Source organism: Streptomyces sp. NBC_00569 (genome assembly GCF_036345255.1).
Taxonomy (GTDB): domain Bacteria; phylum Actinomycetota; class Actinomycetes; order Streptomycetales; family Streptomycetaceae; genus Streptomyces.
This window is the reverse complement of the sequence record NZ_CP107783.1, coordinates 10,229,484-10,287,154: the sequence shown is the minus strand read 5'-3', so window position 1 is coordinate 10,287,154 and position 57,671 is coordinate 10,229,484. Positions and strand designations below refer to the sequence as shown.

Genomic DNA, 57,671 nt, shown 5'->3' with positions numbered 1-57,671 from the left:
CCGAGACTCGACGGGGCGGCACCGACGTCACCAAGCTCGAACCGTCCGTCGTTGAGGTTGCGCTGCCCCTCTGTCACGATCTTGTTCTCCCGCAGATACGCCTGCATCGCCTGCGAGGTGCTGCGGAACGCCACGGCCAGCCGAACACCTCCGGCCGCCGCCGTAGAGTGCGTGACGTAGTGGACATTTTCGGCACCAGCGGGCAGAGCAAGGCGTACGACATCAAGCTCCTGCTGCAGCGGAACATCGCTCCCTTGGCAGGCCCGCGCGTCACCGAACGGATGCCCCTCGTCCATGAATCCCAGCCAAAGGCCCACGCCCAACGCCGCCAGGACGCACCCGCTCCCGGCCGCCCACCACAGCCCACGCATAGGCTCCTCCTTTTTATATTCCGGGCCGCCGTTCACCGCACCGAAGCGGTTCTCCCACCAGCCCGCGGAAGATCGCGCATGCCGATCTCAGCTGACGTTCACCCGACCGTGGCCGCTCACTCAAACCGATGCTCAACACGATCTATGGGGCAACGCGTTCGGAGACCACACCAGAGAATCTGACTCAGGTAACTAGCGGGTCAGCATCTCGAAGCCGACATCGTCGCAGTACTGCACGACGCGCCCCTCCGCCTCGGAGTCACGGTTGTTCATCGCTGCCACCGTCGCCTCCGCTAAGGTGCGGCCTCCGTCAACGGGCTCATCCCGGAGCGGTCGCATCGCGAGGAAGGCGTCCTGAGCGACCGCCCCGACCTCGTCGTACCCGGACGGCTCCGGAGTGTCCGTGCCCGCCGCGTTCCGCGCCTCCTGCCACGCCCCCAGCTGCGTGCAGTAGTTCTCCCGCTGCGTGGTCAGCCGTTCCTCGTCCCTGCCCTCGGACGAGGAACACCCCGCCACCACCGCCACCAGGGCGAGGACCGGGACTACCGCCTTAAGCACACGCACCACATTGCCCCCTGCTGAAACTGCGTCCGCTCGCCCCTGCCACCTGCAACTCCCGCAGCAGAATACCCGCGTCGGATATCTTGGCCGCCGCAGCGGTCGCTGACTGAGCGGCGCAGCGCCCGTACGAAACGCGATGGCAGGCCGTCCTCTACCATGTCGTCGCCCGCGCACAGATGAGATGTAGCCGCCCATGCCCCAGCGCTGTCAAAACTCGGTTCTGGCACAGATCTTGGGGAGTCGTCGCGGAGGGTGACGGTGTCGTTCGATTGAGGGCGCGGGTCCGGGGCCCGTCAGCGTTCTTGCATTCTGGTCCACCACCAGCCGAACACCGCCAACTCAATATTGTTGGGGTCGGGCAGGGTGCGGCGCTCGAATTCCTCATCGATGCGTGTGATCAGTCGGCCCAAGTCCCGTTGTGCTCCGGGAGGAAGGTGCCGCATCGCCCACTCGAGGTCATCACGGGCATCTCCCACCCCGGGCGATTCGAACTCGGAGGCGTCCAGATAGCGTCCCGGCTGGTTAAAAGCTCGCTCGAAACGCGAGAGCGCATTGGCGACCGCGTTGGGCCACATCTCCTGGTCTTCGACCCGGCGGATCGCTGTACGAGTCCGCGCGGAGACACCGCGGACTCTTAGGACCGAACACTGCCATCGTGGCCGCCACCGCTCTGCGCGGACGGCCTTGGGACGCCTACGCGGCATCGCCCTTTCGGATCAACATGAGCCCATCCTGCCACGGGTGGGCGGCTGCTCGCGCAGTGTTACTGGAGCAGGATCATCTTGCGGAGGAGTTCGAATCCGGCCCGGCCGTAGAGCTGGCGCTTGATCTTCTTGATGCGGTTAACGGCGCCCTCGATGCTGCCGGAGCTCCAGTCGAGAGTGAGCCCAGCTATCACGGCGTCAAGGTCCCGCAGAAGGTGGAGCGCGAAGCCGGTGAGACCGGGGAGCTGGCTGTCATCGACTGCGTCGATCCAGGTGGGGAGTGTGGAGCCGAGGCGGTCGGTGAGTATCTCGCCGAAGTCGCGGACGTGTCCGGCGGCTGTGTCCAGTTCAGGGCAGCGTGCAAGGACATCCTTCAGGCCGGCCCGGTCTTCCTCGCTCAGCGCAGTGGGGTGTCGGGTGAGCCAGCCGGTCAACTGACGCACCGTCGGAGTTCGGGGTGGCGTGCCGGCGGGAGTCCTGCGGAGGGTGGCGATGTGGGCGCGGACCATCTGGTAGGTGACGGGCGCGTTGTCGGCGACGAGTTCGCTGTGGAGCTGGGTGACGCTGGTGCATCCCGCGGCGAAGCGTCGCTCCAGGTAGAGCTTGTAGGGGTCCAGTCTGCGGGGGCGGGGCCGGTTTTCGCGGATGGTGTCCTGCCAGTTCGCGGCGTTCGCGTATCTGAGCACGGTGTTGAGACCCCAGCCCAGGTGCCGTGCAATCGCCCGGCGTGAGTGACCTTGAGCAAGAAGCTCGTGGACCAGGGCATGTGCTGCCTTCTTCCGCTCGGCCCGCCGTCCGACGGGCACCGAGTCGTCCTGCGGCAGACTGGAAGCCAGCCGGGTGGCCTCCGGCAGGGTGCCACTGGGCGAAGGATTGCTCAGGCAGTCGCGATGGGCGGCGACGCAGGTCTCCACGGCGCGGCCGAGGCCCTGCCATAGATGGAACCGGTCAGCGACCTGCAGAGCATCAGGGGCACCGCGGCGGGCACCCTCGGCATAGGCGCCCGCCCGGTCCCGGCAGATGATCTCCACGCCGGGGTGACGGACAAGCCACGCGGCCAGCGGTCCGGCTTCACGCGTCGGGAGCACATCGACCACGCGATGGTCTTCGACGCTGGTCAAGACCGTGGAGTACGTCTGGCCGCGACGGATCGCGAAGTCGTCCATGCCCAGCACACGCGGCGTGCTGAACGCGGGATCAGGCAATGCAATGACCCTGCGCAACAAGGTCATCCGGCCAGCTCCGAAGCCCAGCTGGGCAGCCAGCCGGGCGCCGGTCCGCGCGGCCAGCGCGAGCCCCACCCGTTCCAGGGCACGGTTGAGCCGCATGGTGAACCGTGCGTGCGGGGCGGCCAGCCGGGAGAACGGCTCGGCGAACGTCCGGCGCGGGCAGTCCGCCGACCCGCAGATGAAGCGCCGGACCGTCAGCCGGATCACGAAGCCCTGCTCAGCGAGTGGAAGGTCCCTCAGCCTGCGCTGGTATCGGTCGTGGACCCGTCCCGAGACCGGCCACAGTCCGGACACGCAGCCCCGGCCGCGCGGCCTATCGCCACCACCTCGACCGTGCCGAACGCGGCCGTAACCGCCTCGACATCCACATCATCGATCCCCTCGAACACCAGCGAGCCCCAGAACGGTGCATCGGTCTGCTTGACCAGCACCATCACCGTCCGCAACCGACCGCAGCAGCAATCGGCAGACACCTGAGGGAGCGTCAATTCCGTCCGTGGGATGACAAGGCGTACGCCGTCTCACACGAGCCCGTCTCCTCGCAATCGAACGTCGAGGTAACGCTCCGCGACGACTCCCCAAGATCTGTGCCAGAACCCGAAACTCGTGAACATCACCCGACCGTGGATCTGGGTGCCTCCCAAACCCGTGAACAACCGACAGCACTACTCGTGAATGAAGCCAGCGGAGAATGGTGGGGCATGAACGCTCGGCGCGTGAACTGGCATCGCTTCCTGAAGTCTGCCGGTGGCCAGTTCGCCGTGGTCACCCTGCTCGTCCTAGGCCGTGTATCGAAAGTGGATCTTGAGTGACGGATGGGGGACGATTCGCTGCCGGACCGTAGGGTGCGCCGTGAGGTAGACGTTCAGAGAGGAATGGCCATGGGGGACGTGCAGCTGGCGTGGCAGCGACTGGTGGACTGGCTGGAGACGAATGCACCGACGACTGCATCGTCGGTTCTCGCTCCCGCTCCGCCGGCAGCGATCACTGCGGCAGAGAAGCGCATGGGCGTCGTTTTCCCGGCCGACCTTCGGACGTGGCTCCTGGCCTCCGGGGCCGACAACGGCCCTGTTGGTGTCACGGAGGGGGTCGTGCCCGGCAACAACCGCGATTTGCTGGGACTCGCGGCCATGGAGCGGACGTACCACTTCAAGATGGAGATCGAGCGCGACGACCCGTCCCCCGATCCGGAGTTTCCCTTCTGGCATGAGCAGTGGATTCCGATCATCTCGGACGATGAAAGTTGTTACGGCAAGTTCCTGGATGCGCGTAGCGGTCAGATCGGTTCATTCGGCGATGGGGATGAGCCATCTTTCGGAGTTCACGAGTCACTGACCGCTCTGTTCAGCCAGATGGTCGCCCTCATGGCGCAGATTTCCGCGGGGGAGCAGCGCGCTGCTGGACGTGTTCAAGACGGCAGGCTCATCTGGGACTGACGATCGGCGTACGCACATAGGCCCACGGTGCCGACCGACATCTCCCACCGTGATTTGAACCTTCGCCGCACCGTTCGAGATCCATTTCCGATACACGCCCTAGCTTGATCTTTAACGTCCGTCGTCGAATGACGGGTCGAACTTGATCACTCGGTTCGGTAACTGGCGTACGCGGAAGCGGCCTTCGGCTGAACATGTGCTCCGACCAAGGAACACACACGTCCAGCACGAAGGCCGTGAGAATGAGTCTGCTGCATCACGACGCCCGGTCGGAGGCATTGGCCCAACTGTCATGCTTCCGGGGCGAGTTCTACTCCTGCCTGACCGCCCGTTCGGACGCGTTGTTCGAGCTGGCTGATGCCGTTCTGTGCGGCGACGGGCCGGTGAGGTCACTGGCCGAGCTGTCGCTGGTGGGCGAACACCGCCGCGGACATGGAGGGCTCTACGCGGCGGTGGCCCGTGGACGCATCGATGCCGGCCGACTGCGGCGGGCACTGGCCGAAGTGCCACTGCCACGGGCTGCTGACGGCCGGCTGGTCCTGGCCATCGATGTCACCTGCTGGCTGCGGCCCGACGCCCACACCTCACCCCAGCGGATCCTGTGCCACACATACGGCCGGGGCAAGGACCAGCACATCCCGGTCCCCGGCTGGCCCTACTCGATCATCTGCGCGCTCGAGCCGGGCCGCAGCTCATGGACCGCACCGCTGGACGCACTGCGTCTGACGCCCGGAGACGACACCGCCACCGTCACCGCCCGGCAACTGCGCGATCTGCTGCAACGGCTGATCGCAGCGGGACAGTGGCAGACAGGCGACCCGGACATCCTCATCGTCGCGGACGCCGGATACGACGCACCCCGCCTCGGCTTCCTCCTGGGTGACCTGCCGGTCCAGGTGCTGGCCAGGATGCGATCCGACCGCGTTCTGCGCAGGCCTGTCCCGCCCCGGCTGCCCCACACTCAGGGCCGACCGCCCCGGCACGGCGGCGAGTTCGTCTTCGGTCAGCCCGACACCTGGGGCACCCCGGACACCGAAACGATTACCGACACACGTCTCTACGGCACCACCAGGGCCCGCTCCTGGGACCGGCTGCACCCCAAGCTGACCCACCGCTCTTCCTGGGCAGCCGACGACGGCACCCTTCCCATCGTCGAAGGGACAGTGATCCGCCTTGACATCGGCCACCTGCCCAGCGGAGCAACACCGAAGCCGGTCTGGCTGTGATGGTCGGGCATCGACGCCACTGCGGCAGACGCCGACCGTCTCTGGCAGGCATACCTGCGACGCTTCGACATCGAACACACCTTCCGCCTGTTCAAACAGACCCTCGGCTGGACCTCCCCAAAGATCCGCACCCCCGAGGCAGCCGACCGATGGACCTGGCTCATCCTCGCCGCCTACACCCAACTACGCCTCGCACGACCGCTGGCGGCCGACCTGCGTCGCCCCTGGGAGAGACCAACCCCGCCGAACAGGCTCACCCCCGCCCGAGTCCGCCGCGACTTCCGGCACATCCGCCCCAAAGCCAGCTGCCCAGCCCAAGCACCGAAACCCTCCAGCCCCGGCCCCGGACGACCCCCACGCAGAAAGAACACCCGGCCCACACCCCGCCACGACGTGCACACACCCCGCAAAACGCAACCTGCGAAACAGCGAACAAAGAAGTCAACGACCCCACGACCACGCCGCACAGGTTAAAGATCAAGTTAGAGCAGGCGCCTCAAGACTCGAGAGATGTTGCTGGAACAGTGCGCCGGCACTCCGGGCAGCTATCTGTGATTTCAGGGCAGCTGAGGCTCGTGCCCCATCCGTGCCCGATAGACCGGGGACTCACGGAGAATCGCGGTCACCAGCAGTCAACGGGCATGGCGAAGGCCCCCGACCGATTTTGCTCGTCAGGGGTCCTTCAATGTGCGCGGTGGGTGTGGAGGTTGAGCCCACGGTGATTCTTACCTGCGCCTACGCCGCGAGCCTCATTACATGTTTGGCGTGTTCGGTGTGTTCGGCATGTTCGTTGTGTTGGGCACCGACTTCTGCGGCGGCAGGCTCGGGAACCGCTGATAGTCCGTGCACACCTGGACATCACACGGATCCGTCCCCTTCTGCGTGTTCGGCGTGTTCGGCACCGACTTCTGCGGCGGCAGGCTCGGGAACCGCTGATAGTCCGTGCACACCTGGACATCGCACGGATCCGTCCCCTTCTGCGTGTTCGGCGTGTTCGGCACCGACTTCTGCGGCGGCAGGCTCGGGAACCGCTGATAGTCCGTGCACACCTGGACATCACACGGATCCGTCCCCTTCTGCGTGTTCGGCGTGTTCGGCACCGACTTCTGCGGCGGCAGGCTCGGGAACCGCTGATAGTCCGTGCACACCTGGACATCACACGGATCCGTCCCCTTCTGCGTGTTCGGCGTGTTCGGCGTGTTGGGTGATGGCGGCGGCACCGACCTGTCCACCGCGTATACCGCCGTTGGGCCACCGCGTGCCAACGGCAGAGCCGTGGCGTTGGCCACGCCGCCTGCTCCCAAGAGCAGAGCGACGACGGCCGACACACCTACGATGCGCGGAGTGCACTTCTTAGTAGAAACCATGAGACGCCTCTCATCTACTCTCTTGCCTAAGAGCTGCCCCTGATCACCGGTGGCGCGGCGTCAGATGCGGTACATCGCGAGACTGAGGATCATTACTCATCTTGGACGTGTTTGTACGGTCGATAACGCAGCGAGGTGCCGTAGCTGTCCTCGCACGCCTGCCGGGGATTACATGAAATCCCTTAGCCAAAATTCCACAGTCGGCGGACGGCATGTTTCCTAAAAAGAATCGTCGCCCGACTGGGGCACAACAAACACGAAAGTCCAAAAAGAGTGGATCGGCGCGTTGTCCATTCCAGCGAGATCCAGCGGCTCAAGGCTCCCCATACGCCTTGCAGCTCAGAGATTTGAACGGGCTGTAGGGATCGCTCATCCGGTCTATGGCGCAGCCACTTCCCGTGGCGGGCCGTAACCCCGATAATTTCATTTTACCTTCGGGCTGGCACCTTCGCAGCGGGCGTCCTCGCTGCAATCAGGCGACTCGACGGGAGGATGGGCCCGTATCCTTGCCCCTCTGCCAGACGAGTACCAAACGGTCTGACATCACTGACATTTAGACGTCATCTCAATTGGTGACTGGCGGCATAAATAGTCGCTGGCAGGTGTGCTGTGGGGGACGGTTGAATGTCTAGGTCAGCGCCGTCCAGCTCCCCCTCGGCCTGAGCTTCCCCCGTTCCGAGGAAGGCGCCTGGGTTGTCCGCGCATACCAGCGCCAGTGAGCCGAACTTGCTCACGCAGACGACGATCCGGGTTCCGCATACGGTCGCGTCAGCCGGCACGACGAGGCGTCCGTACTCGCTGGAGTCCTGGGTGTCCTGCTCATCCGTGCAGCGAGCTCCGAAGTCGCCTTCGAGTCGGGTCAGCAGACCACCGAAGCGGGGCTGCGGTCTCGGCACGGTCGTAGTGCTGCGGCCACTCCAGCCACTCAGGATCATCAAGCTCACGCAGCAACGCCAGCAGATCCGCTTCGCTCTCGGTCATACGCTCATCATGCTGATCCAATTTGCCGCCGGGCAGCCGCTGTGGGGCGAGCCCAGGAGCGCTCCTCCTCAACCTCCCCGCCGCCCGCGTGCTCCTCCTGGACGGCGACCCCGACGCTGCCCGCGCCATCGCACTGGAAACCGCCACCAGCAGCTGGAGCGACCGCGCCGACATCCTCACCATCGGCCTCGGCACCGAACTGCCCACCCGACTCCCCCAGGGCCGCCTGCGCGCCGTACCGCACCTACGCGCCGCGCAAAGAGACCTCGGCGAACTCCTCCTGGAACACCACCAAAACCCCGCCGACGAAGACGAAACGACTCCTCTTCCGTGGCTGCTGATCTGCGCCGCCGATGCCGCCGCAGACGACGCCCAGCACCTCGCGGACGCCCTCGCCGCGGCCCGCACCCTGCCCCTCGCCTTGGTGCTCCCCGCCCGCGGCACCCGCCACGCCTTCCCCCACGCCGAACGTCTGACCGTCGGATCGGCGACACCCCAGCGCCTCGACCTGCTCGACACCGACGTCCTCGTACAGTCGATGACCGACGGCGAATACCAGGACCTCGTCGGCGTGTTGAACATTGCGGAAGAACCCGCCCGCCCCGCCGAAGGCCCCTGGCAGCAGGTCCCCGCCCCCGACCAGCCCGGCCACTCCCCCACCTCGCCCGCCTCGCCCACCGCCGTCCCGGACACACCCTTCACCGCACTGACCGCCACCACATCCCTGCGCATCATGCCGCCCCCACAACAGGCCACCGAAGACAACTTGGCCCAAGGCACCGCCACCACGCCCAGTCCGGAAGCTGTGCCCCCACTCGCCGAACAGGTGCCCGCGGAAGCCGAGGAAGGGGAAAGCGAAGCGTCAGGGGCCTTCGACCTGCACGCCCCCGACATTCAGGTCCTCGGCCCCGTCACCGTTGCGGGCATCGAGGCCTCCGGACACGGCTTCAAACTCGCCTTGCTCGCCGCGCTGCTGTACTTCAAGCCCGGCATCAGCAGCGACACCGCACGCGAGGCCATGGACCCACGCAAGCCCTGGACCAAAGCAACCCTCCAGTCCCGCATCTCCGAACTGCGCAACCGCCTGGGCACCGACTTGGACGGAAACCCCTTCCTGCCCCGGGACCGCACCGGCACCTACCGCCTCTCCCCCACAGCCCGCTGCGACTGGACGCGGTTCACCCAACTCGCCGAACGCGGACTCGCCAAGGGCCCAGAAGCCGGCGCCGGCATCGCCGACCTGGAGGCGGCACTCGACCTCGTGCGCGGCCGGCCCTTCGGCGGCGCCGACCTGGCCTGGGCCGCCGCCCGCATCCAGGAAATGCTCGTCCGCATCACCGACGTCGCCCACACACTCGCGACCTGGCACCGCACCGCACCGCGCCGCGCCCCGACCTCACAGCCGCCCGCCACGCCGTCACACGCGGACTCGACATCGACGACAGCGCCGAAATCCTCTACCAGGACTAGATGCTCATCGAGGACCAGGCAGGCAACCGCGCCGGAGTCAGCGCCGCATACGAAACCCTCCGCGGCGTCAACCAACGCCTCGACATCGGAATGGAAGGCGAGACGGAGAAAGTCTTCGACACCATCATGAGCCGGACCGCGTCCTGAGCGCGGTTGGAAGATCCACAACTTCCTGTTCGCACTCCGGTTGCGTAAGAGGCGGGGAGCACCGCGGCGAGTTCGCGGGCGCGGACCGGGCCTGAGGCCGCGCGGAACTGCGCGCCCGCGAAGTCGACCCGCCCTTCGTTGTAGATCAGCCTCCCCGTCGAGGACCGTGCCGGGGCGTAGCGAGTTCATGCCCGCCACGGCCAGATCCATCCACGCTGAGATGACCGTCCGACCGGACCGGGCCTGTAGCCGTACGGTCTCGGCGTCGCGCCACAGGATGGTTCTGTGTCCGTCGTTCTCCAGACTTTGCCGTGTCTCATGAGACATGGGCCCCTCGATACGGGCTGGGGCGCCTGTGTGTCTCGGCTTTGCTGCTCAGCAGCGGGGCGGAGACGGCCAGCCCGTTGTCGGGTCGTGGCTGGAGTAGTCGTGACGGCTGAGTCCGCGGCGGTCGGACGTCGGGAAGCAAACTCATTTCCGTGAACACAGAACACAGCGATCTGCACTTATTGTGGCTTTTGTGTGTTGACGCTCGCTGTGGTGATTCTCAGGCTGGTAGGCGGGGCTGGTGGAAGGGACTGCGGTCGTGAGTGGTGGGCAGAGTGGACTTCCCCGGTTGCTGACGGCAGCCGAGACGGCGGCGCCCGTGGATGCCGTCGACGTGATCGCGGAGGACCTGCGGCGGCGTTTCGAGGCAACGAAGGTCTCTTTCCTCATCGTGGACCTGACAGGGAAGGCGGTGGCGCGGCTGTCGACCGCCCCTGCGGAGGATGGGCGGGGGGTGGAGCGGATCCCTTTGTTCGGCAGTGTCTACGAGCAGGTGGTGCGCACTCAACGGCTTTATCAGGAGGTGACCGGTCAGGGGCAGCGGGTGATCGTGCCGGTCACTAACCGGGGGGATGCGATCGGATTGCTGGAACTGCTCCTGCCGGCCGATCCCGGCGAGGACGTCCTTGATGAGGTCGGGGAAGCCGCCCATGTCCTGGCCTACATCGTGATCGCCAACGGACGTTTCACCGACTTCTACACCTGGGGCAAACGCTCCAGACCGCCCACCCTGGCAGCGGAAATCCAGTACCAGCTGCTTCCCTCGTCTCTGTCGTGCGAGGCCGCGCAGTTCACGCTGTGCGGGAGCCTGGAGCCTTCCGAAGACCTCAGCGGCGACACCTTCGACTACACCCTGGACCGGGACGAACTGCACGTGTCGGTGACCGATCCCATGGGCCACGACCTCGATTCGGCCCTGGCTGCCACGGTCCTGGTGAGCGCCTTGCGTGGGGCCCGCCGCGCAGGAGCCGGCCTGGCCGAACAGGCCCATCGGGCCGACCGGGCACTCGTCGACCACGGCCACGGGCACGCCACCGGGCAGCTGCTGCGCATCAATCTCCGCACCGGGCGGGCCCAGCTCGTCAACGCGGGACACCCCTGGCCACTGCGCATGCGCGAGGGCGCTGTGGAGGTGATCACCTGCGAGGTGGACCATCCTTTCGGGCTGTCGGAGTTCACGACGCTGCCCTACCGTGTTCAGGACCTCGATCTGCGCCATGGTGACCGTCTGCTCATGTTCACCGACGGCATGGTCGAACGGCACGGGGAGAAGGTCGACCTGCCTGCCCTGCTGGAGCGCACCCGGGGCCTGCACCCGCGGGAGACCGCATTGATGCTGACGTCCGCAGTCCGGGACGCTGCCGGCGGGCGGCTCGAAGACGACGCCACCGTGATGTGCCTGGACTGGCACGGCCCGCAGGAGACCCAACGACACGTCAGCTCCGGCGCGGACGCCCAACAAGCCTCAGCCACCCGCACGAAGCAGCAGCCGTGACCAGAGTGCTCTCCTGGACGGTGCCGGGCTGCCGCTGAGCAGCTCTCGCGCCGCGTCCTCCTGGAAGCCTAAATTCCCGCCCTTCCCCAGCTACGGGCGGCCCCGGGACCTACCCGAATGAGACATCGCGAGGTGTCTGGAGAACCGTCGAGCTTGATCTCGTACCACCAGCCCTTGCCGCGGGGCAGCGTCGGCACGGCCTCGGCGAGGGCGACAGCGACGGGGTACTCCACAGGGCCAGCCTGCGACGGTCGAGCCAGGGGTGCGCGCTGGCCTACGCTGCGCTGCGGGTTTTGGCCCGGTGCGGGTGGCGGTAGCGGGCCACAAGCCCGGGCCACGGGAGCGCTGGGTCAGCGCTTGACGCGGTTACGGACGGCCAGGACCGCAAGGCCCAGAAGGATGGGCTCGGTCACACGGGACGCCATCTCGATGTAGGTGCCGGACGTGGTCAGGTCTTGGTCGGCGGAGCGGAACACCACCGAGTTCAGCGTGACGTTCAGGGCCTTGTCGAAACGCTCGCCGGTGAGCCTTTCCCCGGTGGGGTTCTGGGGATCTGCCTCGTCGATCTCGAAAGTGACTTTGCCGCCGCCGGCCGGGACGGTGCCGGTCGCTGCCTGCTTCGGGGTGTCCTTCGGGAGACCGAGGCCCATCAGCAGCACGATGGTGACGAGCATGGCGGCGCCGAGCCACGCCAGCGCCCGGGAAGCGCGCATGCCGTAGCCAGACAGCGCCCAGTAGGCAGTCAGAAGACCCCGCTCGCTTCGGGGTATGTCGTCGGCGTGGCGGCGCATCTCCATTTCCCCGTAATAGAAGTCGGCGGCCCCAGGCTCGTGCTTGCCATCCTCGAGCGCTTTGCGAAGCGCGCGGTACACCGGTGCCAGTTGCAACGGCCCGACGCGCCCGGCGCCGAACACGGCCACGTTCCAGCCAGGAACGGCCCCTGCTTGGCTCGCGCGCCAGTGGTGCTCTTCGGCGAGGGTGCGGCGTTGGGTGAACCGGATCGGACGCCAGCCCCGCCAATGCATTGCGGGCGGGACCGTGTCGAAGGTGCATGCGCCCTCCAGCCGAATCTGGTCCAGGTGCACGGTCCCGGTGAACAGGCATCCCGACAGATCGACGTCGGCGAGGACCAGATGGGCCGCGTCCACCCCACGCAGCGAAACTATTCGCACCGTGGCGTCGGGCGCGCCGGCAAGAGCCTGTTCTGTCACCGGCCGCCCGTCGGAGAGCACGAAGGGCGCGGCCTCCGCGGCGATCGTGAGGGGGTACTCGAAGACGGCATGGGAGAAGTCCACCGTTGTGTAGCGCAGCCGTAGTTCGGCTGTCGACATCCAACGGGTTCGCCGGCACTCCACCCGACGTGCCACGCACGGCAAGGTCATCGGACCGCCGAACACCGCACCAACCAACGACACCCTTCCGGCACACACAAACGGCCCAAGATCAACCGGACTCTTGAAGGTCGCCGCCCCGAACCAGGCGTCGCCCTCGAAGGTCGCCGACTCGAACCTGGCGCTGCCTTCGAAGGTCGCTGTCCCGAACCCGGCCCTGCCCTCGAAGGTCGCCGATCGAAACCATGCGCCGCACTCGAAGCTCGCTGACTCGAACTCAGCCCTCCGCTTGAAGCTCGCTGACTCGAACCCCGCTCTCCGCTTGAAGCTCGCCGACTCGAACCCGGCGAGGTCCTCGAAGGCCGCCGCCCCGAACCCGGCCCTGTCCTTGAAGGTTGCCGCCCCGAACCAGGCCCTGCCCTTGAAGGTCGCCGAATCGAACGCGGCTTCGCCCTCGAAGGTCGTCGACTCGAACCAGGCGTCGTCCTCGAAGGTCGCCAAATCGAACCAGGCCCTGTCCTTGAAGGTTGCCGACTCGAACCCGGCGTCGCCCTTGAAGGTCGCCGACCGGAACCCAGCGTCGCCCTCGAAGGTCGCCGACTCGAACCCAGCTTCGCCCTCGAAGGTCGCCGTCCCGAACCCGGCCGTGTCCTCGAAGGTCGCCGAATCGAACCAGGCCATGTCCTTGAACTTCGCCGACCCGAACCAGGCCATGTCCTTGAAAGTCGCCGACTCGAACGAGGCTTCGCCCTCGAAGGTCGCCGCCCCGAACCCGGCGTCGCCCTCGAAGGTTGCCGCCCCGAACCCGGCGACGCCAAGGTGAGGTTGTCCGGTGCCAGGGTCACGAAGAGCGCCGAGTAGCTCGCTGAGGAGTGGGGCAGTGAAGGACGTGCCGCGGTGATCGACATCGTCTCCGGGCTCCAGGCCGGCCAGGTAAACAGCCCGCTCGGGGTCAGCAAGGTGAGCCAGACAGGCGGTGTAGCCGAGCACGCGAATGCCGTTACAGCCCACCGGATCGTCCGGGGCAGCTCCGTGACCGCAGTGAGGCCAGGGAAGCGGCTCTGGGGATGGTGTGGTCATACAGCAAGGGACGATCAAGCACGGCCGGCAGTTGCCGTCCGCGGCGCCCTCCCCGCAACACGGAGCCCCTGGAGACGACAGGCCACCACGGCCGGCGGGGCTGAGGCCCGGCGAACGCACCCCGCTTCACGTCTGGATCCCGGATAACCTCCCCTCCCCATATCCGGGCGGCATGGGCCCTGAGGGACGGTCAGGTGGTGCTGTCCTTCGGCGGTTCGGGCTGGGTATGAAGGATGTCGCGGGCCTGCTCGGCCGCGCGCACGATGCTTTCGGAGACGAAGTCGAGGAAACGGGCGATATTCTCCAGACGGGTCGCCGCCGGAGTACCCGACCCGAGGACGCCGACACCCTGCCGTGCGATGTCGACCATGTGGGCCGTGGAGCGGGCGGACGCCATCATCGACTGGTACATGATGTCGTTGTCCACGACATATCGCTCACGGCGACGCTCATCACGCTCCCGCCGGACCATGCCCTGACTCTCCAAGAACGCGACCGCCTTCGAGACGGACGCGGGGCTGACCTGCAGACGCTGGACGAGTTCGGCCGCGGTCAGACTGCCCGTATCGGTGAGGGTCAGGCAGGACATCACCCGCGCCATCATCTTCGGCGTGCCCGACTGTATGAGAACGGTCGTGAACATCTCCTCGTACGCACGCACCGCCTCCGCATCACGCCCATGCGGCTGGGCAGGCGTGCCCCGATCACGGGGCGCCGCCGGCTGCTTGCGGCGGGCACGCTGTTCCGTGGCCCGGTGCGCGAGGTCCGCACGGTAGGCGGTCGGGCCGCCGTTGCGCATCACCTCGCGCGTGATCGTCGACGTCGGACGCTCCAGGTTTCTGGCGATCTCGGCATAGGCGAGGCCGTCGGCCAGCCCCAGGGTGATCTGCTGGCGTTCCTGTTGGGTGAGTCTGCCTCCCGGCATTGCTGTCTCCCTCTTCTTCGCAACCATGCGCCAGTTGCTGGCATACCTGTCTCGCGCCCAGTGTCCGACGTCCGCAACTGAGGTCCGCCCGGCCGACTATAGCGTTCACTCTCATTTCATTGCAACGACGGGCGGTGGGGCCTGTTGCATTAGAGCCCAGACCATTGCAATGAAATCCCTGCAACTACCTGCGTTTATAGGGTTCTTGCGCAACAAGGGTGTTGCTCGATCCTTGAATGCAACGTAGCGTTTCGCCCATCAGAAACCACGGGTTCAAGGAGCACACCATGCAGAAGTTCGACACCCCCTCCCCCATCACCGCCGTCCTGGACATCCCCGCCGCACGCATCCAGTTCATCGCCGCCGACCGCGCCGACACATGCGTCGAGATCCTGCCCGCCGACAAGTCCAAGACCCGCGACCTCAAGGCCGCCGAACAGGCCACCGTCACCTACACCGACGGCGTTCTGCGCATCGAGGCGCACGCGGCGAAGAACCGGATCCTCGGCAACTCCGGCTCCCTCGAAGTGACCGTCCAGCTGCCCGCCGGCTCCCACGTCGAGGCGAAGGCCGCCAGCGCCGAACTCCGCGGCGTCGGACGCCTCGGCGACGTCACCTTCGAAAGCGCGCAGGCCGTGGTCAAGCTCGACGAGAGTGCGAGCGCCCGCCTCACCCTCCAGGCCGGCGACGTGCTCGTCGGCCGCCTGACCGGCCCCGCACGCATCAGCACCCAAAAGGGCGCCCTGGACATCGCCGAAGCCCAGGGCGGCACCGTCGAACTGCGCACCGAGTACGGCGACATCACCATCGCCGCCGCCTCCGGCACCTCCGCCACCCTCGACGCCGGCACCGCCTACGGCCGCATCCACAACACCCTCCAGAACACCGCAGGCGCCACCGCCGACCTCAACATCCAGGCGACCACCGCCTACGGCGACATCACCGCCCGCAGCCTCTGACCACCCGCAGTCTCTGAGGAGCAGTCACCATGACCAACCTGGCCATCGCGGCGAACGGGCTGCGCAAGTCGTACGGCGACAAGACCGTCCTCGACGGCATCGACCTCGCCGTCCCTGAGGGAACGGTCTTCTCCCTGCTCGGGCCGAACGGCGCCGGCAAGACCACCGCCGTCAAGATCCTCTCCACCCTCCTCTCCCCCGACCCCGCCTCCGGCGAGATCCGCGTCGGCGGGCACGACCTCGCGACCAAGGCGCAGGCGGTACGCGGCGCGATCGGTGTCACCGGGCAGTTCTCCGCCGTCGACGGCCTGATCACCGGCGAGGAGAACATGCTCCTCATGGCCGACCTGCACCACCTGCCCAAGCGTGAGGGGCGGCGCGTCGCCGCCGAACTCCTCGAGCGGTTTGACCTCACCGACGCCGCATCGAAGCCCGCCTCCACCTACTCGGGCGGCATGAAGCGCCGCCTCGACATCGCCATGACCCTGGTCGGCAACCCCCGGATCATCTTCCTCGACGAGCCGACCACCGGCCTCGACCCCCGCGCCCGCCACAACATGTGGGGCATCATCCGCGAACTCGTCACCGACGGGGTCACCGTCTTCCTCACCACCCAGTACCTGGACGAGGCCGACGAACTCGCCGACCGTATCGCCGTCCTCAACAACGGCAAGATCGCCGCCGAAGGCAGCGCCGACGAACTCAAGCGACTCATCCCCGGCGGACACATCCGGCTCCGCTTCACCGACCCCGACGCCTACCAGTCCGCCGCCCTCTCCCTGCGTGAGGTCCAGCGGGACGACGAGGCGCTCGCGCTGCAGATTCCCAGTGACGGCAGCCAGCGCGACCTGCGCTCCATCCTCGACCGGCTGGACTCGACCGGCATCGAGGCGGACGAGCTGACCGTGCACACCCCCGACCTCGACGACGTGTTCTTCGCCCTCACCACCACCAACGTGCCGGCCCAGCCCAACCAGCCCAAGGAGGAAGCCCGATGAGCTCCCTGTCCCTCGCCGTGCGCGACTCGACCACCATGCTGCGCCGCAACCTCCTGCACGCCCGCCGCTACCCGTCGCTCACCCTCAACCTGCTGCTCACACCGATCATGCTGCTCCTGCTCTTCGTCTACATCTTCGGCGACGTCATGAGCACCGGCATCGGCGGCCACGACGCCGACCGCTCCGTCTACATCGCCTACATCGTCCCCGGCCTGCTCCTGATGACCATCGGCTCCACCACCATCGGCACCGCCGTCTCCGTCTCCAACGACATGACCGAAGGCATCATCGCCCGCTTCCGCACCATGGCCATCCACCGCGGCTCCGTCCTCATCGGACACGTCATCGGCAGCGTCCTGCAGTGCATCGCCAGCGTCATCCTCGTCGGGGCCGTCGCCGTCGCCATCGGCTTCCGCTCCACCGACGCGACCGCCCTCGAATGGCTGGCCGCGTTCGGGCTTCTCGTGCTGTTCGCGACGGCGCTCACCTGGATCGCGGTCGGTATGGGGTTGATCAGCCCGAACGCCGAGGCTGCCAGCAACAACGCCATGCCCCTGATCCTGCTGCCCCTCCTGTCCAGCGCCTTCATCCCCACCGACACCATGCCCGGCTGGTTCCAGCCCATCGCCGAATACCAGCCCTTCACCCCCGCCATCGAAACCCTCCGCGGCCTCCTCCTCGGCAGCGAGATCGGCAACAACGGCTGGCTCACCATCGCCTGGAGCCTCGGCCTCACCATCCTCGGCTACTACTGGTCCAAGGCGAAGTTCAACGACGACCCGAAGTAGCCCGGATGACCAGGCGGACCACCACGCAAAACCCGCACGCACCACCCCGTGACGGCCACACAACCCCTACCGCACCACCTCGTGGCGGCGCACCCCGACACCACGTCGGAGTACGCCGCCACACCCGTACGCGCAAGGATCAGCGGGCGAAGGGTGACTGCCTATCTGCGGGGACTGATGCTGGACGGGCGGCGAGCCGATCCAACCGATGGCAGAGCGACTGCCGGACGGCAACAAGCAGAACCTGCAGCAGGCGCCGCCCCGAACAGAACCGGTTTCTGGACGCAGCCGCGTCCACTCTGGCCATCCTCAACGAGATCCACCATGTTCCAGAGGCAGCAACGCCCTTGCCGAAGTTGCCTGACTCCTGCCTTCGTCGGTCCGGCCTTGGTCCCCACAACCCGGCTCAGACCACGGTCATAGGGGCGCCCCGAGAAGTCCGGCGGTTCTTCGCACGGTGAGGCCGGAGTCGAAGTGCACGGGTCAGAGGTAGGAAATCCCGGTCAGCACAAGCAGCACGACAGCGACTGTGCCCACGATTTTTGGCACCCAACCACTGGTTCTCTGGTGCACAACCTCTGAGTAGCCAGGGGTTTTGGCATCGTAGATCACGTCCAGTCGCTGTCCGACGCCGACCGGTGCAGACGGGAAGGGCAGGCTGTCGCAGTAGTACTGCACGCCCTCCACCTCATAGAGCAGGCGGAGCCTGACCGTCCCCTTGTCGGTGCGCTTCGATTCCACGCATTTGGCCCGGACAACCACTCCCCTGCGCCGCAGGTTCACGTCCCGCCAGATGAAGAGCAGCGCGCCCACCAGCACGGGGACCGCCGTGATCAGAACGCCGATCGCATACGAGTGCAGCCCGTCGAGCATCGTCCCCACCCCCTGAAAGCAGTCTCGGGCACAGGGGACTTTACTCGTCACAGCAATCCATCGACCGTCCTCGGCAACCTCGATGAGCGGCATCAGGAGTGGTCGGGCCTGTACCGCGATGTCTGTCTCGCTGCCACGATCCGCGCACTGGCTTGCACCGAGAAGGGCGGGGTTCCTGACCTGGTTCCTGCTGACTCCAACGACAAGCCGAGCAGGGACCCCACGGCCTCGTGTTGCAGCTCGAGACCACCGAGAGCCGGTATCGTGCCGGCATTTGAGGGTTTTGTACTGACTTTCCGAGTACGGATTGTCATTCGATGTCTTCGGTCGCGAGTGGGACTTGGTGACGCCCATATTGCTGAGCATCTGCGCGGCATTGTGGGCGATCATCGCCGATCCCCGGTCGGAGTGGATCGTCAACTGCCCCCGCCCAACGGGGTACTTGGTGATCGTGGAGGACAGGAACTGCTCGGCGAGCTCCTTATTCTCGGATGCGGAAATCATCCAGCCGACGGTGTAGCGGCTGTAGATATCAATGATCGTGTAGAGGCAGAAGTAGCTGCCCCGATACGGGCCCTTGAGCTTTGTGATGTCCCACGACCACACCCGGTTCGGCGCGGTCGCGATCAACTCAGGCTTCTTGCGGGGCGGATGGACGGCCTGGCGGCGGCGCTCGCGGACCTCGCCGTGCCGGCGCAGGACCCGATACATCGTCGCCACCGGCCCCATCAGGGCATCGCGAACGCCCGCCCCCTGAATCCCTTGCCCGCGCCGATCACCGATCCGGACCGGATCGCCTGCCTCGAGGTACGACGACGCGATCGCCTCGGCGGCATCCTCCACGAGTACGAACATGCCGCATGACCTGCCCGGACGAGGATTTCGGCAAGGGCACGGTCGGCGCTGAAGGTGCGCGCATCACCTTCTGAGCGCGGGGGCCGGCGGCATGGGTGTGGCCTTCCCGTGCCGCGCGGCGCCCTCGTGATGTCAGGCGGCGCGCTTCACGTGGCGGACCAGCCACATCAGCAGGGCGTCCAGGTCGGCGGCGGCCGAGCGGACCCGGTCGACCGCTTCGTGGGTGTGCAGCCACTCCTCGCAGCCGAGGGGACGGGCGGCGATCAGCGAACGGTGGCGCAGCAGGTTGGTACGGGAGTGGTCCGTCGGATAGCCGCGCGGGGGGCGTTTCATCACGTCCCCGGAGATGTCGTAGCCCTTCTTCCGCACGTCCTCGACAATGGCGGACAGTTCGCGTCCGCTCCCCTCGGAGGCGACGGCTTTGCGGAACATGTCCACCTGGCCGGGATCGGGGTACCACCAGGCGCCCTGGATGAGAAGGCCGTCCAGGGCGAATCGGAGACTGATCTCGATCTTGCGGCCGAGTCGGATCACCGCGCCCTGGTGCTGCCACCACCAGGAGTCGGTGCGATAGTGCCAGACGGAGAAGTCCTCATACCGGGGGTCGGTGTCCGCGATCTCGTTGAGCAGGGCGATCATCGGCTGCCGGACCAGGCGTTCGCGGTCCGCGCGGTAGCGCTCGCGGGTCGCGTGGGCGGGTTCGCCCTGGAGCTGCCACAACACGTCCATGGCCTGCTCCGGCCAGCCGGTGAACTGTCCGCGCATGCGCGGAGGATAGCTCACCCATGATCCGCGCGCGGAGAGTGAGACGGGCAGGGAGGCGGAGCCCCAGACAAAGGTAGGAGGTGCTGCGGCCCGGCTCTCGCCGGCCAGTTCGATGTGCCGTGCGCGGTGGGCGAGTTCGTCGAGAAGCGCGGAGAGTGCAGTCGGTATGAAGCGGGCGGTGAGATTGTGCAGCCGAACTTGAGATCCCACAGCACGCTTAGGCAGCGAAGCCGATGTTCATGACGTGCTCGTAGGCGCCGTAGGACGCGCAGCGCAACGATCTCCTCCTGCGGGGTGAGCTTGTCTACCCGTCATCGATCGATCTGTCCACCCGAACCCTGCCGTACCTGACCTGCCAACTCGTGATCCGACGGCGAGAGATCGGCACGCGGTGCCGGCGCCTGACGGCGGGACGACAGGCTCTCCTCGCGCTGATGAGGATCTGTGAAAATCACCGCCCCGGCTCTTCCTACCCACTTGATTGAGTAGTCAATGAAGTGGGGGGACTTGGCTGTCAATCGAGAATTCGGGCCCGCTCCTCGCCGTGAACGCCGCTTGCAGCATCGCTCCGGGATGGGCTGCGTCCATCACCTTGCAAGGCTCGCACCGGCCCAAGCGCGGGCTGCGCCGGATGAATCCGGACGAACAGCGGCCCGCTGCGGCTGGCGACCCTTTGTGTCCAGGGTTCCTGCTTTTGCCCGAGCCGCACATCCAGACGGTGTATCAAGCCGGAGCACAACGGCCCTAAGGGGTGGTTGGTGCGTTAGCGAGCCAGTCCTGGAGTTCGCGATGGCGGAACTGGTAGGCGATGCCAGCACCGCGGAGCAGACTGGCATCGGTGGCCCAACGCAGGAACCTGCCCAGACGCCAGGGCAGAGCCTGGGACCCGCGGCGGGTACACAGAAGCAAGGCGATATAACGCATGTCCCCCGCACTCCCGAACCCCACCCACACCGACCCAAGCCCCCAGAACCCGGACGCGAACCCGTTCACAAGCCAGAGCTGGATCCTGTAGCCCGTTGTGCGCCGATCCTGAGGGGTACGCAGCCACACCTCGGCAGCCCACGAAGGCTCTGGCCACGCAACGGACCATGTGAGCCCAAATATCAAAAGGGCCAGCGCGATGAACAGGCCCGTCAAGAGGGTAGGGCCGTCCGTCCACAGATACAGGGCGGTAATCCCCAGGGGCATCACCGCCAGGAGGGCGGCGTGGACGATGCGGGGACGACTGCCTGCCAAAGGCCACAGTTCGTGCAGGACCAGATCGGTGCCGGACAGGGTCCGGCCGGCCACGGTGCGGCCGGTGACGGCATTGGTGTTCAGGTAGGCGGCCAGCACTCCCAGCCAGGCCCGGACCTGGGCGGGGGTGTAGGTGCCGCCCCGCTGGGTGCGGTGCCGGGCGGTGGCGTCCCGGAGGAACAGCTCAAGCAGGTAGTCGCGGATCGCCCGGTCGGTGCCCAGTACGGGGCCGAGTAGGTCTTGGGGTGAGTGCAGGTAGGCGCCAGTGAGATCGCGCTGCTCGTGGACGGTCACGGCCACGGTCAGCCGCCACGGGGTGGACAACGCCCGCGCCAGCGGCGAGGACGGGGCCCGGCCGAGGGTTTCCAGCACGCCCTGCCACCGCGGTGTGCTCCCCACCCGCCTCTGGATGAACAGGCGCGCCTGATCGGGACTGATCTGGCTGATCTCCACGCGCACGGCGTCTTTGGCCCACACCTCCAATGCCTCCAGCGCCCGGTACTGCCCGCTGCGGCAAGTCAGCACCAAGCCTGCTTTCGCCCGGCCGCGTTGGAAGGCGTTGAGCACGTCCAACGCCTGCCGGGCCCGGGAGCCGTACCCGGGCGTGTCCCCAGCGTCCATCTCGTCCAGCCCGTCCAGCACCGGCAGGATGAGCCCTGCGTCCATCAGCGCCTCGGCGGTAGTCGGGGAGATCCGATAGCGGCTCAGATGCCGGCACACCCACGCCCGTATGACCTGCACTGCCTCGCCCGGGTCGAGGGCGGTCCCCGCACTCATGCTCGGCCCGGTGCCGGGGTGGGCGACAGGCAGCGTGTCCCAAGAGGCCAGAGGTAGCCGTACCGGGACCGGGTCCTCCGGCTTGCGCTCCTCCAGCAGGGCAAGGAGGAGTTCGAGGGCGAGCACGGTCTTGCCTGACCCTGGTGCCCCGGTGATCACCAGACGCCCTGGTCGCAGCTGCCGGTAGTAGCTCACCACCTCGCTCAATCGCCCCTCCAGGGCGGCACCTGCGGCGTCCCTGGCCGCAGCCGGGCGGAACCTGAACCGCACATCGATCGTCGTACCGTCCCCGCCAAGTAACTGTGCCCGCGCGTCGGTCTCCGCTCGCAGCACTGCTTGCGCCAATCGGCCCGCCATGGCCACCGCGTCGCTCTCCTGGTGGCGCAGTCCTTGCCAAGACAGCCATCCCGACCAGCCCGCCACCACAAGCCCGGCAAAGGCGAACGCCGCGCCGACCGGGTCGACATCACCCCGCTTAAGCCCCTGTAAACCCCACGCCGCCACTGTCGCCACTGCTACCACGCACACGAACGCCCACAACCACCCTGCCTTACGCCTGTTCATCGGGTTCCTCCGTGGATACCCCTGCCTTCAGGCAGGGGAGGAAACGGACTCCTGCGGAGCAGGGCAAGGTGTGGGCTTTCGCCCCCAGGGCGAAAGGCCGTGCTCTGGCCCGCAGGTTTGGTCTCACACATCGGTCGCACTAGTTTGTGAGCGTGGCCACGACTTGTGTGAAGCGGGCGTTCAAGTACCGCTTCTATCCGACCGATGCGCAGGCTGCCGAGCTGTCGCGCACGTTCGGATGCGTGCGCAAGGTCTACAACCTCGCGCTTGCCGCCCGCACCGAAGCGTGGGCGCGGCAGGAGCGGGTCAACTACAACGCCACCTCGGCCATGCTGACCGCATGGAAGAAGACCGGGGAACTGGCGTTCCTCAACGAGGTTTCCTCCGTACCGTTGCAGCAGTGTCTGCGGCACTTGCAGGCGGCGTTCAGTAACTTCTTCGCCAAGCGGGCTAAGTATCCGCGCTTCAAGTCGAAGAAGAAGTCGCGGAAATCTGCCGAGTACACCACCAGCGGTTTCCGGTTCCGTGCCGGGGAGCTGACTCTGGCGAAGATGGCCCGGCCGCTGGACATCGTGTGGTCGCGCCCGCTGCCCGAGGGCGCGTCCCCGTCCACGGTGACCGTGTCGCAGGACGCGGCGGGGCGCTGGTTCGTCTCCCTGCTGTGCGAGGACCCGGCCATCGAGCCACTTGCCGCTGCCGATGCGGCAGTGGGAATCGACGTCGGTCTGGATCACCTGCTGACCCTGTCCACCGGGGAGAAGATCGCCAACCCTCGGCACGAACGCAAGGACCGTGCCGCCCTCGCCCAGGCTCAGCGCCGCATGGCGAAGAAGGAGCAGGGCAGTGCGAACCGGGCCAGGGCCCGGCGCAAGGTCGCCAAGATCCACGCCCGCATCGCCGACCGTCGCCGCGACCACCTGCACCAACTGACCACTCGACTCGTTCGTGAAAACCAAACGATCGTGATCGAGGACCTGACCGTGCGCAACATGGTCAAGAACCGGAAACTGGCCCGCGCCATCTCGGATGCGGCGTGGTCGGACTTGCGGAGCATGCTGGAGTACAAGGCCGCCTGGTACGGGCGGGAAGTGATCGCGGTCGACCGCTTCTTCCCCTCGTCCAAGCTGTGCTCCCACTGCGGCAGCGTGCAGGGCACGATGCCGCTCCACGTCCGTACCTGGACGTGTGAGTGCGGAACGACCCATGACCGGGACGTGAACGCAGCACGCAACCTTCTGGCCGCCGGGCTGGCGGTGACAGTCTGTGGAGCTGGTGTAAGACCTCAACGGAGTTCTCCGGGCGGGCAGTCGGCGACGAAGCAGAAAGCCCCACGGCGCGAGCCGTAGGAATCCCCCTCCTTCAGGAGGGGGAGCATGTCAAGTACAGATCATGGCAACCGTGGCACACCTTGCACCATGAACCTGACAGGAACTGCTTGGAGTCTAGGCAGATGGGTGGGGAGAGAAAGTGAGCAGGCCTGGGGAGCCCATGAGCAGGGGGTGGGGATTTTCAACGAGCGCCATCAGCGCTGGCCCACCTGCGGTGCGGCGACACCTATACCCAGCTCGCCGCCGGGTTCGGTATCGGGATCGCGACCGTGTTCGGCTCCATCCGCGAGGCCGTCGAGGTGCTGGCCGTCATCGCCCCGTCCCTGGCCGAGGCGATGAGGACGATCCGGACCAAGGCGTTCGTCATTCTTGACGGCATCCTGCTGTCGATCGACCGCATCGCCGCCGGCACCCCGTACTACTCGGGAAACATAAACGCCACGGCATGAACGTCCAGGTCCTCACCGATCCGTTCGGCCGCCTGCTCTGGGCCTCACCGGCCCTGCCCGGCTCGACCCACGATCTGGCCGCCGCCCGACAGCACGGAATGAAGGGCTGGCGCCTACTTCGACTCCGCTGCAGCACCAACCGCATCACCGACATCGTGAAGGCTGTCCTCGTCCTCCACGACGCCTCAACATGAGGATGGAAAACGCTCAGTGTTCCGCGCGACACATGGGCCTAGTCTGACGGAAGTTGACGGAGCACGATCCAAGGAGGGGCCGTGGCGGCGCACATCGAGGGCGTGGAGCATCACAGCATCAAGGTCAAGGGCCTGACCCTGCACTACGCGGCTGCGGGCGACGAGGACGCTCCGCTGGTGGTGCTGCTGCATGGCTTCCCGGAGTGCTGGTACTCCTGGCGCCACCAGCTCACCGCGCTCGCCGCGGCCGGCTACCGCGCCGTCGCCCCGGACCAGCGCGGCTTCGCCCGCAGCGACGCGCCGGCGCTCGTCGAGGCGTACACGCTGGCGAACCTCGTCGGCGATGTCGTCTCACTGGTACGGCAGTTGGACCGCGAGCGCTTCGCCGTGGTCGGCCACGACTGGGGCGCCCCCGTCGCCTGGCTCACCGCGCAGCTGCGCCCGGACCTGGTGCGCGGCGTCGTAGGCCTGAGCGTGCCGCCGCCGGTGCCCGACCCCGGTCACACCCCGCCGCTCACCGCGCTGGCGGAGATGTTCGACGGCCGCTTCTACCAGAACTACTTCTGCCAACCGGGCGTGGCCGACGCCGAGTTCGCCGAGGCCCCGGAGAACACCTTCCGCCGCTTTCTCTACGGAGCAAGCGGCGACAACCCCCAGACCGACCCGCCCCCGCAGCCCCTCGTGCCCCTGGGCAGCACCTTCCTGGAGACCCTCGCCGAGCCGAAGGAACTGCCGGCCTGGCTGACGGAGGACGACATCGCGGTGTTCGCCGAGGAGTACCGGCGCAACGGCTTCACCGGCGGTCTGAACCTGTACCGCAACATCGACCGCAACTGGGAGCTGGGTGCGGCCTGGGACGCCCTCCCGATCCAGGTTCCCGCACTCTACGTCGTAGGCGACCGCGACCTGGTGGGCGTCTTCCCCGGCATGGACCAGCTTCTGCCCGCACTCCAGCAGCTGAACCCGACACTCCACCCCACCGTCACCCTCCCCGGCTGCGGCCACTGGACCCAACAGGAACGCCCGGCCGAAGTGAACGCGGCACTGCTCGACTTCCTGGGCGGCTTGCCCGACTGAACCCGGCCGCCCGCCGCGCGGTCAGGCTCCGGCCTCGGCCCCGCCCTTCAGGGCAGCGACGATCTCCTCGTCTTCGAGATGTCGTCGTGCTCCTCACCTGGTACACCCTGCGGGACCCGGCCTGACGCCGACCTCTTCGACAAGATCTGCCTGGATGCCCGACTGCGTTTCGAGCTGGTGACCACGGCGCGACGGTCAACGCCCTGTGGGCCTGGCTCTGCCACCGACTGCCTTGAAGGCCGAGGGCTGATGAATAGGTGGCACTTGCCGGGCGCCAGCTCGCGCCTGGGCCCAGGTGTGCGGCCTGGCGTCATTGATCGTCCATTGCTCATCCCGCAACGAACACGGCGCGCGAGAAGGTCTGGGACCTGGACGAGTGCGCCATGCGCGCCGCGATCACGGCCCGCAGGCCGCACTCGACTTCTTCGGACAGGACCCACCACCGCCTCCGCACCCGCTGGCGCCAGCCCCGCGCCGTTTCGGACACACCAGCCCGCGTTCTTCAGATTGAGGCATGTCTCACGAGGCACAAGCGCGGCCTTCGGGGATCAGTGCCTCGCAGCTCCTCCAACGTGCCCCATCGCCTCTTCAGTCGACGTGAGCAGGTCGTTCCAGGCGATCTCGAACTTGGCGACGGCCTCGTCCTCGAGCTGCTGGGTGACCTCGTCGTAGGAGATGCCGAGCGCGTCGGCGGCCTTGAGGTCGGCGCGGGCCTGCTCGTAGCCGCCCGTGATGGTGTCGCCGGTGATCTCGCCGTGGTCGGCGGTGGCCTTCAGGGTGCCCTCCGGCATCGTGTTGACCGTGCCGGGCGCGACGAGCTCGTCGACGTACGGGGTGTCCTTGTACGCGGGGTCCTTGACGCCGGTGGAGGCCCACAGCGGGCGCTGCTTGTTGGCGCCGGCGGTCTCCAGCTTCGTGGCGCGCTCGGAGGCGAAGACATGCCCATCGGTCAGACGTCCTCGACTCCCAGCATCTCTACGGCCGGCCCCGTCGTGAGCGATGCTTTCGAGTTCGTCGTCGATCGCGTCCAGCAGCACCTCAGGGGCCGGCTCAGGGACGGGGGACGGTGCGGGCAGGTACGCCATCGCTTCGGCCTTCCGCTCCCTGGGCAGCTCCACGCTCCACCACAGCGGAGGCCTTCGCTGTTCAGCAAGATCCGGGGACGTCAACAACGCTCGTGCTCAATACAGCTAGGCCATACGGGCCATCGAGTGCCGCCGTTCGATGGATACGGCGCTCGGGTCCGATGCGGCTGTCGTCCGCCTGGGACACCTTCCGTGCGGGCGTACCGGTGGATATGCCCCGGCCCGAAGAGGAACCCAGTGTCGTGCGGGTTCCGAACCGCTTGCCCGTCGTTCACCTGGGTGGTTGCAGGAAGGACCCTCGACGTGTCTGATCCCGTCGTACTCATCACGGGCGCGCTCACCGGTATCGGCCGCGCCACCGCCTTGGCTTACGCACGTCAAGGCGCGAACCTTGTGGTCTCCGGCCGCCACGAGGAGGTGGGTGAGCAGTTTGCCGGGGAGCTGGCCGGCCTCGGCGCCCCGGCGGAGTTCGTGCGTGCCGACGTCCGTTTCGACGCCGATGCGAAGGACCTCGTCGACCGTGCGGTCGCGCGGTTCGGGCGGATCGATGTCGCTGTCAACAACGCTGGCACGGAGGGAACACCCGGCCCTGTCACCGAGGTGACCGACGAGGCTTACCAGGCCACCTTCGATACCAATGTCAAGGGAACGCTGCTGTGCTTGAAGCACGAGTTCCGGGTCATGAGGGAACGGGGCGGCGGCAGCATCATCAACGTCAGCTCCACCTTGGGCATGATGGGTTACCCCGGGGTGACCTTGTACGTCGGCAGCAAGCACGCCGTCGTCGGCATCACCAAGGCGGCCGCACTCGAAGGCGCCGCCCACGGTATCCGGGTCAATGCGGTCGCGCCTGGCTACACCCGGACCGCTATGTACGAGCGGTTCACCGGCGACGACACGGCGCGTGACGCGGTCGATTCGGTGCTGCCTATGCACCGGGCAGGCACCCCGGAGGAGATCGCCGAGGCTGTCCAGTACCTGGGTTCGGACAAGGCGAGCTACGTCACCGGGCACATTCTCGTGGTCGACGGCGGCCTCATGGCGGGCGGGCCCCTGTTCCCGAGCACGTGAATCGCAGGTCGGCGCAGGCCGTGTCGGGCCTCGGCGGCGCGCTGCCCGCCCAACGGGATGTTCCGGTTCTCATCGCGACCACCCAGCGACCTTCTTGCTGCCCGCCGCGACCTCGACACCGCGTACACCGCCCTCGCGGCACTGTCCCGGACGCTGCCCTGGTCGGTGCAGCCGGACGAGAACGGCATTGCCGCGACCGGCCACGGCCCCCACGACATCGAGCGCCCGCCGACCCCGGGCTACACGGAGCAGGAGGCCGCCGAGGCGGCGCGCCTGACCGCGGACGGCGGGCGAAAACCGCCCTCGACACTCTCGTGGGCTACGCCGCAATGCGTCCCTGAGGCTCATTCAGCGGACCTCCACCCCCGCAGCAATCGTCCATGCCGGGCATACCGAAGAGGGCGCGGGCATTGCTGCCCGCGCCCGTTCTCAGCAGTCTCCTACATAGCCGACGGCGCTCAGGCGGCCATCACGCGCGTGTGCAGCTTGCTCACTGCCCGCCGCGCGGACGTGAACGCGCCGTGCTGCCACGCATCCGTGTAGCTGAGCCAGTCACCGGCGAAGTAGACGCGCCCGCCGGGCTCGTTGAGGGACTTGTAGCGCGGGTCGTCGGGGCCGCCCGGGGTGTCGTGCCAGGCGGCTTCCAGGTGCGGGGTCTGGCGCCAGTGGTGCGAGAACGACGACGCCAGCTCCGTGCGGTACTTCTCGCCATAGATCTTCACGCCCTGGGAGACCGCCCGTGCTTCGCGCGCGGCGGGGCCGAGCTTCGCGTAGGCGTCGGCGTCACCGTCGTAGTTGTAGTAGCCGATCATGACGCCGCGCTCGCCGTGGAATCCGTGCGACGGGTGCCAGATGTGGCTGAGGTCCATGTCGGTCTCGGTGATGCCGCCATAGATCCGGTGATCCAGCTCCCACCAGCGGGACTTGTACTCCAGACCGATCTTCCCCGCGGACTGCGGGGTGATGGCCTCCAATGCGCCCTGCACACCGGAGCCGAGGTTGTGCGGGATCTTGGCGAGGATGTTGGGCGGCAGCGCGCCGACGCAGAAGTCCGCCTCGACGACCTTGGTACGCCCACCCTGCCGGTAGGTGACGACGACCCCGTCACCCTTGTCCGTGATCTTGCTGACGACGGCGCCCGTCTGTACGCGGCGCTCCCCTATCGCCTTGGTCAGCGCCTTCGGTATCTGATCCATGCCGCCGACCGGCTGGAACATCAACATGGCCTGGTCGAAGCCGAATTCGAAGGAGAAGTAGCGCCCGACGCCGCTGGCGAACACCTCGGACGCGGAGGGCAGGTCACCGAGCAGCACACCCGGGGTGCCGGTGGCGGCCGGCACGGTGGTGTACCCGCGTCGCTCCCCACCTGCGTACGTCAGCTTGTCGCCCAGGTCACCGAAGTCCTTCAGGAACTCGACCAGCCGGTCCTGGTCGGCGGCGGTCAACTCCTTGTCCAGCGCCCCCTTGCCGGAGGCCTTGGCGAGCAGCTCGGACACATACCCGTACACATCGGCCTTGGCGGTGCGGTACCGCATCGGCTTCGTCATGCCGGCCGACTCGTTGAAGAGGTAGGCGTCGGCGTTCGTGTTGGTGAACACCTCGATGGGGACGCCGAGTTCACGGCAGTAATCGAGCGTCACCATCCACTGCGGAAGCCGGGCCGGGCCCGCGTTCATGTACTGGCCGTCGCTGAAGCGCGCGGTCTGCGCGTTGCCGTACAGGTCGACGGTCGAATCCCCGCCCCGCACCGTGAAGTTGCGCCCACCGGAGCGGTCTCTGGCCTCAAGGACCGTACAGTCGTAGCCCGCCTTGCCCAGCTCGTACGCGGTGGCGAGCCCGGCGATGCCACCGCCCACGATCACCACCTTCGCGGCGCCCCGCCCGCTCAGCGTGAAGTCCCCCGGCCGCGGTGCGCGGTAGGGGAGTTCGCGCTGCGCGGCCTGCGCCGTGGGGGCGAGTCCGAGGGCGCCCATGGTGGCGAACATGGCGCCCGCGCCACCGGTGAGCCCCACATTGCGAAGGAAGCCCCGCCGACTGGTCCCCGTACCTGCCGTCTGCTGCTGTGCTGCCATGTGTCCGGCTCCCCTCAGATCGTGCGCGATCTTGACTGATCCGGGGATGGTGGCAATGCCGTGTTACGGCACGGCAGCAACTGTTGTATCGGCCACGTTTCCACTCCCCCTGCCGAGTACCCGGGCCCGGTCTTCTGTGACTTCGGCGAAGGCGGGGTGCCGTTGACGAGCGTGTCACCAGCCCCAAACCGGGTTGACGAGTCAGGTGGCCGATCGGGGGCCCGCCCGTAGGCGGCCTGCCACGCGCTGGCCAGGTGATCGGCCGCAGAGCCCGCGGACGGCTCTGCCGCAGCGTCGGCGATGGACTGCCGTGCGGCATCGCGTACGGCTGATATGACCCTCTCTTCCAGCCCGTCAAAATCGTCGGCGACTCGATAGGCCGATCCACCCTGGCCCAGGAGCGTTTCAAGTTCGGCGACTTCGTACTCGTCCGTCTTACCTGTCTGGCGCCTCAAGGCCAGGAACTGGTCGATCACATCGAGCAGAGCATCGCCGACAGAGTTCACCAGGGGAGCGATGTACTTGTTGCTGACGCTGTACGAGGCCTCCGGAGTGATGCGCAGCCGCAGGCAGATGACGCGTCCGGCATCCTCGTCATAGATAAGGCGCCCCCCGAATCGAGAGCTAAGCCCGTTCAGCAGCCACGACTTCAACGCGTCGGCGAGATGCTCCGGCACACCCTCGTACGGTCCGGTGAAGTCGGGCCCGGCCGACACGGACGGAGAAGCGGGGGCGTGGTGCGATGGTCATGGTGGGACGATACCGACGCTCCTTCGCGTCTCATGCCGAATAAACGCGTCTTCATGCCGTCCTGGGTTCTCCGATAACAGTGTCAGGTGGACCAGGCCGCAGGTAGGCACAGGCCGGTTGGCAGGGCGGATCCGTTTAGCGGCACCAGACCGGATGGTGCTTCGCCGGTCGAGCGAGAGAAGTCGACCCTGCCGCCGGAGAACTCCGCGCCACGGAAGGAGACCTCACTGCTGGTGAACTCCGTGTCGAGGAAGGAGCCCGTGTCGACGGTGAACTTAGCGTCGGAGAAGGAGACCTCGCCGCCGGAGAACTTCGCCTTGGAGAAGTCGACCACTCCGCGTCGGAGAAGGAGCCCTCGCTGCTGGTGAACTTAGCGTCGAGGAAGGAGACCTCGCCGCCGGAGAACCCTGCGCCACGGAAGGAGACCTCGCCGCCGGAGAACCCTGCGCCACGGAAGGAGACCTCGCCGCCGGAGAACCCTGCGCCACGGAAGGAGACCACGCCGCCGGAGAACTCCGCTTCGGAGAAGCTCTCCCCCCGTCGAAGGTCGCAGCGGTGAAGTCGAAGTCGTGGCCGTGCCATGAGTGTGGATGGTCGAGGGGCCGACGGAGGTGGTCGCGGATGAGACGGATAACGGTGTGCCGGACCTCCCGCAGGGACAAGTAGGCGTGCCGAGCATCCGCGTCGTCCGCCGGAAGGTCGGATTCGCTGGTGTAGGGCAGGCGCAGGTAGGCGCACAGCACGTCGATGCAGGTCTGACGCAGATCGCGGGTGGGGGCGTCGTCGGCGAGGCCGGCCAGAGCATGCACACCGCCGAGCCGGACCGCTACGGAGTCGTGGCCGAGCTGGCTGACTGCCGTGGTGAAGCGTTCGGTGTGCAGGCGGGTGGCCTCACGCAGGGCGCCGTCCTCGTCGACGCGCTGGCGCCTCTCCTGCCATGCTCCCACTACGGTCACTCCGGATCATCGTTGACATCGTCAATACGGGTCTCCCAAACTTGACGCCCACAACAGTCCTTCGAGTTGGGGGTGCACCATGCGGGAGTCCGGTGCCCGGGGGCACCTGTCCGTCCGTCAGCTCGTGGACAACATCGGCCCGGCGCTGCTGCGCCTGGTCCAGGAGGGGACCGGCAGCGGCGGGCCGCTCACCGACATCGCCATCCATGCCCCGGGTGCGCCGACACAGCTCGGACCCGGGTGCGTGGTGCTGGGGGTCGGCGTGACCACGGAGGCCGAGCTGCGCGAGCTGACGGCGGCCATGCGGCAGGCCGGCGCGGAGGTGCTGGCGGTGAAGGCCCCGGTGCCGCCGTCGGCCCACGACAAGCTGGCGATCATCGAGGTCAACCGAGACGCGTCCTGGATGCACGTGGCGACGACCGTCCGTGAGCAGCTGCTCGAGTACGCGAGGACGCGCGTGCGCTCGGCCGGCAGCGGCGCAGAGCTGTTCGCCCTGGCGAACGCGGTCTACGAGAGCGTCGGCGCCCCGGTCACCATCGAGGACCGCTTCTCCGCGCTGGTCGCCTGGTCGGAGGGGCAGGACCGGACCGACTCCGAGCGGATCGAGACCATCCTGGGGCGGGCCGTGCACCAGCGGACGCTCGCCGAACAGCGCGAGCGTCAGGAGTTCGAGCGGCTCCATGCCAGCACCGAACCGGTGTACATGGAGGCGACCGGGGCGGATCAGCTGGCAAGGCTGGCGATCGCGGTCCGGGCCGGTTCGGACGTCGTCGGCTACATCTGGGCCGCCGTCACCGGGCCGCTCCACGAGGCGGCCACAGCCCGGCTGCGCGAATTCGCGCCCGTGGTCGCGCTGCAGTTGGTCGGCCTGCGCACGGAGACCAGCTACGCCCGCCGCCAGCGCGGCGAGCTGGCCGCCGCGGTACTCGGCGGGGCGGCCGACCCGGTGGAGGCGAGCCGGCTGCAGCTGGGCTCCGGCCCGGTCTGCGTCCTGGCCGCGGCCCCGCGGCTGGCCGGGAGCACGGGCTCCGACGCGCTGGACGCCGCCGGGCTGCGCCGGTTCGCGGACACGCTGGAGTACTTCCTGGCGGCCGTGCACCCCCGTTCAGCCCTGGTGGCGGGCACCGGAGCGGTGTACGTACTGGCTGCCTGGCCTCCGGAACATGCCACGGCCCTGGAGTCGGCCGTCGCCCTGGCTCGCGACTTCCTCGCGCGGACCCCACTGGCCGGTGACTATGTGGTCGCCGTCGGCGGCCCGGCTGAATCGATGGGCCGGATCGCCGACGTGCGGGCGCAGGCGGACGCCGCGCTGCGGGCGCTGCGGCACCCGGCCGTCCGCGGCCCGGCCGTGCGCACCGTGGAGGAGATGGCGCTGGCGGTGCTGCTGCTGCACCTCGCCGACGCGACCGAGGCGCTTGGCCTGCCGGACGCCGGCGGCGCGCTGCACCGGCTGCGCCAGGAAGAGGGCCAGGACGGTCCGCTGGCGGCGACCCTGGCCGCCTATCTCGCCGCCGCGGGAGCCACCGACACCGCGGCAAAAGCCCTGCACATCCACCCCAACACCATGCGCTACCGGCTGCGCCGTATCCGCGAGGTCTGCGGGCTGGACTTCGCCGATGCCGACGCCATGCTGCTCGCGCACCTCCAGCTCCGGGTGCGCGAGCTGCGGACGGGCGCTTACCGAGGCTCTGGCTGATCCCGGAACGAGCGCGTGTAGCGGCAGCCGTCCAGGTCGACCCAGAGCACCGCGCCGTCCAGGGCGGGGCCGGACGTCAGGCGCTCCGGCAGCCGGGGGTCGGCTCCGATGCGGAACGTCCCGTCGTCGAGCGGGACGAGTTCCGGTTCGTCGCGGGGCGCTTCCACGCCGGTTGCGGCGATCATGTGCAGTCGTCCTGCCCGCTGCACGATGCTGAAGCTGGGATGCCAGGGGGTGTAGCTCCGGTAGTGGCCTGCGAGTGCATGCGGGGAAGCGGTCGGCGCGCAGGGGCTGGGGCCCAGTGACTCGGGTCCGTAGAGCCAGCGTCCGTCCAGAGAGTGGTGGTAGGCGGACCATCCTGGGTGATCGCACACCAGCCGCCCGTCCCCCGCGTCGTACAGCCTGCCGGTCGCCCCGTCCGAGGTGAGCGAGAGGTGGTCGTCGCCCGTGGCCTCGACGCGGATCTGACGCGGCGTCGTTCCGTGGATTCCGACGTAGCGCTGGGCGTCGGGGATCCGCTCCGGGTCGAACAGCGCCGGGTCCGCCGGGGCTCCCTGGACGACGGCGAGCACATGGCGGGCGAAGCGGTCGATGATCTGGCACTCGCCGGGTGCGTTGGTCAGCACGGCGACACCGTGCCCGCCGTCGGTGTCGACGGCGAGGTACGAGCGGTATCCGACCATCCCGCCGGCGTGCGTCAGCCAGGTGCGGCCGTCGATCACTTCCACGTCCACGCCGAGCGCGTAGCCGGAACTGACCGCGCCGGCAGGCGCCGTGACGATCTGTCGGAAACGCTCCGGCCCGATGATCCTGGTGCCGTCCAGGGTGCCCCGGCACAGCATCATGCGGGCGAACAGGCCCAGGTCACAAGCGGTTGCCAGCACGTTCCCATCGGCCGCCGAATACTCGAAGAAGCCGGCCGGCGCGAGCGGGGCCGACGGCAGCGGCGGGCGGTCGTCGCGCAGGAACCGGTACCCGGTGGCGAGTTCGGCGATGTCCTCGTGAGTGATCCGCGCCGCCGAGTCGCGCATGCCCAGGGGCCGCAGCAGCCGTCCGGCCATGGCGTCCGCCAGCGATTGCCCCGTCACCTGCTCGACGATCAACCCCAGCAGGTTGTAGCCCTCGTTGGAGTAGTGGAACAGCTCACCTGGTTCGGCCCAGGTCCTCGCATCGCGTAGCGCGTAGCCGCGTGCGGCGGCATCGGGCAGCGCGTCGGCCCCGGCCACCAGGCCGGAGGTGTGCTGCGCGAGGTGCCTGACGGTGATCGCGCGGGAGCCGCCGTTCGGGGCGAACCAGGGCAGGTGGTCGGCGACCGCCGCGTCGAGGTCCACCTTCCCCTCGTCCGCCAGTATGCCGAGCAGGAAGGCGGTGAAGGTCTTGCTGATGGAACCGATCTCGAACCGCGTGCGACGGGAGAGCGGCGCCCCGGACTCCGCGTTCGCGAATCCTGCGGTGACGAACGCCAACTCGCCGGTCCCATCGACGACGCTGATCGCGATTCCCGGCACCGGCCACCAGGTCCGCAACTGCTGTGCAAGCCCAGAGAGCACCCGTTGCACATCCATCACACGCCCGCCTGCCGCGAACCGAATCCCGCGAACCGGTCCGGACCCAGCTCGACCTGGGAGGAGTCGATAGCCGCGTCCGGCCGGTCGCCTTTGACGAACCGTCGGCACAGCGGGTACAGCAGCACGGCCAGCAGCGCCAACGCGAGACTCGTGCCGAACGTCGCGGCCTCGTCGACCGCCGTACTCCACGCCAGGTACACGATCATCGCTGTGGGCAGCACGACGACCAGGACTGCGCCGGGCCAGCCGCCGGGGACCCGAACCGGCCGGAGCATCTGCGGATATCTCCAGCGCAGGACCAGGAAGGCCACGAATTCCAGCAGGATCGAGGCCAGGGTGAGCAGCACCGTGGCCCGCAGGATCGAGCTGAAGTCGACGGCGGCGAGCACGACGACGACGGTGGTGCTCGCCAGCAGCGCACCCACCGGCGTGTTGAACCGTCTGCTGTCCCGGGCCATCCAGCGCGGCAGGTACGCGTCCGCGGCGAGCGCCCGCGGGACCCGGGTGCTCGTCAGCAGGATCGCCATGAACAGCCCCACCAGGGAGAGCGCCGATCCCAGGGAGATCAGCACCTTCAGCCAGATTCCGCCCAGGGCGTCGCCGACCACGATGAAGTCGCCCTGGGCCCAGTCGGCGGGCGAGCCCCGGTGCAGCCCGCTGCCGATGGCGGCGATGGTGGGCAGCAGGTAGGCGGTGATGATCAGCGGAACCGAGATGACCAGGGCCCGGGTGTAGGTCCGGTGCGCGTCGGCGACCTCGCCCAGCACGGTGCTCGGGCCGTCGAAGCCGAGGTACAGCCACACGATCACGCTGAGCGCGCCGGCCACCGACGAGTGGGCGCTCTGCCCCGGCACCATGAAGGGCGAGAGCACGTTGATCCCGTTGCCGACCGCATGCCAGATGCCCAGGACCGCCAGCACCGCGAACGGTGCGAGGATCAGAAGCATCATCCCGACCGAGTACTCGCTCACCGCCTTGGAGCCGCGGTAGTTCAGGTACGCCATCGGGACGATGAGGGCGACGGTGACGATCCAGTGCAGGTCCACGACGAAACCGCCGTGGAACAGGTCCACGATCACCAGCCCCTTCCCGCGGGCGATGTCCGGGACCCAGGTGGCCAGGTAGTCGACCAGTAGGATCGGGTAGAGGGTGAGGTTCAGCACCGACCCGATCGAATTCCAGGCGCCGAACACGAATGCCGCACCTCTGCCGAGCGCGATCTTCGCCCAGTAGTAGTAGCCGCCGTTGACCGGTATCGCGGCACTCAACTCCGCTGCCACCAGCGCGTTCGGTACGCCGAAGACCACCGGCACCAGGACGATCATCAGCAGGGTCATGCCCGGACCGGCGCTGGAGAGTGAGGCTTCGAGCCCGAAGGGGCCTCCGGACACTGTGAAGAAGAAGATTCCGACCAGGGGCAGCACGCCGAGCGTGCGTCTGCCCGCCCCGGGCGCCGGCCGTGTGTTTTCCGATGGGATCAGTTCGGTCATCCTGGGCTCCACTCTCCGTTCGCGCCTGGTCGGCACAACGTACGGGGGCGTCACCGGGGCCGCCCTGTCGTGCGCATCAAAGCCGCGGCCCGTCGGTTGTCGCTGCCACCAACGCCGGGCTGACCCACCCGGAACACGACGAAGCTCCGGGCAACGAGGTCACCCGGAGCTTCTGACATGACTGAGGTTCGGGGCCGGGTCAGGCCGCGTGCAGCGGCTTGAATCTCGCCTCGGATGTCCACCGTGATATCCGAGGCGATGGCCATGACGGCAACTGACGCTCGCGTTGGGCCACCGTGGTTCGGCCGACCCTGGTGGGTTCACCGACGATCTTGGGGCCAACAAGGCTTTCTTTGTGACACCTATCGTGCTTTGGCTCACCCAGAACTGTGACTGAGTATTTGAGTTGGCGGCTTGAGGCGGAACTGGACGCTGTCGAAGCCCGGTACCCCGGGAGGGCCACCATCGCTGAGACGCTCGCCGACGGCGGGATCTCGTGGGCCTACCTCGGTCTGAGCGAAGAGGACGGCGTCCTCGCCGAGGAGATCCGCCGAGGGTTTGGAAAGTAGGAACCCTGCTCGACAACGGTGTGACCGCGCTTCGGCTCGCCAGGTGTCCCACGCTCGGGCGCTCAGTCCGCCGACTCGCACGCTCATCCGCCATGTGAAGTGCTCAGTCACAAGAAGGCGGTTCGGGCCCTTGCTGCTGGGAGATCTACAGGTCGAACTCGAGGTGCTCGATGTCCGTGAAGCGGACCTCTTCCAGGCTGCCGGCGCGGCGGCCGCCGTCCTGGAAGTAGACGTCCTTGAGGGCTTCGGCCGCGATCTCCTGGAGCCGGGCGTCGCTGGCGCCCTGCTCTTGGGCGTCGAAGAGGCGGGCGGCGTAGACGGGCGGCAGGGCGACGGTCAGGTGTCGGATGCGGTCCTGGTCCGTGGACCCGATCGGCGCGGTGTAGCCCATGCGGGCGCGGGTGTCGATGACGATGCCGCCGGTGGTCGCCGCCTTGGCCTTAGCCTTGGCCCGGATCTGCGGCTGCCAGCGCCTCTTCACCTCGCGCTCCAGGCGGGCGGCGAGATTGGTGCGCGGCTTCTTGGCTGTGCCCGCCACGTATCGCTCCACCTGCCGCTGGGACATGCTGAGCAGTTCGGCGACCGCCTTCGTGCCGCCCAACTGCTTGACCATGTACCGCATCTGCGGGCCCGCGGCCTTGGGCGCCGGCCGGGTGAACGCCTTCTGGACTGCCTTGTCCAGGCCGTCCCCGAACTCCTTGGCCATCGCCTGCTCTCTCCCCTACTCGCCGTTGTCGACGTCGGTGACGGTGCCGTCCTTGATGTACCGGGCCAAGTTGAGCTCCGGGGCGTGGAACCGATCGCGGACTTCCTCGCCCCACAGGACGGACTGGGTGCCCTCGTGCTTGACCAGGCCGGGGTTGATGCCGAGTTTGAAGCCGCCGGGCAGCGACTTGCCGTCCCGGTAGGGCAGGAAGTCCAGCGGCGAGGGCCCGCTGGCCGCGTAGACGACGCAGTCGGACAGGATCGCGACCGGGTACTGCCCGGTAAACGCGGCGTGCTTGATGATCTTGCGGTGGAGGTTGATCCGGGTGCGGGAGATGACCGCCGCGCGGATGTCCGGCCGCCATGTTGGGCGGGACAGGGCGCGCCATGGCTCGCCGGGCCGCCATCCCTCGCCTCTCGGGCGTTCACGCAGTTTTCCGAGGCCGCCCTTCACTGTGGCCTTGACCGCTGAGACGACGATCGCGAGCTCCGGGTCACGGTCCTTGTAGCCGTCCATCGCCGCCAGGAAGTCGGCCGGCGATAGGTCGGCGTCGACGCCGAGGTCGGCCATCGTGGCGAGGTAGGCGTCGCGCAGCCGGTTGTACCAGCCGTCCAGGTAGCGGCCGTTCTCACGGCGCACCCACGCCTCGGTCGGCTGCACCTCGTAGCCCAGCTCCTGGGCGTAGGCGACAGTCGGCGTCGCGTACCAGGCCGGGCCCTCAGGTCGTTCGCCCTGCGGAGTGAACGGGGAGGGCAGCAGGCTGCCGTCCAGCTCCACCCACTCCTTGCCGGCCTTCACCTTTGACAGGTCGACGTGGCTGAGGTCCACCAGCCAACTGCCGGGCAGTTTCGGGTCGAAGACCGGGTTCGTGACGTGCGTCGGGGCTCCCAGGCCGACGGGGAGCCCGTTGGCGCCCGCCGCGAAGGCCATGTTCACGTCGACGCCGACCAGGTGGCGCAGGGTGCACTCGGCATCGGTCATCGGCCGCGCCCAGTCGTACGCCTCCTCGAACAGCTTCTCGCCGGGGCCGCGCATGTGGAAGCGCGGCAGGTCCTTGAGCAGCGGGTGGCCATCGGGGGCCTCGCACGGTGCGCAGTCCACCGGGTCTTTGCCGAGGGAGCCGGGGTTGTACTGCGAGTGCCGCTTGCCGTCGGCGTCCGGCTCGGAGGCCCGGGTCGCCGGATGCAGCGCGGTCATCAGCTCCAGGCCGGTCACGGCGGTTGAGCCGCGCGGCGTCATCACCCGGGATGCGTACACGCCCAGGAGCCGCGCGAGCTCCGCCGGCGGAAGCTGGGCGGCATGGGCCCAGTGCCGGGTGTCGAGCGCATCCTACGACGGGATGCACAGCTGCACGCAGGCCCGCTCCGAACCCTGAGCGGGGCGGTAGATCCGCGCCCACGGCCCGAAGCCGCGCTTGGTCAACTTCCATTCTTGACGGGCCAGTTGCTTGGCGACCTTGTGCCCCTCGGGCAGGCGCCCGGCCAGGCGCTCCTCATCGGCAAGTCGGGCCGGCAGCCCGTAGCGCTCGAGCGCAGCTTCGGTGAGCACGATCAGCGGGTCGGCGTCCTTACCCGGCCCGGCGAGCTTCGGCTGACCGAGCCTCGCCTCCTTCAGCGTCCACTCGACCAAGGCCGCAAGGGACTTCGCGGGCACGTCCAGGACCAGGCCGCCGACGCAGTACGCCAGCACCTGGCCGTCCTCGACATCTACGACCGCGAGCGGACCGTTCTCGAACCGCGGATCGACGCCCGCCGGGGTGCCGGCCGCAGCGGCCTTCCTCGCGCCCGGGCGGCGCGACGGCGACGACGGCCTGGCGGTGCGCGCCGGACGCGAGGAGGCCACCGCAGCAGCAGTGACGAGAGCCGGGGCGGCCGGGGTGGTCTCGGACGCAGTCAGGGCCTCAGCCGCGGGTGCCGGGCCTGCTGGTGGCGGGGCCGGCTCGTCCACCGTGGCAACAGGGCTCTCGAGCCGTGGCGCGGGATAGCGGTGGCGAGGCCCTCGAGCAGCCTGCGGTAGGCCTGAAGGCGCTCCCCCTTCGGCTCGGCACGGCCCGCCTCCCAGGCCTGAATGCTCGGCACGCGGACCCCGAGTGCCTGGGCAACAGCAGCCTCGGTCAGCCCAGCGGCCTCGCGCAACCGAACCCGTTCGGCGGGCGCGGGCAGCACGGTGCCGTCATCGACGGCAGCAAGCAGCGAGTCGACGGCGGCGAGGAGTTCAGCGGGCTGATCCGTCATCTGTATGTCCTCTTCTCCTACCTGACACCCTGACGGATCTCTTCGAGCCGGGTCATCAGCCGCTGATAGCGCTGCGAGGCGGCCTGCGAGGAGTTCAGGCCCTGGTGCCCGGCGATCTCCCGCCATTCCATGCCCCGACGCCTGGCCTCGATGACCACCTGAGTCTCCAGCCGGTCCAGCGACAGACGCATGTCCTCGAACAGACCGAGCGCCGCAGCAATGTCCCCTGGCGCCACATCCGGTTGCTGTCCGTCGCTTTGCTGATGGTCGGCGGCAGCCGCCAGCAGCCGCCCCAGGCAGGCGGCGTCCTGCTCCAACTGGCGCGCCGGGGCCCCATGAGTGGTGGAGTCCTCCGTGAAGGCGGACAGCCGCCGACGGGCCTTGTCCTGAGCGTCACGTGCCATACGGTCACCCTACCGCAGCTATGCAACGAAACAACAGATTGTTGTTTCATTGTTGACGTGCGGCAGGGAGCCTCTCAACGACGCCCAAATCCCTCGCGTATGCCGGGGTTGAACCTCAGGCCCTCGATGTCCGCGCGCTCCTCAGCCGTAACGCCCACTCTTACTGCCCCATAGCGGCTGGGAACGGCCACTCGACCGGCCAGGGCGAGCCCCGAGGCGGCAATCACGTCTGCGATACCAAGAGCTTCCGGCACAGTCTGCGCGCATGGGCCGAGGACGCGCTCGCCGGCCTACTCGACTACACCGGCGCGGCCGCCTGGCCGGACCTCGCCGACACTCCGGATCATGCTGATCTGGCCACTGCGCAGGTGCTTCGGAGAGAGGTTTCTAGCATCGGCCCTCGTGTTCGCTGCCTGACTATTCGATGGCGACTCCGCAGGCGCGAGCGAGGCCGTCGAGGCCATCCGCCCAGCCCTGGCCCAGGGCCCGAAGTTTCCACACGGGGTTGCCGTCGACACTGTGCCGATAGAGCTCGGTGATGACCATGGCCCGGATGGAAGGGTCGGCGGGAGGCGTGAATGTCCAGGCGCTGCTGTTCACGCAGTCCAGGTCCAACCTTGCGTGAGTGAGGGAGCCGCAGGTCAGTCCGGTGTCGACATCCATGTTGATGGCGACGGCGACCCGGTGCACCCGGTCGGGCAGGGCGGAAAGGTGGACGGTGGCGCGTTCCACTGTGCGTGGTCCCTCCTGTTGTTTTCCGAGGAGGCGCGCGCCTCCGTCGGCGGCGGAGGGTTGGTTGTAGAAGACGAAGTCTTCGTCACCGCAGACACGGCCGTCGGTTCCGAGCAAGAACAGGGTGAGGTCTGCGTCTGCGCCGGCGAAGGTGAAGGAGACGCGAAGTCCCTGCCAGGCTTCCTCGGGTAGGACGATGGTCTGGCCCGGGATGAGTGCCGCAGACGTGGGCGGAGGGGCAATGGGTGCGGGGTGTGGCGGTGAGAGGGTCTGTTGCTTCCACTCGGCGAACGCTCTGATCCGGTACGGATCGCCCAGCGCGGCTCCGGGGTCGGGAGGCGGGTTGGCACCAAGGGCGATGTCCAGGTCGGCGAGGGAGGGTTCGCCGGAGGCGGAGTCGTCTTGGGCGCCGTCCAGCAGAGCTTGCAGACCGCCTACGCGGGTGGTGTCCAGCGGCTTGAGCGTGCTGGACAGATTGCCGGAGGCGGTGGTGGTGACGGAACAGGCGGTGTCCTGCCCGATGTCCAGGAACCGCAGGGCGTCCTCAGGTTCCCGCCAGGGTGTGGACTCGATCGCGCGCCGTGTCCAGCGGCCATAGGCGACGAAGCCGAGTCGCTGGGTGTCGGGAAGGCGAGTCATGACGGCCAGGTCGATGGCTTCGATGCCGGGTGCGGTTGCGAAGCCCTCCTTGAGAGTGGCGACGATGTTGGAGCCCATGGCTGTCAACCACCACAGAGTTCGGTCGCGTTTGGTGAGGTTCTTCAGGGTGGGGCGGCCGCTGGGGGTCAGGCCCGCGGTCTGGGTGGGCAGCGTGTCGAGATCCTGTTGCCGCATAACGACGGACAGGACCGAGCCGTCCACGCCGACTGCGCAGCCGGCGGCCGGGTTGTCGGAGAATGCGGTGTTCACTGCCTCGCAGACGGTGGCCTCGTCGTTGGCGAGCAGCGCGTGCCACCACTGTCCGGCCTCGGTGACCATCTGTTCACGAACGGCGTGCAGACGTGCTGTCTCTGCTGCCAGGTATGCGGGCGCGTCCTGTTGTGCGCGCTGTTTGGCGCCGGCTCGCTCGGCTCGTGCGAGTCGGCCCACTCCTTGCAGGTGAAAGCTTTGAGCTTCGGCGAGTGCCCATGGCAGGCCAAGTTGCGGAGCTGCTGGAAGTAGGGGCGGTTGCGCAGCAGTGAAGGTCTGCAGGTGGACGCTGGTCATCTGCCGCTTGAGTTCTTGCAGTTGAGCGATGGCGGCGTCGCGTTCCGCCTCCTGCTGTGCTCGTTCCGCTTGACGGCGCGCTCGCTCAAGCTGGCTGGCCGAAGGGGCGACCGACCGAGTCTGCGTGGTACGACGTGTGCTGGTACGACGGCGACTGCCGCTGAGGGAACTCGACGCGTAGAAGGGGCCGAGTCCCGTCGACACCCGCGCGCCGCCGCTGCCCACACTGAGCCGCGCCGCACGTGGACCGACGGACGTTCGCACACCGCGTGTCGAGACGCGCACACTCAGCCCAGGCACACCGACACGGAACCCGAATCCCATGGCCCACCCCTTTCCCGGAAGGACAGTGTGGCACTAGCAAAGACCTCGGGAGTGCGTGCGAGGCTCATCCGCCCCTGGAAAGTTCGTCATCCAGGTGGGGAGTAGAAACTGCAGTCATCTCAGGGGGCCTGGCTGCGGCGTTGAGTCGTCGGCCTACCCACCGACTGGGCAGCCTCATCACCTCTGATGAGGCGTATCCCATCTCCGGCGTTACTTGGCACCAGCTTGCTCCATGAAGCAGCGTCGTGGCGAACTCGACGTGCTGCACCCCCATTTCGCGCAGCTGGTGCGCAGAGCTCACCGCCGCCAAGGAGCGCGCCGCCCGCGCACTGCGCTCCGGCATCGAAACCCTGGCGGTCCAGCGGCAGACTGTCTTCGGGGCTCGCTCTGTCAGCCGGCGCTGCGTCCAGGGTGGTGGCCAGCAGACGGTCGAATCCCTGGCTGACGGGCGCGTACGCGCCGACCCGGCCACGCCGGTAGACCTCGGCGAGCAGCAGCGTTCGTTCGGTGGTCGCGGCGTCCAGGGTGGCCTGGGCCACGGCTCAGAATCCCCCGGCCGCGATGATCCGAGGGGTCAGCCGAAGTGGACCGCAACTGCTCTGCGGGCGCTGCGCGTTGGGTTCTGTCTATCCGGTTGGGTTCTGTCTATCCGGTTGGGTCCGCCGGCGCTCACTGCAGGACCTGAGCGGTGCGGGCCGATGCGAGCCAGCTGGGGAACTCTTGGAGGAGCCGGTCGTAGAGGAGATCGTCGCCTACGGTGCGCGGATCACGGCCTGCAGGGAAGTAGCCTGCGTTGTCGACGATGCGGTGTCGGGGCACGGCCAGGTCGTCGAGACGGCGAAGAAAAGTGAACTCGTTGTCGTCGGGGTCGCCGAACCCGATGAACTGCCAGAACAGCGGCAGGCGGGCCGCTTTGCACAGGTACCGTTCGGCGGCGAACTTGCTGGTGGGCCCGCCGTCGGTCTGGAAGATCACCAGGGCCGGGGCCTGACTGCCGGAAGCCAGGTAGTGGTCGATGACAGCGTCCATGGCCCAGTGGTAGTTCGTTCGGCCCATGTGACCGAGGTTCTCGTGCAGCTTGTTGATACGGCCACGATGGCCTCCGAGCGTGAGGTCGGTGGATCCGTCGACATCGGTGGAGAAGAACACCACCGGCACCGTGCCGTCGTCATCGAGGTGAGCGGACAAGGAGAGGACCTGCTCACCGAAATGCTGCATGGTGCCGTCCTTGTAATAGGGCCGCATCGACCCCGAGCGGTCCAGCACGAGATACACGGCAGCACGCACCCCCTCGAGACCGTGCGCGCGCACGCGGGACCCCGCCGCCTTGTAAAGGCTCAACAAATCCGGGGCCTGCGCCTGCATCTTGGACAGACTGATCGCCGGGACCTCGTTTTGAACCCTGTCCATGGTCCCCGCTCCTGTATCGCGTACCACTGTCATCCTCTCGGTCCAGGCGCTATCACGAGGGTGAGTTCTCCAACACTGGCCCCCGATCGGTGCGCCTCGGTGTAACGGCCCGAGGGGGCCGTCGGCGGTGGCGAACGTCCGCGTCGTCTTCCCGGTCGGTCCGGCGCCCCCGGCGGCCACTCGCAGGCGCTGCCGCTGCCGGTCCGAGCTTCTTCGCTGTCATTCGGCTGCTGCCGTCAGGTGGGCGAAAGTCGATCCGGTGCGGTCTTTGCGGACGTGGAGACGGTGGGTGATACGGCGGCGCAGTTCAGGGACGTGGCTGATGACCCCCACAGTGCGGTCGTGGGCGCGCAGGGAGTCCAAGACGTCGAGGACCTGGTGGAGAGTGTCTTCGTCCAGGGTGCCAAAGCCTTCGTCGATGAAGAGGGTGTCCAGGGCGCGGCCGCCGGATTCTGCGGTGACGATGTCGGCCAGGCCCAGGGCGAGGGCCAGGGAAGCGAAGAAGGATTCGCCGCCGGAGAGGGTGTCGGTGTCGCGTTCCTGGCCGGTCCAGGCGTCGAGGATCTTCAGGCCCAGGCCGGAGCGGGCTCCTCGGGCGGCCCTGGCGTCGGAGTGGGCGAGGGTGTAGCGGTGGTCGGACATGTGGAGCAGGCGGGTGTTGGCGGCGGCCACGACATCTTCGAGGCGGGCGGCCAGGACGTAGGCCTCCAGCTGCATGCGCAGTTGGTTGCTGGGTGAGGTGCCGTTGAGCAAGCTGTGGAGGTGGTCGACGGTGCGGTAGGCGTGCTCGAGGGGTTGTAGGCGCCGGATGTGGGTGTCGAGTTGCGTGTCCAGGTCGGCGAGGGCGCGGGTGCGGTCGGCGGCTTGTCCGGCCAGGGCTGCGGCGCGGGTGTGGCGGGAGGTGGCGGCGTCGAGTTGCGCGGAGGCTTCCTCGATGTCGGCAGGCGGCTGGGCTGCTGCTGCTTGGAGGTCGGGCTCTTCGAGGCGGACGGTCAGGACGGCGCGCTCCTGCTGCCACCGGGTGATCTCGTCCTCGAGGGCGTGGAGTTCGTCGTCGGGCAGCAGGGCTTGTGCGGCTGCGTCGAGGGAGGCGAAGCCGGCTGCGTGGGCGGCTTCGGTCGCTCGGTCGTGGGCTTGGTGGTGGTCTTTACCGGTGCGGGTGGTGGCCGTGGCGCCGGCAGCGGCGGTCTCGAGGGCGTCGGCGGCCTGGGTGAGCTGGGTGATGCGGTCGGTGAGGGTGGGGGCGTCGGCGCGGGCCGTGGCCAGCCGCTGGTCGAGGTCGTGGCGCTGGGTGTCGAGGCTGTCGTAGGCGGTGTTGGCGGCAGCCAGCCGAGTGGCGGCGTCGGTGCGGGCGCGGTCTCTTTGGGTGGACTCGCGTTCCAGGGCCTGGAGTTGTTCGTCGGCCACTCTGGTGTCGGCCGCGCGGGCGAGGGCGTCGTTGAGACGGTTCTTCAGATCCTCGTGGTCAGCTGCCAGGTCGGCCACGGGCGTGTCCCCGCCGGCCTGGCCGCGGGCGGTGGCTGCTTTTTCAGCGAGCTGGCGCAGCGTCGCCGTGATGGTCTTTTGGTGTTCCTGGGCGCGGGTGTAGTGGTCTTCGGCAGCCTGTTCGTCGGCGGCCGTGGGCTGGTCGGAGTGGGGGGCTGCGGGGGCGGGATGGGTGGGTGAGCCGCAGACCGGGCAGGGTTCGCCGTCGGTGAGCTGGCCGGCGAGTTCGGCGGCCATGCCGTCGGTGCGGCGGCGCCGGATGTCGAGGAAGGTCCGGCCGGCTTCGTCGGTGTCCGATCGTGCCTTGTCCAGGGTCGCTTCGGTACGGCGGACCTCCATCTCGCAGGAGTCACGGTGGCTGGCCGCCTGAAGTCGGGCCGTGAGCGCGTTGAGGTCGGTGGAGAGTCCGCGCGCCTCCTCCTGCGCGATGCGGGCTGTCTCCAGGCGGGTGAGGAGATCGCTGCGACGTGCGGGGGCGTCCTGCAGCCAGGCTTCGGCGTCGTTCAGGTCGTCCTGGAGTTGCCGGCGTTCTGTGTCCAGCTTCTGCAGATCGGCTACCTGCTGCTGGAAGGTGGTCTCATCGGGCAGCAGCGCGCGCAGCGCTCCGATGTCCGCGCGCAGGCGCTGCCCGGTGTCGGTGAGCTGCTGGGCGTCGAGGGCCCGGTATTCGGGGAGCAGGAGGGTGCGGGCTGCGTTCTCGTCGTCCTGGGCACGAATGTGCTGGGTTGCGGCGGTGGCTGCTGCGTGCAGCAGGGGGGCCAGCTTCTGTGCGGTCAGGGCGTGTTGGCGCCGTTGGGTCTGCTTGTTGTGCTGGTCGGCTTGTTCGTCGAGCAGGTCGAGCCCTTGGCGGGCTGTGCGCTGGGTGTCCTGGCGGTCGGCGAGTTCGCGTACGGCGCGTTCCTGGTCGCGGAAGGCGGTCAGTTCCCTGTGGGCGTTTTCGGCGGCGGCGGCTGTGGTGTGTTCGTGCTGGGCTGCCGCGGTGTGCAGGGCGGTGGCCCAGGTGCGGGCTGGTTCGGTCAGTGTGGTGGGGTTGTCGGCCTGCGGGGCGCCCTGGGCGGGGTCGAGGCTGTCGCCGGCGGCCTGCTGGATGCGTTCGGCCAGCCGTAGGACGTCGGCGCGGGCCTCGTCGCGGGTCTTGGCGACGGTCGTTTTGCGGCTGGCCAGCCACTCCTCGATGGAGGCGAAGCGGCCGGTGCCGAACAGCCTGCCGAGCAGGTCCTTGCGGTCCAAGGCGTCGGCGCGCAGGAACTTCGTGAACTCGTTCTGGGGCAGCAGGACGACCTGGCAGAACTGCTGGCGGCTCATGCCCAGCAGGAGTTCGATCTCGTCTGCGGCTTCCTGGTGGGACTTGCTGACCGGCTCCCAGCGGCCCGGCGTCCCGGTTTCCTGGGCCCATTCGCTCAGGTGTGTCTCGGCCTTCTGCAGGGTGGTGCCTTCCCCGTACTTCTTGGGCCTGTGCTGGGCGGGGACGCGGCGGATGCGCAGGCGTTTGCCGGCGAGGGTGGCCTCCAAGGTCACCTCGGTCAGCAGGTCGGCTGGGGCGTGGTCGCTGCGTAGCCGCTGGTTGCGGTCGCCGGGCGGCTTGCCGTAGAGGGCGAAGCAGATCGCGGCGAACACGGTGCTCTTCCCGGCGCCGGTGTCGCCGTGCAGGAGGAAGAGTCCGTCGACGGACAGGGAGTCGAAGTCGACGGTGTGCCGGTCGGCGAACGGGCCGAAGGCCTGCAGGTGCAGGGTGTGCAGGCGCATGTCAGACCGTTTCCTTCTCCTGGACATGGGCGCGGGCGCGCAGGTCGTCGACGGCTTCCTGCAGCAGGCCCGCTTCTTCCTCGGTGGGCTGGGTGCCGCGGACAGCGGTGACGAAGTCGTGGGTGATCTCGAGGTCGCCCCGGCCATGGAGGCGTTCACGGTAGGTGGGGGTGTCGGTGCTCTGCCCGGGGATGGCGGTGGGGATGTGCTCCAGGTGCAAGGTGTGGGGGAAGCGTTCCCGCAGGCGGGCCATGGGCTCATACGGGCGGGCCGTGTTGGTGAGGGTGACGTGCAGCCACGCCTCGGCCAGGCTGTCATGGGCGGGGTCGTCCAGCAGGTCCTCGAGGCGGCCCGTGAGCTGGGCCAGCGGCAGCCTGAGCTCCTGAGGCAGGTCGGTGCGGGTGATCGCGGGAACTGCGTGCTGGGGCAGGTCGATGAGGGTCAGGGACTTGATATGGCCGGTCTCGGAGAAGGAGTAGGCCAGCGGGGAGCCGCTGTAGTGGATGCGGCTGTTGACTTGCTGGGCGCCGTGCAGGTGCCCCAGCGCGACGTAGTCGATGCCGCCGAAGACACCGGCGCCGGCGTGGGCGACGCCGCCGACGCTGATGTCGCGTTCGCTGTCGCAGCCGGATGCGCCGGTGACGAAGGCGTGGGCGAGGACGACGGAGCGGGTGCCGGCAGGGCGGGCGGCGAGGTCGGCGCGGATGCGGTCCAGGGCGCAGGTCAGCACCGCCTGGTGGGAGGCCGTCTCGGCATCCAGCTGGTCGCGGGCCAGGGCGGGCTCGAGATAGGGCACGCCGTAGACGGCGATGGGGCCGTGAGCGTCCTCGAGTACGACAGGGACGGCAGCCTGCGCAAGGTCGGTGCGCAGGTGCACTCCGGCCTTGGACAACAGGCCGGAGCCGACGCCGAGGCGGTGCGCGGAGTCGTGATTCCCACTGATCATGATCGTGGGTATGCCGAGGTCGGCGAACTGCTCCAGTGCGTGACTGAACAGCCGCACCGCGTCCAGGCTCGGAATGGCCCGGTCGTAGACGTCGCCCGCTACCAACAGCGCATCGACGTGTTCGGATCGGGCTGTGGCGCAAATGTGGTCGATGACCTTGCGCTGAACATCGGTCAGATCTTCCCCGTGGAACCGGCGGCCCAGATGCCAGTCCGAGGTGTGCAGGAACCTCATGCGCACAGACCGTAACCCCAGGGACAACAAACACGGGCAGCTTTCCCGATAAACAGTCTTGTTTGGGGTGACATCGTGACAGGCGGGAGACAAGGCTGAGGTGAGTGACTGGCCGCCGGGCCGTGCCCTCTGCCGTGCCCGATCGAGCAGGAAGCAACTTCCCAATGCCGAAAGTCAAATGACCGCGGCGCGTTGCAGCGGCGGCTGGGAGCCCGACGTCGTTCAGGAGCACCGGCCTCTGGTGGGGCCTGCCTGCAGCCCGTGCCGAGCCCCGCCCCTCCCCCACCACCACCAGCCTATTGGCCGGCTCGGTTCGTCCGGGGCCCGAAGCCCGTCGGAGCTGCGGGCACACCGCATGAACGTTGACGGGTCGCACATGAAGGCCATGACCGCTGAGGAGCTCGCGGGCGCGGCAGGGACGACGAAGGCGCAGATCCTCGCGTACGAGAACGGGCACCGAGTGCCGGATCCGCCACGCATCAAGGCACTTGCGCGCGCCCTCCATATCCATCCGCGGCTCCTGATGAACCCCGAGAAGCGCGGCAACTGGGCGATAGCCGACGCGGCGCGGATGCGGGCTGCGCGCCGACGACGTCGTGCGCGAACTCGGCGTATCCCCGAAGGAGCGACGCTCCGCCGCGCAGCTGTCGACGCCGAGCACCTGCAAAAGCGCCTCCGGAAGGTCGGCCGGATCCTCGCAAAGGTCACCGTTGCGGCCGACGACGTCATCGACGCGGAGGTCGTAGAGGACGACGAAGCCCGTGGTTGAGCGGAAGGAGGCAAACTTGCCCCCTTCCGCTCAACCACGGGCCTCAGGAATTTTGCCCTGCGCTGACCTGCGGCTTCTCTCAGCGCAAAGGCGTCGAACGGCGTGGGGGCGGCACTTTCGGCAGCAGCTCCCACAGCGGCCGTGAGCCGGCCGCCCAGGAGGCAAGCATCGTGCGGTCGGCTAAGTGCATGCGCAGCTGCCGGGCCAGTTCAGGGCACTTCGTCGAGAAGCGTCCGTTCGTGACGACCAACACCACGTCCGCGCCATATAGCTGGCGAGCGGTCCCGTTGACCCGCTGAAGGTCTGGCGTGCCCACCGCCGAGCCCTGGGCGCCGTTCCTGCGGTGCTTGCACTGGATGACCCACTTGCGGCCCAGTGGGTCAGTGGCGAGCACATCCGCCCCGTTGTCGCCCGCGCCGCCGATCTGCTTCGCGTCCGTGCAGCCGTCCCGCCGCATCAAGTCTCGTATTGCGTACTCGAAGTCGCGGTGGTGCAGCCCGTCCAGCTGAGGCAGCCCGTAGCGCAGACCCTGCCACTGGGTGCGCGCCCACAGGGCGCGCTGCTGACGTTGGTACAGCGCACCCACACCCGCCAGTACGGCCACCACGGCGAGCAGGACGAAGACCCACCAGTGCGCCAACAACCAGTTGACCGCCGCGATGAAGATCGCCAGCCCGATGACCGCGCCCACGAGGAGAGCCACGAGCTGGTCCTGCTCGCGCTGTCGGCGCTTGCTTCGCCTACGCCTTCGCGCCGGCGGTCGCCGCGTCATCACTGACCACCCCGAGGTGAGAAGCGGATCGGGTACGTCACCGTCGGCTTCGGCAACGGCTTCTGATGCCAGCCCGGGAATCGCACCGGGTACACCGCCGTGGGGTTAGGGCGCGGCCGATGCTCCGACCCCGAGGCCTTCCCCGAGCCGTCCATGGCGTTACCCCCACCAACGACCACTACGGCCACGGTCGCGAGTATCGCCATCTCGCGTCGAGCACCGGACGCCCACCGCGAGTATCCCCGAACCGCCGTCCCGTCCTTCCGCACATACGGCCTCACCCAAGGCATGCAGCCTCCCCCTCCACCACGGCTCCCCGCCGAACTGCCCATGCTGACAGACACCACTGACAACGGGTCAGCAAACCCGCACCCACGGTGATCACGTAAGCGGAGATCAGGCCAGGTCAGTACACGCGGGGCTCCGCCCCACACCCGTGCGGCCGCCGATACAGGAACAGTTCGGGATACGGGAAAACGAGGAAGCCTCTCGGCTGTGGCCGCCTGAGCCGGCGTCGGGGAACATCAGTACAGCGGTTGGCGGTGAGATTGATCTTGGCCTGCGGAGGAAGGGGCTCGCACAGGGCCGACATCAGGGACGGTTGCCGACGTTACCCCCGGGCTTCAGTGTCAGCCGAGGTACGACGAGCCTGGACGCTGTTCACCCTGCGCCCGGTCCATCGACTCTTCCTTGCTCAGCGGCCGGTACAGGTAGGCGGCGGCGACCGCTGCCGATAGGGCGCCGATCCAGATCACGGCGGCGGGAAGGTCTTCGCGCAGAGTCCCGGAACCCTCGCTGAAGACCACGAAGAGCAGCCACACCACGATCTGCACGACGCCGAACACCGCCGCCGCGATGATGTCGCTGCGCTTCTTCGTCTTCAATGCCCGCCAGACGAACGGCAGCTCCAGGATGAACCCGGCGAGCGCGACCGGAACGATTGCCCAGACGATCTGGGCCGTACGAGAGTTCAACCCCATGAGAGACCTCCTTGACTGTGGTGAAGGGTCACCCGGCGGCGTACCCGAGTGCCTTGTGAAGGATGCAGCCAATGGCCGCTTCAGGCGTCCGCTTCTTCGGAGTTGAGGAAATCCGAGTAGATCGTTGCGTTGTTCCAGGGCTTCTCGGCGACGTCGTAGCCGTGCTGCGCGCACAGCCGGTCCCACGGGTCCAGGAACGGCGCTCTGTCGCCCTCGACCGGATCGTCCAGGCGGGCCAGGAACCTGTCCTGACGGGCGGGGACGAGCGGCAGGTGCGTCATGGCCTCGTCGATGCGGTGGGCTACAGCTGTACTTCCGCGCCGCGTTCGCGGTCCGCCGAAGGACCCGCTCCACCACTGGCACGGAGATGCGCGGATGCCTCAGATCAGCAGAAGGTCGACGTCACCTCGAGCGATCACTCGTGTCGCGCATGAGGGTTCCTTCCAGCGCAGGCACCCCCCACTCGAGCAGACCACGGAATTTGCGGACCAGAGGAAGACCACCCGCCGATTCCGGCGGGAGCCAGCCAGTGCACTCGAATGCCCGATCTAAAGTGCTGGCAGCCCGCCCGCCAATACGCCCCCGGGGACTACCAGCGGTGAAGCGCGGCACTCACGCTGGGTCCGCTGAGCCTCGGTTGTCCTCAACGTGAACGACGTGAAGTTCGGTGCCGTCTCGGTGGCGCTTGGAACGTCCGAACAGCCCGACAGTGATCTCAGACTCGTCCATAGGCTCATCAGGGCCGACATAGGTAAGGACGTCGTTGTGATACCCAGTGACGACCCACCCCTCGGTATCCTTGAGGTCGATCACCCCAAAGTCCCCTGCCGAAGATCCGGCTTGCGCCGGGCCGAACTTCTTCACGATCTCGGTGGCCTGTTCAGCCAGCTCTCCCACCGGAGCTGTCAGCACGACACAGGTGCCATGCTCGAACAGCACCCACGACTTGCGAGGGTCGGTGAGAAGCCGCTGCCAGACGTTTATCAGAATCTCGATGTTCACGGCAGTCATCATGCAGCAGAGCACCGGGGCCGGCAGCGTGCGGAGGATTGCCTGTGCGGCACCGGCCTGTCCCCCGCCGCGCGATCGTCAGAAGCTTCCGAAGAAGCGGTGCCACCAGGTAGGTCGCTGAACATGCCAAGGCAGTTGGCTCGGACCGGCGTAATCGCACTCCAGTAGCTCCTCGGGCACGATCGCGTACCCGAGGCCGGCCAAAGTCCCGCAGACTTTTTCCAGATCCGCAGCGTCCAACTCGCCCTCTGCTTGTGCCTCCCCGGTTCCGAGGAAGGCGCCAGGATTGTCGGCGCAGACCAACGCCAGGGAGCCGAACTTGCTCACGCAGACGACGATCCGGGTTCCGCACACAGTCGCGTCGGCCGGCACGACGAGGCGTCCGTACTCGCTGGAGTCCTGGGTGTCCTGCTCATCCGTGCAGCGAGCTGCGAAGTCGCCTTCGAGTCGGGCCAGCAGACCACCGAAGCGGGCTGCGGTCTCGCCAAGGTCGTAGTGCTGCGGCCACTCCAGCCACTCAGGATCATCAAGCTCACCCAGCAACGCCAGCAGATCCGCTTCGCTCTCGGTCATACGCTCATCATGCTGATCCAGCCAGAGGTGGAGTGGCTCAGGGTGCCACCACGCTCCCACCCCGACATCACCCGAGTCGGACGCGGGGACCATCCCCGCAGGCGCGGGGCAACGACTCGCATGGCGCCAACGCCCGTATGACGCAGGACCATCTCCGCGGGCGCGGGTCGACGCCATCAGCCAGCCGTAGGTGTGCAGTTCCTTCCGACCAACCCCGCTGGCGCGGGGCGACTCCTGGAGCAGATACTCGGCCGGGATCAGCAGAAAACAGCTTCGCAGGCGCGTCAACTTGGTGAGATCCATCTCCTGGCTATTGGAGGAATTTGGGAGAATCCAGCTACGCCTGCCCTGCGATCAGCGCTGTGTGAAGCTTCCCTTGCAGCACCAACTCCTTGGGCAAGGTGAGACGAAACCGTTGCTCAACGACGCTGAGGGACTTGCTGTGTGCCAGGTCCCCGTCCGTCTCGGAGAAGATGCCGGCGGCCTCGAGATCACCGCGCACCAGATCCGGGCGGGGTCCGGTAATCTCCTGCGACCAGCTCATGCACATGTCGAAGCCGCACATGTACCGCCCGTCGCGGAAATAGGCAAAGACAGGTGGGGGGAGTTTCGGGTTCTCCTTCTCCCAGTACAGCTGGAACACGTCCGCCCCATCATTGGAGAGGCCGTCGATGTATCCGGGGCCCATCCGACCAGGCCAGTTGTCACCGTGCGCCACGGCAAAGGCTAGCCCGCCAGCGTCCCCGTACCGCACCGCGATGCTGTCTCCCACGCCCCGCTCCTGGTCCCGCCGCGTCAGGTGTGTCTCCGCCGACGCAGCGGTGTGCTCCCCCAGAGAAACAGGCTCATGGCCCCTGGCGAGGCGAGCAACGAGTTGCTCCGGCGAGAGACCGCGCGCGAGGGTGACGCAGTGGCCGAGCCAGGACAGGTCAGCGCGGGTGATCCAGGCGATGCCGTCCTCGTTCATCCTCTTCCTCCAATAGATGCTGGGGGCGGCGCGTGTGGCGACGCCCCCAGGTGCTACCGGGCTGCTACCTGATGTCGCACTTCACGACAGCCGCGGAGGCGTCGCAGTTCTCAAAGCCCGGGGTGGTCACAAAGTACAGATCCTCATCCAGCAGCCGCAGTTGCTTGGCGAAGGTTGGGAAGCGGCTCATCGATGTGGAGTTCACCCAACCCGACTGACTAAGGATCCTCCGACGGAGGCGTTCGCCACCCCTGGCAGTCCCGCTATCAAGATGGCGGCGGCACCAAGAGCGATGCGGGACAGGATCCCTCTTCGTCTTGCTGATCTGGACACGTTGTTGCGGTCCTCTCCCCTGCGCTTTCCGCGCGAGGCATGGTCGGCCATTGCGAACAGCGACGCATGCATGCGTCGTCGCAGACATTCCTATGCGGTCTAGACCGCTCGGCCCACCGAACCAACCGCGCCAATCGGGCAGTCAGGTCAATCGAGACGTGTCGATTCACATGGTTTGCACAGGGTCGTAGGCAACTCTATGAAGATTTCGGATCGCCAGTATGCGCGCCTCACGAAGATCATCAAATACCGCCCATATGCACTCAGTTGGCATCTATGAGCTCTTCTCACAGCCCTTCAAATCGTGATCGGCGAAGTGACGGGAACGAACTGGGCAGCGAAAAGGGCTTCGGCTTCATCGAGCATGACGGCGGAGGCCGGCGCTCGCCGGCAACGGCAGGCACCCCCACACGCGTTGACGAATCACAAGCAGCACGAGTGCAGACACCACCCCGCGGGCGCGAGGGCGACATGATCGCCGCGATCTCCTCGATGTTGAGGAACCGACCATCCCCACAGACGCGGGGCGACCTCCGCGGCGAGGACAGGCCCTTGATAAACCCCGGACCATCCCCGCAGGCGCGGAGGCGACGTGACGGCCCACCTGATGTTCGAGGTGTTCAGGGGACCATCCCCGCGGGCGCGGGGGCCACTTCAGCGGGACCGGGCGCAGGATGCGGGCAATGAGCGGGGACCGCGGAAGCCTGGCGCCGAGACTAGGCCGGAGCGGTGCGCGAGGCGCGACAGGAGAAGCCGTTCGAGCGAGTCCTTCTGGCGCCGCCCAGCGGCATCCCGGCGGAGAAGCGCGCTCGCCTCAAGAGCGGTCAGCCGTGAGGGGCGCCGGCTCTGCGAGCACGCCACCCGCTCCTGCCCACTGATCCGACCCCTCGCCGGTTTCGAATGTCAGTCCCTGCCCCGGTCACGCTGCTTTCGCGTCCTCACCGGCCAGGAACGGATGCAGCAGCGTGAGCAGGGCGCGCGGCCGGTGCAGCGGGATGATGTGGCCGCAGTCTTCGATGACGTGTCCGGTGAGATCGTCGGTGACCGGGCGGAGTTGGCGTTCCAGCGCGGCACCGACGGGCCGGGCGCCAAGCGCCATCGTTGGTACCGTCAGGCGGGCAGTGGCTACCGCCTGCTCGATCTGTACCGCGCTCTCGGGCAGGGCCCGGTAGTACGAGAACGCGCAGCTCAATGCCTGGCGGCCGGTGTATGCGCGGATGAAGGCGTCCCGGAGGGCGGGGCGCACCCCGTCGCCGAGTGTGCCGGCGCTCAGAAACCAGTCGACGTATGCGGCCTCGTGGCCCTCCAGCACGGTCTCGGCGAGGCCGGGCGCGGCGGAATGGAAGCCGAACCACCACGGCGGCCCGTCGGCGAGGAATTCCTCGGCGCCGGGCAGCCTGCCCAGAACGGACTCCATGACGGCTAGGCGCCGGACGAGACCGGGGCGGCGCAGGGCGAGGAGGAAGGCCGGCGCGGTGCCCGCGTCGATGCCCACCACCGCGGCCGAGGACACGCCGAGCGTGGTGAGAAGCGCCGCGGCGTCCTCGGCCAGGGTGCCTGCGTCGTATCCGGAGGCGGCCCGGCTGCTCGCGCCGAACCCGCGCAGGTCAGGCGCGATGACGCGGTAGCGGCCGGACAGATCGGCCATGACGTCCGTCCACAGCTCCCAGGTGTGCGGGAAGCCGTGCAGCAGCAGGACGGCCGGGCCCGATCCGGCGAGGGCGACATTCAGTTCGACACCGTTGGCGAGGACGCGTCGCAGCTCGGGCATGGAGGGGCTCCAGGTGTGTGGTGAATGATGGTGACTAGGTCACGTTAGGGAACTACCCTGGTCTCCCCAAGACGGCACTTTCCCTTCAGGTGGTGAGCCCCGGGTGACCACATCGACTCCCGGCGAACCCAGCCGGCGGCCCGGTGAGCGCGGTGATCTGCTGGATCCGCGGTGCCCGACCCGCCAGTTGCTCGACCGTATCGGCACCAAGTGGACGTCGATGGCGGTGAAGGTGCTGGCCGAGGAGGCTCCGGGCGAGCTCCGTTTCGCGGAACTTCGGCGCCGTATCCCGGGCATCTCACAGAAGATGCTGTCCGTCACCCTGCAGAGCCTGGTCCGCGATGGCCTGGTCGCGCGCCGCGTGGAACCCACTGTGCCGCCCGCCGTCCACTATCAGCTCACCCTGCTCGGCCTGTCCCTCGAAGGACCGCTCTCCGCCCTGCGCGCCTGGGCCGAGACGCACATGCCGGAGATCGACCGCAGCAATCAGCTCGCCGACGCGCCGCCCCCCAACTAGGGCGTGGATCGAATGTGCTGGTCACAGCCACTCGTTGATGGCCGCGACGAGGACGGTCGCCTCGTAGCGGACCGCTAACTTGTCATACCGCGTAGCTACTGACCGGTGTCTTCACGGATCCCGCCCCCTGACCTAGGACGAACGCCGGCCCCGCACGCAGGACGAGTTCGACACCCGCTTCGCCATCGTCACGGACCTCATCGGCACTCCCACCGAACTGTTGAAGTGTTCTCCCTCGTGAACGAGGGAGAACACTTCAAGGGTGAGGTACGTCGTCGCTGCCGAGCAGGATGCGGGCCCGGACCCGCATCGGCTCGTCGCCGCGGCGGGAGAGCAGGACCAGTTCGTCGACCCGGGCCGTCATGGGGCCGAGGAGGGCCTTTGCCTTGCGGGCGAGGAGGTGCGGGTCCGGGGTACGGCCGAGGGACAGGTGCGGGGTGAAGCCGTGCGAGTGCGATGCGCATAGCGGGAAGCGGAGTTCCAGCGACTCCCGCAGCCGCGCCCAGGGCTCGTGGTCGGCGGCGGCCGGGTCGAGCCAGACGGTGGCATCCTCGCGGTGTTCGAACCAGTGGACGCCCGCCAGGCGGGCGGTGAACGGCGGCGTCTCGGCGAGCGCCGCGGCGACCAGTGGCAGGGCCCGGGCGAACTCGGCCTCGGGGACGAACCCGAAGAGCACGTTGACGTGCGGTGGCCAGCGGCGGATCTGCCGGTCGTGTTCGCGGCGGATGTGCTGGATCGGCGGCCACAACTGTGCCGGCGGCAGCCAGGCGACGGCGGTGCGGTTCGTCGACGGGACGGCGAGGACGTCGCCGGGGGCTGGGGCCGGCACGGGACCGACCGGCTCGACGAGGGTCTCGTCGAGCCGATCGAGGGCGCAGGCGCGGTCCCAGACGACCTGGCCGTCCTCCTCGAAGAACACCACCCGGTGCCAGGGGATCTCTCCGCCCGGCACGAAGTCGTCGAGCAGGATCCGCTTCGGCGGGGCTCCGCGCTCGGCGATCCCCATCACGAACCGCTCGGGGTCGAAGCGCGGGTCCCAGAGCACCCGGTGGTAGATCTCGTCGCTGGTGTGCACGTCAGCACCTGCCCTCGTCTATCAGGGTGACGCGCGCCCGGTCGGCCCTGCAAATCCACGCCCGGCCCGCCCACCGCTGAGCGGCCGCCGGCCGGTGTCTGTGCCGGGAGTGCAGTGGTGGTTTGCCGGTGTCGTTGGCGGCGCAGGGGCGTTGTTCCCTGGGCGCAGACAGCAGTGACCGGCCGGGGGCCTCTCGCGTGACACAAAGGCCACGGAGGCCGGCCACCGGCCGGTGTCTGTGCGCGGAACTACCGGCGGGACGAGACCGTCGGGTCGGTGTCCGGCATGCGGGTGCCGCCCGTGTGCTCGCTCTGCTCCTTGAGCCGGCGGGCCTGGTCCATCAGGCGCTGACGCTCCTGCGGGTCAGTGGCGCGTTCCGCGGCCTGTTCGAGGTCCCGGGCCCGGGCACGGTTCTGCTGGGCACGACCGGACTCACCTGCAGCGCTCATGATCACTCCTTGGGTGATGGGGAAGAGCGGGCCATTTCAGAGAAACAGGCCCCGCCACTCCCTGCACATCGATCAATCACCCACTGTTATTCGCGCAGTTGGGAGGGGTGCTCGGAACGGCTTGCGTGCCGGACCCCGCTCACATGGCGGGGCGCTCTCCCCCAGTGGCCCCGGTCCTACGAGATGAGCGCGGTCTGCGCGGCCTCGATGCCGCCCTGAGGCCAGGCCAGCACGTCACGCACCCGGGCATAAAT

At 67.9% G+C, this 57,671-nt stretch carries 47 protein-coding genes and 6 pseudogenes (2 of these 53 cut by a window edge); 18 read left to right on the top strand and 35 right to left on the bottom strand.

The window, feature by feature from the left end; all coding sequences use genetic code 11:
- From OHO83_RS46610 to OHO83_RS46590, 5 genes are all read right to left on the bottom strand, one after another.
- Window positions 1-296, bottom strand: partial view of a hypothetical protein gene (locus tag OHO83_RS46610; protein WP_266681964.1) — the 5' portion only. Its footprint begins 184 nt before the window's first position; only the first 296 of its 480 coding nucleotides appear in the window; its start codon is at window positions 294-296; its stop codon lies beyond the left edge, outside the window.
- Window positions 297-563: 267 nt separating this feature from the next.
- Window positions 564-929: a hypothetical protein gene (locus tag OHO83_RS46605; RefSeq protein ID WP_266681962.1), complete on the bottom strand. Its 366-nt coding sequence runs from the start codon at window positions 927-929 to the stop codon at window positions 564-566.
- A 296-nt stretch (window positions 930-1,225) separates the two neighbouring features.
- A complete protein-coding gene (locus OHO83_RS46600) occupies window positions 1,226-1,507 on the bottom strand; it encodes a hypothetical protein (protein ID WP_266681960.1) in 282 nt (93 codons plus the stop codon).
- A gap of 188 nt (window positions 1,508-1,695) precedes the next feature.
- Window positions 1,696-3,159 (bottom strand): ISL3 family transposase, encoded by a 1,464-nt coding sequence (locus OHO83_RS46595; protein WP_266681958.1) that lies wholly within the window; start codon window positions 3,157-3,159, stop codon window positions 1,696-1,698.
- On the bottom strand, window positions 3,102-3,302 hold the full coding sequence (locus tag OHO83_RS46590) for a hypothetical protein (protein WP_266681956.1): 201 nt from the start codon (window positions 3,300-3,302) through the stop codon (window positions 3,102-3,104). The genes OHO83_RS46595 and OHO83_RS46590 overlap by 58 nt, the downstream gene beginning before the upstream one ends.
- A 186-nt stretch (window positions 3,303-3,488) precedes the next feature.
- On the opposite strand from OHO83_RS46590, the gene OHO83_RS46585 reads away from it, so the two are divergent.
- The 3 genes and pseudogenes from OHO83_RS46585 (at window position 3,489) to OHO83_RS46575 (ending at window position 6,001) form a co-directional block, all read left to right on the top strand.
- Window positions 3,489-3,677, top strand: coding sequence for a hypothetical protein (locus OHO83_RS46585; RefSeq protein ID WP_266681954.1), 189 nt, complete (start codon window positions 3,489-3,491; stop codon window positions 3,675-3,677).
- Between the two features lie 69 nt (window positions 3,678-3,746).
- Window positions 3,747-4,301, top strand: coding sequence for an SMI1/KNR4 family protein (locus tag OHO83_RS46580; RefSeq protein ID WP_266681952.1), 555 nt, complete (start codon window positions 3,747-3,749; stop codon window positions 4,299-4,301).
- A 242-nt stretch (window positions 4,302-4,543) separates the two neighbouring features.
- Window positions 4,544-6,001: pseudogene (locus OHO83_RS46575) on the top strand (NF041680 family putative transposase).
- A gap of 278 nt (window positions 6,002-6,279) precedes the next feature.
- Here the strand turns inward: OHO83_RS46575 and OHO83_RS46570 are convergent.
- Entirely contained in the window at window positions 6,280-6,816 is a 537-nt protein-coding gene (locus tag OHO83_RS46570) for a hypothetical protein (RefSeq protein ID WP_266681950.1), read from the bottom strand.
- A gap of 1,081 nt (window positions 6,817-7,897) precedes the next feature.
- Between OHO83_RS46570 and OHO83_RS46565 the strand changes: the two genes are divergently transcribed.
- Both OHO83_RS46565 and OHO83_RS46560 read left to right on the top strand, forming a co-directional pair.
- Window positions 7,898-9,475, top strand: a complete 1,578-nt coding sequence (locus OHO83_RS46565; RefSeq protein WP_266681948.1) for an AfsR/SARP family transcriptional regulator — start codon at window positions 7,898-7,900, stop codon at window positions 9,473-9,475.
- A gap of 663 nt (window positions 9,476-10,138) precedes the next feature.
- Window positions 10,139-11,314: a PP2C family protein-serine/threonine phosphatase gene (locus OHO83_RS46560; RefSeq protein WP_266682104.1), complete on the top strand. Its 1,176-nt coding sequence runs from the start codon at window positions 10,139-10,141 to the stop codon at window positions 11,312-11,314.
- A gap of 350 nt (window positions 11,315-11,664) precedes the next feature.
- Here the strand turns inward: OHO83_RS46560 and OHO83_RS46555 are convergent, their stop codons facing one another.
- On the bottom strand, window positions 11,665-13,635 hold the full coding sequence (locus OHO83_RS46555; protein WP_330278394.1) for a pentapeptide repeat-containing protein: 1,971 nt from the start codon (window positions 13,633-13,635) through the stop codon (window positions 11,665-11,667).
- Between the two features lie 280 nt (window positions 13,636-13,915).
- A complete protein-coding gene (locus OHO83_RS46550) occupies window positions 13,916-14,650 on the bottom strand; it encodes a helix-turn-helix domain-containing protein (protein WP_266681944.1) in 735 nt (244 codons plus the stop codon).
- Window positions 14,651-14,937: 287 nt separating this feature from the next.
- Here OHO83_RS46550 and OHO83_RS46545 point away from each other — a divergent pair, with 287 nt between their 5' ends.
- The 4 genes and pseudogenes from OHO83_RS46545 to OHO83_RS46530 all read left to right on the top strand — a co-directional run.
- Window positions 14,938-15,609: a DUF4097 family beta strand repeat-containing protein gene (locus OHO83_RS46545; protein WP_266681942.1), complete on the top strand. Its 672-nt coding sequence runs from the start codon at window positions 14,938-14,940 to the stop codon at window positions 15,607-15,609.
- Between the two features lie 29 nt (window positions 15,610-15,638).
- Window positions 15,639-16,607 (top strand): ATP-binding cassette domain-containing protein, encoded by a 969-nt coding sequence (locus OHO83_RS46540; protein ID WP_266681940.1) that lies wholly within the window; start codon window positions 15,639-15,641, stop codon window positions 16,605-16,607.
- A complete protein-coding gene (locus OHO83_RS46535; protein WP_266681939.1) occupies window positions 16,604-17,395 on the top strand; it encodes an ABC transporter permease in 792 nt (263 codons plus the stop codon). Before OHO83_RS46540 ends, OHO83_RS46535 begins: the two co-directional genes overlap by 4 nt.
- Before the next feature lie 131 nt (window positions 17,396-17,526).
- Window positions 17,527-17,690, top strand: a pseudogene (locus OHO83_RS46530) (transposase); the annotation flags it as partial.
- Window positions 17,691-17,878: 188 nt separating this feature from the next.
- On the opposite strand, the gene OHO83_RS46525 reads toward OHO83_RS46530, so the two are convergent.
- From OHO83_RS46525 to OHO83_RS46505, 3 genes are all read right to left on the bottom strand, one after another.
- Window positions 17,879-19,123, bottom strand: a complete 1,245-nt coding sequence (locus tag OHO83_RS46525; RefSeq protein WP_406337015.1) for a DDE-type integrase/transposase/recombinase — start codon at window positions 19,121-19,123, stop codon at window positions 17,879-17,881.
- A gap of 132 nt (window positions 19,124-19,255) precedes the next feature.
- On the bottom strand, window positions 19,256-19,888 hold the full coding sequence (locus tag OHO83_RS46515; protein WP_266681938.1) for a DUF2461 family protein: 633 nt from the start codon (window positions 19,886-19,888) through the stop codon (window positions 19,256-19,258).
- 744 nt (window positions 19,889-20,632) lie between these two features.
- Window positions 20,633-22,468 carry an NACHT domain-containing protein gene (locus OHO83_RS46505; protein WP_266681936.1) on the bottom strand — a complete coding sequence of 612 codons (1,836 nt, stop codon included), beginning with the start codon at window positions 22,466-22,468 and terminating at the stop codon, window positions 20,633-20,635.
- A 152-nt stretch (window positions 22,469-22,620) separates the two neighbouring features.
- Between OHO83_RS46505 and OHO83_RS46500 the strand changes: the two genes are divergently transcribed.
- The 3 genes and pseudogenes from OHO83_RS46500 (at window position 22,621) to OHO83_RS46490 (ending at window position 25,516) form a co-directional block, all read left to right on the top strand.
- On the top strand, window positions 22,621-23,814 hold the full coding sequence (locus tag OHO83_RS46500; protein WP_266681935.1) for an RNA-guided endonuclease InsQ/TnpB family protein: 1,194 nt from the start codon (window positions 22,621-22,623) through the stop codon (window positions 23,812-23,814).
- 164 nt (window positions 23,815-23,978) lie between these two features.
- Window positions 23,979-24,439: pseudogene (locus tag OHO83_RS46495) on the top strand (transposase family protein); the annotation flags it as partial.
- An 81-nt stretch (window positions 24,440-24,520) separates the two neighbouring features.
- On the top strand, window positions 24,521-25,516 hold the full coding sequence (locus tag OHO83_RS46490; protein WP_266681934.1) for an alpha/beta fold hydrolase: 996 nt from the start codon (window positions 24,521-24,523) through the stop codon (window positions 25,514-25,516).
- A gap of 548 nt (window positions 25,517-26,064) precedes the next feature.
- On the opposite strand, the pseudogene OHO83_RS46485 reads toward OHO83_RS46490, so the two are convergent.
- Window positions 26,065-26,454: pseudogene (locus OHO83_RS46485) on the bottom strand (transaldolase family protein); the annotation flags it as partial.
- A gap of 450 nt (window positions 26,455-26,904) precedes the next feature.
- Here OHO83_RS46485 and OHO83_RS46480 point away from each other — a divergent pair.
- Window positions 26,905-27,672, top strand: coding sequence for an SDR family NAD(P)-dependent oxidoreductase (locus OHO83_RS46480; protein ID WP_266681933.1), 768 nt, complete (start codon window positions 26,905-26,907; stop codon window positions 27,670-27,672).
- 458 nt (window positions 27,673-28,130) lie between these two features.
- Here the strand turns inward: OHO83_RS46480 and OHO83_RS46475 are convergent, their stop codons facing one another.
- The 3 genes from OHO83_RS46475 to OHO83_RS46465 all read right to left on the bottom strand — a co-directional run bounded on the left by OHO83_RS46475 (window position 28,131) and on the right by OHO83_RS46465 (window position 30,828).
- Entirely contained in the window at window positions 28,131-29,657 is a 1,527-nt protein-coding gene (locus OHO83_RS46475) for a flavin monoamine oxidase family protein (RefSeq protein WP_266682100.1), read from the bottom strand.
- Window positions 29,658-29,758: 101 nt separating this feature from the next.
- A complete protein-coding gene (locus OHO83_RS46470; protein WP_266681931.1) occupies window positions 29,759-30,421 on the bottom strand; it encodes a hypothetical protein in 663 nt (220 codons plus the stop codon).
- A 155-nt stretch (window positions 30,422-30,576) separates the two neighbouring features.
- Window positions 30,577-30,828 (bottom strand): pentapeptide repeat-containing protein, encoded by a 252-nt coding sequence (locus tag OHO83_RS46465; protein ID WP_266681929.1) that lies wholly within the window; start codon window positions 30,826-30,828, stop codon window positions 30,577-30,579.
- Window positions 30,829-31,084: 256 nt separating this feature from the next.
- On the opposite strand from OHO83_RS46465, the gene OHO83_RS46460 reads away from it, so the two are divergent.
- Together OHO83_RS46460 and OHO83_RS46455 are read left to right on the top strand one after the other, a co-directional pair.
- Entirely contained in the window at window positions 31,085-31,495 is a 411-nt protein-coding gene (locus tag OHO83_RS46460) for a hypothetical protein (protein WP_266681927.1), read from the top strand.
- Between the two features lie 34 nt (window positions 31,496-31,529).
- Window positions 31,530-33,146 carry a helix-turn-helix domain-containing protein gene (locus tag OHO83_RS46455; protein WP_266681925.1) on the top strand — a complete coding sequence of 539 codons (1,617 nt, stop codon included), beginning with the start codon at window positions 31,530-31,532 and terminating at the stop codon, window positions 33,144-33,146.
- On the opposite strand, the gene OHO83_RS46450 is transcribed toward OHO83_RS46455, so the two are convergent.
- Together OHO83_RS46450 and OHO83_RS46445 are read right to left on the bottom strand one after the other, a co-directional pair.
- Window positions 33,128-34,696 carry a serine hydrolase domain-containing protein gene (locus OHO83_RS46450; RefSeq protein WP_266681923.1) on the bottom strand — a complete coding sequence of 523 codons (1,569 nt, stop codon included), beginning with the start codon at window positions 34,694-34,696 and terminating at the stop codon, window positions 33,128-33,130. The genes OHO83_RS46455 and OHO83_RS46450 overlap by 19 nt on opposite strands.
- A 14-nt stretch (window positions 34,697-34,710) precedes the next feature.
- Window positions 34,711-36,204, bottom strand: coding sequence for an APC family permease (locus OHO83_RS46445; RefSeq protein WP_266681921.1), 1,494 nt, complete (start codon window positions 36,202-36,204; stop codon window positions 34,711-34,713).
- 389 nt (window positions 36,205-36,593) lie between these two features.
- On the opposite strand from OHO83_RS46445, the gene OHO83_RS46440 reads away from it, so the two are divergent.
- Entirely contained in the window at window positions 36,594-36,773 is a 180-nt protein-coding gene (locus tag OHO83_RS46440; RefSeq protein WP_266681919.1) for a hypothetical protein, read from the top strand.
- A 145-nt stretch (window positions 36,774-36,918) separates the two neighbouring features.
- Here OHO83_RS46440 and tpg read toward each other — a convergent pair whose 3' ends face one another.
- The 7 genes and pseudogenes from tpg to OHO83_RS46405 form a co-directional block, all read right to left on the bottom strand.
- On the bottom strand, window positions 36,919-37,479 hold the full coding sequence (tpg, locus tag OHO83_RS46435) for a telomere-protecting terminal protein Tpg (protein WP_266681917.1): 561 nt from the start codon (window positions 37,477-37,479) through the stop codon (window positions 36,919-36,921).
- A gap of 15 nt (window positions 37,480-37,494) precedes the next feature.
- Window positions 37,495-39,713: pseudogene (gene tap, locus OHO83_RS46430) on the bottom strand (telomere-associated protein Tap).
- Window positions 39,714-39,730: 17 nt separating this feature from the next.
- The gene (locus OHO83_RS46425; protein WP_266681915.1) at window positions 39,731-40,117 is read right to left on the bottom strand and encodes a hypothetical protein; all 387 of its coding nucleotides are present in this window, start codon (window positions 40,115-40,117) and stop codon (window positions 39,731-39,733) included.
- A gap of 417 nt (window positions 40,118-40,534) precedes the next feature.
- Entirely contained in the window at window positions 40,535-42,259 is a 1,725-nt protein-coding gene (locus OHO83_RS46420; protein WP_330278396.1) for a TerD family protein, read from the bottom strand.
- Between the two features lie 789 nt (window positions 42,260-43,048).
- On the bottom strand, window positions 43,049-43,744 hold the full coding sequence (locus OHO83_RS46415; protein WP_266681911.1) for a VWA domain-containing protein: 696 nt from the start codon (window positions 43,742-43,744) through the stop codon (window positions 43,049-43,051).
- 264 nt (window positions 43,745-44,008) lie between these two features.
- Window positions 44,009-47,020, bottom strand: a complete 3,012-nt coding sequence (locus OHO83_RS46410; protein ID WP_266681909.1) for an AAA family ATPase — start codon at window positions 47,018-47,020, stop codon at window positions 44,009-44,011.
- Between the two features lies 1 nt (window position 47,021).
- Window positions 47,022-48,200, bottom strand: a complete 1,179-nt coding sequence (locus tag OHO83_RS46405; RefSeq protein WP_266681907.1) for an exonuclease SbcCD subunit D — start codon at window positions 48,198-48,200, stop codon at window positions 47,022-47,024.
- Between the two features lie 178 nt (window positions 48,201-48,378).
- On the opposite strand from OHO83_RS46405, the gene OHO83_RS46400 reads away from it, so the two are divergent.
- Window positions 48,379-48,969: a helix-turn-helix domain-containing protein gene (locus OHO83_RS46400; RefSeq protein WP_266681905.1), complete on the top strand. Its 591-nt coding sequence runs from the start codon at window positions 48,379-48,381 to the stop codon at window positions 48,967-48,969.
- A gap of 79 nt (window positions 48,970-49,048) precedes the next feature.
- Here the strand turns inward: OHO83_RS46400 and OHO83_RS46395 are convergent, their stop codons facing one another.
- The 7 genes from OHO83_RS46395 to OHO83_RS46365 form a co-directional block, all read right to left on the bottom strand.
- Window positions 49,049-49,741: a restriction endonuclease gene (locus tag OHO83_RS46395; RefSeq protein ID WP_266681904.1), complete on the bottom strand. Its 693-nt coding sequence runs from the start codon at window positions 49,739-49,741 to the stop codon at window positions 49,049-49,051.
- 629 nt (window positions 49,742-50,370) lie between these two features.
- Complete coding sequence (locus OHO83_RS46390; RefSeq protein WP_266681903.1) at window positions 50,371-50,721, bottom strand: hypothetical protein; 351 nt, start codon at window positions 50,719-50,721, stop codon at window positions 50,371-50,373.
- An 80-nt stretch (window positions 50,722-50,801) separates the two neighbouring features.
- Window positions 50,802-51,002 (bottom strand): hypothetical protein, encoded by a 201-nt coding sequence (locus OHO83_RS46385; protein ID WP_266681901.1) that lies wholly within the window; start codon window positions 51,000-51,002, stop codon window positions 50,802-50,804.
- Window positions 51,003-51,333: 331 nt separating this feature from the next.
- A complete protein-coding gene (locus OHO83_RS46380; protein WP_405633946.1) occupies window positions 51,334-51,735 on the bottom strand; it encodes a hypothetical protein in 402 nt (133 codons plus the stop codon).
- A 75-nt stretch (window positions 51,736-51,810) separates the two neighbouring features.
- Window positions 51,811-52,305: a hypothetical protein gene (locus OHO83_RS46375; protein WP_266681899.1), complete on the bottom strand. Its 495-nt coding sequence runs from the start codon at window positions 52,303-52,305 to the stop codon at window positions 51,811-51,813.
- Between the two features lie 337 nt (window positions 52,306-52,642).
- On the bottom strand, window positions 52,643-53,272 hold the full coding sequence (locus OHO83_RS46370; protein WP_266681897.1) for a DUF6461 domain-containing protein: 630 nt from the start codon (window positions 53,270-53,272) through the stop codon (window positions 52,643-52,645).
- Window positions 53,273-54,524: 1,252 nt separating this feature from the next.
- Window positions 54,525-55,376: an alpha/beta fold hydrolase gene (locus OHO83_RS46365; RefSeq protein WP_266681895.1), complete on the bottom strand. Its 852-nt coding sequence runs from the start codon at window positions 55,374-55,376 to the stop codon at window positions 54,525-54,527.
- A gap of 103 nt (window positions 55,377-55,479) precedes the next feature.
- Between OHO83_RS46365 and OHO83_RS46360 the strand changes: the two genes are divergently transcribed.
- Window positions 55,480-55,893: a winged helix-turn-helix transcriptional regulator gene (locus OHO83_RS46360; protein ID WP_266681893.1), complete on the top strand. Its 414-nt coding sequence runs from the start codon at window positions 55,480-55,482 to the stop codon at window positions 55,891-55,893.
- Window positions 55,894-55,914: 21 nt separating this feature from the next.
- Here OHO83_RS46360 and OHO83_RS47225 read toward each other — a convergent pair.
- From OHO83_RS47225 to OHO83_RS46345, 4 genes and pseudogenes are all read right to left on the bottom strand, one after another.
- Window positions 55,915-56,004, bottom strand: a pseudogene (locus OHO83_RS47225) (IS5 family transposase); the annotation flags it as partial.
- Between the two features lie 145 nt (window positions 56,005-56,149).
- On the bottom strand, window positions 56,150-56,968 hold the full coding sequence (locus OHO83_RS46355; RefSeq protein ID WP_405633947.1) for an RNA repair domain-containing protein: 819 nt from the start codon (window positions 56,966-56,968) through the stop codon (window positions 56,150-56,152).
- Window positions 56,969-57,216: 248 nt separating this feature from the next.
- Complete coding sequence (locus OHO83_RS46350) at window positions 57,217-57,417, bottom strand: DUF6381 family protein (RefSeq protein ID WP_266681891.1); 201 nt, start codon at window positions 57,415-57,417, stop codon at window positions 57,217-57,219.
- 176 nt (window positions 57,418-57,593) lie between these two features.
- Window positions 57,594-57,671 carry the end of a hypothetical protein gene (locus OHO83_RS46345; protein WP_266681889.1) on the bottom strand. 114 nt of this gene lie beyond the right edge of the window, so the window shows 78 of its 192 coding nt (coding positions 115-192); the start codon falls outside the window, past its right edge; the stop codon is at window positions 57,594-57,596.

What these genes read in the sequence shown, in the direction of transcription:
- OHO83_RS46475 (WP_266682100.1), bottom strand. Translation starts at nt 29,657, where the DNA reads ATGTTCGCCACCATGGGCGCCCTCGGACTCGCCCCCACGGCGCAGGCC.
- OHO83_RS46600 (WP_266681960.1), bottom strand. Translation starts at nt 1,507, where the DNA reads ATGTGGCCCAACGCGGTCGCCAATGCGCTCTCGCGTTTCGAGCGAGCT.
- tpg (WP_266681917.1), bottom strand. Translation starts at nt 37,479, where the DNA reads ATGGCCAAGGAGTTCGGGGACGGCCTGGACAAGGCAGTCCAGAAGGCG.
- OHO83_RS46460 (WP_266681927.1), top strand. Translation starts at nt 31,085, where the DNA reads ATGGTCGAGGGGCCGACGGAGGTGGTCGCGGATGAGACGGATAACGGT.
- OHO83_RS46375 (WP_266681899.1), bottom strand. Translation starts at nt 52,305, where the DNA reads ATGACCGAGAGCGAAGCGGATCTGCTGGCGTTGCTGGGTGAGCTTGAT.
- OHO83_RS46515 (WP_266681938.1), bottom strand. Translation starts at nt 19,888, where the DNA reads ATGCGCGGACAGTTCACCGGCTGGCCGGAGCAGGCCATGGACGTGTTG.
- OHO83_RS46365 (WP_266681895.1), bottom strand. Translation starts at nt 55,376, where the DNA reads ATGCCCGAGCTGCGACGCGTCCTCGCCAACGGTGTCGAACTGAATGTC.
- OHO83_RS46395 (WP_266681904.1), bottom strand. Translation starts at nt 49,741, where the DNA reads ATGACGCGGCGACCGCCGGCGCGAAGGCGTAGGCGAAGCAAGCGCCGA.
- OHO83_RS46455 (WP_266681925.1), top strand. Translation starts at nt 31,530, where the DNA reads ATGCGGGAGTCCGGTGCCCGGGGGCACCTGTCCGTCCGTCAGCTCGTG.
- OHO83_RS46385 (WP_266681901.1), bottom strand. Translation starts at nt 51,002, where the DNA reads ATGACGCACCTGCCGCTCGTCCCCGCCCGTCAGGACAGGTTCCTGGCC.
- OHO83_RS46535 (WP_266681939.1), top strand. Translation starts at nt 16,604, where the DNA reads ATGAGCTCCCTGTCCCTCGCCGTGCGCGACTCGACCACCATGCTGCGC.
- OHO83_RS46525 (WP_406337015.1), bottom strand. Translation starts at nt 19,123, where the DNA reads ATGTTCGTACTCGTGGAGGATGCCGCCGAGGCGATCGCGTCGTCGTAC.
- OHO83_RS46400 (WP_266681905.1), top strand. Translation starts at nt 48,379, where the DNA reads ATGACCGCGGCGCGTTGCAGCGGCGGCTGGGAGCCCGACGTCGTTCAG.
- OHO83_RS46505 (WP_266681936.1), bottom strand. Translation starts at nt 22,468, where the DNA reads ATGAACAGGCGTAAGGCAGGGTGGTTGTGGGCGTTCGTGTGCGTGGTA.
- OHO83_RS46410 (WP_266681909.1), bottom strand. Translation starts at nt 47,020, where the DNA reads ATGCGCCTGCACACCCTGCACCTGCAGGCCTTCGGCCCGTTCGCCGAC.
- OHO83_RS46415 (WP_266681911.1), bottom strand. Translation starts at nt 43,744, where the DNA reads ATGCAGGCGCAGGCCCCGGATTTGTTGAGCCTTTACAAGGCGGCGGGG.
- OHO83_RS46540 (WP_266681940.1), top strand. Translation starts at nt 15,639, where the DNA reads ATGACCAACCTGGCCATCGCGGCGAACGGGCTGCGCAAGTCGTACGGC.
- OHO83_RS46370 (WP_266681897.1), bottom strand. Translation starts at nt 53,272, where the DNA reads ATGAACGAGGACGGCATCGCCTGGATCACCCGCGCTGACCTGTCCTGG.
- OHO83_RS46390 (WP_266681903.1), bottom strand. Translation starts at nt 50,721, where the DNA reads ATGGGGTTGAACTCTCGTACGGCCCAGATCGTCTGGGCAATCGTTCCG.
- OHO83_RS46380 (WP_405633946.1), bottom strand. Translation starts at nt 51,735, where the DNA reads ATGATGACTGCCGTGAACATCGAGATTCTGATAAACGTCTGGCAGCGG.
- OHO83_RS46425 (WP_266681915.1), bottom strand. Translation starts at nt 40,117, where the DNA reads ATGGCACGTGACGCTCAGGACAAGGCCCGTCGGCGGCTGTCCGCCTTC.
- OHO83_RS46580 (WP_266681952.1), top strand. Translation starts at nt 3,747, where the DNA reads ATGGGGGACGTGCAGCTGGCGTGGCAGCGACTGGTGGACTGGCTGGAG.
- OHO83_RS46545 (WP_266681942.1), top strand. Translation starts at nt 14,938, where the DNA reads ATGCAGAAGTTCGACACCCCCTCCCCCATCACCGCCGTCCTGGACATC.
- OHO83_RS46350 (WP_266681891.1), bottom strand. Translation starts at nt 57,417, where the DNA reads ATGAGCGCTGCAGGTGAGTCCGGTCGTGCCCAGCAGAACCGTGCCCGG.
- OHO83_RS46405 (WP_266681907.1), bottom strand. Translation starts at nt 48,200, where the DNA reads ATGAGGTTCCTGCACACCTCGGACTGGCATCTGGGCCGCCGGTTCCAC.
- OHO83_RS46550 (WP_266681944.1), bottom strand. Translation starts at nt 14,650, where the DNA reads ATGCCGGGAGGCAGACTCACCCAACAGGAACGCCAGCAGATCACCCTG.
- OHO83_RS46445 (WP_266681921.1), bottom strand. Translation starts at nt 36,204, where the DNA reads ATGACCGAACTGATCCCATCGGAAAACACACGGCCGGCGCCCGGGGCG.